This window comes from Winogradskyella sp. (assembly GCF_965228925.1).
GTDB lineage: Bacteria > Bacteroidota > Bacteroidia > Flavobacteriales > Flavobacteriaceae > Winogradskyella.
Genome location: NZ_OZ245845.1, coordinates 1,326,443 through 1,384,113 on the forward strand (window position 1 = coordinate 1,326,443; position 57,671 = coordinate 1,384,113).

The window sequence follows — 57,671 nt, forward strand, 5'->3', positions numbered from 1 at the left end:
TTAATGCTGTAAAAATAGTAAAGTAATATCTAACCACTTATCCTTAAATAAACAAAAACTTATGATAATTATTGTTATTTGATTTTACGGGGTAGGTGTGCTCATGATGAAAACTTTCAAAACTCAACTGGAGCATTGTGTTTTTAGAGAAGGGGATTTTTCAGTAACTAAAAATTCAACCGAACGCATTCTCTCAACCGGACTAATCTTTCACATACCAAGAAGTATCTATGACTCATTTGAGCTTTCCGTAAAAGCAGCGTGCCACTATTTTTAACTTCAAAATTTTAAAAAAACATAGTACAATGAAAGCGTTTCTAGTTACAATCATTATTTCATTATTAGCTCTGAGTTCAACAGCCCAAATAGCAGGAAATCAACTCTATGGAAAGAACTCACACCATAATTATAACATAATTTCAAATACAGAACCCAAAATAGTTGCTTCCGAAAAAAATGTAACATTCACAGTAGACGTTTTGATGAATGCTAAGCCCGATTTTTTCAAAGTTGTATTAGGTGCACATCAGGAGGGAAAAACGGTAATAGAGTGTAATGATAAGATAAATGAAAGAATCGAAGGTTTAAAAAAGAGTCTAAAACGTCTCAATATCACTGAGAAAGATATATACGTTGACTTTATTACACAGAATAAGATTTATGATTATCAACTAAATCAAAATGTAGCTGAACAGATTGATATGGGCTATGAGATTAAGAAGAACATAATCATAGAATTTAACGATATAAGCATTTTTGATGAGCTTGTATCTATAAGTGCTTCACACAGTATTTTTGATATTATAAAAGTAGATTACTTCAACACGGATCAGGTTAAGATCTACGATCAACTTTTTGAAGCTTGTCTAAAAGTTGTAGACCGTAAAAAGAATATGTATGAGAAATACATGGATTTAACGCTCAGCAAGCGTTTTAGTATTGTGTCGGAAAATAGTTCATGTATAATGCCAAAGATCCAATACAGAGATTATAAAGCCTTTGAAGCATCAGATGTTTCTACTTATAATACATACAATAAAATGGTTAAAAAAGATTTGAGGAAGCGTGCTACTTTCTTCTATGAAGGCACAGATATATCGAGGTTTGATCACACTATAAACCCTGAAATGGTTGATATTCCAATTCAATATGCACTTAGACTTAAGCTCTCATTTAGGATAAATGAATAGATTTTGACTTAGTAACAACGAAAGAGGATTCTCTTTTGTTGTCATTAAAATTAACGTATTCTTTCATTGTCATAATTACAAGGTTTAGTTTTTAATTGTGTTGCAATACCACTAAATTTGCGCTCATTATTGTCATGACGAGGGCAAAACGTCCCAAGCAATCCCCTATTTAAAGGAAATTGCCACATCGGGCCTTTGGCTTGACTCGCGGTGACACATACAGGATATTGTAAATTATGAAATACAACTTTAACACCATAGAAAAAAAGTGGCAAGACTACTGGGCAAAAAACGAGACCTTTAAGGCCTCTAATGAGAGTGATAAGCCCAAATACTATGTCTTGGACATGTTTCCTTATCCAAGTGGTGCAGGTTTGCACGTAGGTCATCCCCTAGGCTATATTGCTAGCGATATCTATGCGCGTTACAAGCGTCACAAGGGTTTTAATGTATTGCACCCACAGGGTTATGATAGTTTTGGTTTGCCTGCGGAACAGTATGCTATTCAGACAGGGCAGCATCCAGCAGTAACCACCGAGGCTAATATTAAAACCTATCGTAGACAATTAGACCAAATTGGGTTTTCGTTTGATTGGAGCCGTGAGGTACGTACGTCAAATCCAGACTATTACAAATGGACCCAGTGGATTTTTATCCAGTTGTTCGAATCCTGGTATAATAATGATACTCACAAAGCAGAACATATTGATACCCTTGTCAAAGTTTTTGAAGCTGAAGGCAATCATAATGTCAATGCCGCTTGCGATGATGATACGGAAACCTTTACGGCAGATGAATGGAATGCCTATTCTGAAGGTGAAAAACAACATATCCTTTTAAAATACCGACTCACCTATTTGGCAGAAACCGAAGTCAACTGGTGTCCGGCACTCGGCACGGTCTTGGCCAATGACGAAATCGTCAATGGGGTATCGGAGCGTGGAGGTCATCCTGTAATTCGCAAAAAAATGACCCAATGGAGCATGCGTATTTCAGCTTATGCAGAACGCTTATTGCAAGGTTTAGAAACGATTGACTGGACGGATGCTTTAAAAGATATTCAAAGAAACTGGATTGGTAAATCCGTAGGGGCCTCAGTAACCTTTAATGTGGTGTCTGAGGCTCTCGAAGACACTAACAGCGAGGACACTTCGAGTGCCTCAGTGTCCAAACATACTATAGACGTCTTCACCACCAGACCAGACACCATTTTTGGGGTATCCTTTATGACTTTGGCACCAGAGCACGAGTTGGTGTCCCAAATCACTACCGAAGCCCAAAAAGCTGAGGTTGAGGCCTATATAGAAGCTACAGCCAAGCGCAGCGAACGCGATCGAATGGCGGATGTCAAAACCATTTCTGGAGTCTTTACAGGAGCCTATGCCGAGCATCCATTTACCAAAGAACCTATTCCGATTTGGATTGGTGATTATGTTTTAGCGAGTTATGGCACCGGAGCAGTAATGGCAGTACCATGTGGTGACCAGCGCGATTATGATTTTGCAAAGCATTTTGATATCCCAATTCCAAATATTTTTGAAGGCGTCGATATTTCTGAAGAAGCCTTTGCCGATAAAGACAAAACTATTATTGCCAATAGCGATTTCATCAATGGCATGAATTATAAAAAGGCGACCAAACGTGTCATTTACGAATTGGAACAAATCGGCCAAGGCCAAGGGAAGACCAATTACCGCTTAAGGGACGCCGTCTTCTCAAGACAGCGGTATTGGGGAGAACCTTTTCCAGTGTATTACAAAAATGGTCTGCCACAAATGATCAATGAAAAATACTTGCCCTTAACGCTTCCAGAGGTGGAGAAATACCTGCCGACAGAAACTGGCGAACCACCATTAGGTAATGCTAAGGTTTGGGCTTGGGATACCAATCAGTGTGCAGTGGTCAGTAATCAGTTAATCGATAATGAAACAGTGTTCCCAATAGAGCTGAACACCATGCCGGGCTGGGCAGGAAGTTCACAGTATTTTAACCGTTATATGGATCCTCATAATGACAAAGAAATCTTTTCTCAAGAGGCGATTAATTACTGGCAGCAGGTAGACTTGTATATTGGAGGAAGCGAACATGCCACAGGGCACTTGTTATACTCGCGGTTCTGGCAAAAGTTTATGTTCGATAAAGGCTTGGTGCCTGTTGACGAATATGCCAAAAAATTAATCAATCAAGGCATGATTTTGGGGACGAGTGCAATAGCGCACAGAATTTCAGGAACGAATCAATATGTGTCTAATGGATTAAAGAATGATCATAGTGTCGAAGAAATTAGAGTTGATGTAAATCTTGTAAATTCTTCAGACGAAGTTGATATTGAATCACTAAAAAACTGGCAACCTCAATTCAAAGATGCTGAATTTATCTTGGAAGATGGCAAATTTATTGTGGGAAGAGAGGTTGAGAAAATGTCGAAACGTTGGTACAATGTGGTCAATCCTGATGAAATTTGTGAACAGTATGGCGCTGACAGTTTGAGACTCTACGAAATGTTCCTTGGGCCCTTAGAGCAATACAAACCTTGGAATACGGCAGGGATTACAGGAGTGCATGGCTTCCTTAAAAAATTGTGGAAACTCTATAATGATGACAATGGGTCTAAAGTCACAGATGCAGAACCGAACAAAGACAACTTAAAAACCCTGCATAAAACCATCAAGAAAGTCGAAGAGGATATAGAGAACTTCTCGTTTAATACCTCGGTATCCACCTTTATGATTGCGGTTAATGAGTTAACAGCTCAAAAGTGTACGAGTCGGTCCATCTTAGAGCCCTTATTGATTCTGATTTCTCCTTATGCACCACATATTGCAGAAGAACTATGGGAACAATTAGGGTACTCAGTATCTATTGCCACAGCTCCTTTCCCTAAGTTTGAAGAAAAGCATTTGGTGGAGAGCTCTAAGAATTACCCCATTTCCTTTAACGGGAAGATGCGTTTTACCTTAGAGTTGCCATTGGATATGAGTAAGGAAGATATTGAGAAAACGGTTTTAGCTTACGAAAAAACCCAAGAACAATTGCAAGGCCGCACCCCTAAAAAAGTTATTGTGGTGCCAGGTAAGATTGTTAATATTGTTGGTTAAATCCATAAATTTATGAAGAAAGTATTTGTTTTAATAAGTTGTGTTTTACTTTTAATTTCCTGTTCCAGTGATGATAGCAATGGTGTTGATAGCATCGTAGGACAATGGCAAATGATAGAGCGTTTTGAATCTAATGTTCAGGTTGAAGTTGGGTGTTCACAATATTACTATACAGAATTCATGAGTAATAATGAGCTTGGCGGAGGCTATATAGATTTTAGTACGACACCTATGGAATGTGCAACAGTTACATTTGAATTGTTACGATGGAGAAAGTCGGGTAATAACTACGAGATTTATGTTGATCCAAGTGATATCATCTCAGTAGCCTATTTTGAAGGCGATAATTTGGTGATCGAACCGAATTCGGCAGATTCTAGATGGGTTTACCAAAGGTTGTAGCGCTATTTAGATATTTATTATACTCAAGAGCATAGCATGAATTATTAGTGATGATACAAAAGCTAAGTAGAAACAATAAAATAGGACTGTTTTTCTTTTTAGCTTTTATCATAAGCATGTCGCTCATTTGGACATTCGAAGAGCGTTTTGATAAACAGCGATGGAAAAATCAACCTGACAGTCGTTACCAAATGATCGATGATCTTATTGAATCGCAATTGCTTATGGGTACTACCAAAGCTCAAGTTATATCCTTATTGGGTGAGCCTACTTCAAGTTCTCAAACCGATAAGGATAGTTTTATCTACAATATAGGAGACCCGCCCAGCTTTTTTAATTCGCGTAAAGAACATCTGCTCATCATTTTTGTGGACCAGAAGGTGGATGAAGTGACTTTGGCTTACGAGTAATGAGAGACTTCTCGATAGTTCTGCTGAGCGCAGTCGAAGTACATCCCGACGGTAGGCGTCGGGACATTCGAAGTGACACTAGCCTGTTAGTAGAATGTCAGTTTGAGTGTCACGCCAAAGGCGTGATGTATCGAGAACTTATTAGATTGAAAAACACGCTTTTCACTTTATCGAAACTATAGTACTTACGTCTATTGCTGTATTTCTTTGAAAATGAAGTATTTGTTGAGGAATTCATAAAATAAAAACTTCAAAATAATAAATCCATAAAAATGACTTTAAATTAAATCTCAAATTTGGATAGTTGACATTTTTAATAGTATTTCACAGTGCTATTAATCTCAATAATCTACTAAATCTGAAATGGGCTTAATTAGTTTTAGCCTGTTTCATTTAGTAGATGTTCAATTAAAAATCTATTAAATGAAAATTGGAGTCCCAAAAGAAATCAAGAACAACGAAAACAGAGTTGGTATGACACCGGCTGGAGTGTTCGAACTTATCAAAAACAATCACACCGTTTATGTGCAAAAAAGTGCTGGTTTAGGCAGTGGCTTCTTTGATGAAGACTATGAAGATGTCGGAGCAACTATACTAGATTCTATTGAAGAGGTCTACGGGTCTGCAGATATGATTGTAAAAGTCAAAGAACCAATTGCTGAAGAGTACGATTTAATTAAACCGCATCATGTGGTCTTTACCTATTTCCACTTTGCATCGAGCGAACCTCTAACGAGAGCAATGCTCAATAGTGAAGCCGTATGTATTGCTTACGAAACAGTTGAAGACGAAGATGGCTCCTTACCACTACTAACACCGATGTCTGAGGTGGCCGGACGTATGGCTATTCAACAGGGCGCGAAGTATTTGGAAAAACCGATTAAGGGTCGTGGTGTATTATTAGGAGGCGTACCGGGTGTACCTCCGGGAAAAGTGTTGGTACTTGGTGCCGGAACGGTAGGTATCCAAGCCGCTAAAATGGCAGCAGGTCTTGGAGCGCATGTGACTATTATGGATATTAATATGAAGCAATTGCGTTACGTTAATGATGTTATGCCCAATCATGTGGTGACTGAATTTTCAAGTGAGTTCAATATTAGAAATAGAATTAAAGATCACGATTTAATTGTGGGTGGCGTCTTAATCAAAGGAGCCAAAGCACCAAAATTAATTACCAGAGAGATGCTTAAGGATATGCGTCCAGGAACTGTCATCGTAGACGTGGCAGTAGATCAGGGCGGTTGTATTGAAACCACCAAAGCCACCACACACGAAGATCCAACCTATATTATTGACGATGTGGTTCACTACTGTGTGGCCAATATGCCAGGAGCTGTACCTTATACATCGACCTTAGCTTTAACCAATGTGACTTTGCCTTATGTATTGCGACTGGCAAACCAAGGCTGGGAAGTGGCTTGTGCAAAGGATGCATCATTGCGAAAGGGTCTTAATATTGTTAAAGGTAAAATTGTATACGAAGAAATCGCAGATGCTTTTAATTGGTCTGTAGATGCCATGTAATTGTTAACATACTGACAATATTTCCTATTCTTTTTTTGGCTTACTTTTTGCTAATTTTATTAGTGTAAAACTTTTAAAATTTAAAGTTATGATGGGATATTATGTGCTCGCTGGAGTCCTTTTCTTAGTGAGTTCTTATGTGAGCAACAAGTTAAAGAGTAAGTTTCAGCACTATTCAAAGATTAGTCTGCGAAACGGGATGAGTGGGAGAGAAATCGCTGAAAAGATGTTATCGGATCATGGTATATATGATGTGGAAGTCATTTCTACACCAGGTCAATTAACCGATCATTATAATCCAAAAAATAAAACGGTTAATCTTAGCGAAGCAGTTTATAACCAAAGAAATGCTGCAGCTGCGGCAGTAGCTGCCCATGAAGTGGGTCATGCCGTACAACACGCAAAAGCTTACAGTTGGTTAGAAATGCGTTCGGCCATAGTTCCTGCCGTTGGCGTAAGTAGTAAATTATCTAATATTGTACTTATGTTAGGGCTGGTGCTATCAGCAACAGGCAGTGCCTTTGGTCTTGGTATCTTTCTATTGGGGATTGTATTATTTGGGGTAACCACGGCATTTACCTTCATAACCTTACCTGTTGAATACGATGCCAGTAAAAGAGCTTTGGTTTGGCTGAAGACTAAAAACATGGTGACACAGCAAGAATATAAAGGTTCTGAAGATGCCTTAAAATGGGCCGCAAGAACCTATTTGGTAGCCGCACTAGGCTCTCTGGCGACACTCTTGTACTTTGTGATGATGTACATGAACAGAAGATAAAATTGAAAAAAACATGTAGGAATAGCCCTGAATTTCAGGGCTATTTTTATGGTTTATATATGGAAAATACTTACATTTAAATTCTAAACTGATCAAATTATGATAGAAAACGAATTACCAGATCAACTACCAGAAAAAGTAATGGTAAGTAGTCTAACGGAAATAGAACGCGCTGCGTTTTATAGAAAAACCTATGCACATGTAGCGGGTGGTGTATTGGTATTTATACTTTTTGAATACTTGTTATTACAAAGTGATACTGTAGTAGAGTTTATGCTCTCCATGACTGAGGGTTATAAGTGGTTATTAATGTTAGGTGGCTTTATGTTGGCGACCAATTATGCCGAGAGTATGGCCTTAAGAACCACGGATAAAAACAAACAATACCTTGCCTATGGCATATACATTTTCTTTGAAGCCCTAATTTTTGTGCCACTCATTTATATTGCAGCTTTTTACATGGATTCGGGTCTTGAAATTCTCAATCAGGCGGCAATCGTGACACTGGCCTTGTTTACAGGTCTATCTGCTGTGGTATTGGTTACGAAAAAAGACTTTTCTTATTTAAGAACTGGATTGATGGTTGGCTTTTTTATCGCCATAGGCTTAATCGTTGCCGGAACACTATTTGGGTTTAATCTAGGATTGTGGTTTTCCGTTGGCATGTGCCTCTTGGCTGGTGGTGCCATTCTATACCAAACTTCAAACCTGGTCAATAAATATGGTGTTGAGGATTATATCCCAGCGGCATTAGGCTTATTCGCATCTTTAATGCTATTGTTCTGGTATATACTCAGAATCTTTATGTCTAGGGATTAGCTTATTAGAAACTAAATAAAACAACAAAAGCCCTGAGAAATTAGGGCTTTTGTTGTATTTCATAACAGGTTATTTCGTTTTCTTTTTTGGGAATTTTAATTCCTAATTCCTTAGCAATGTAGATAACGCTTTCAAGCTGGTCAGACAGCTTTAAACCTTCATATTCGCCTTTTAATGGATTGCCAACATTTTTTTTCAGGATTTCATCAACGTAGTTAGGCGACTCGACGACGTATTCTCTCACCTTTTTACCATTTTTATAATAGTTGAAGTCGAACGATAAGTCCACATCACCAACTGAACAGGTAAAGATTTCATAGGTTTCAGCCAGATGTTCAATGCGTTGAGAAACAGCCTCAGAATACCATAACGAATAAAAGAAATTATCCATTATATGAATCCAATTATCATCCCTAGACATATAAATATGATTTTCTGTCCCATGAAATTCGTTGTTTAAATTGACTTCGCTTCTGATTTCAAAATTAAAGAGGGATAGAATTTCAATGTCCGTTTTTCTGCTGATGCCTTTTAAGAAGATGAAATACGGACAACAGGGTATTCCATTTATAATCTTCATCCTCTATATCTTAATCTGCCTATTGATTTGTTGTTGAAGCGAAATAAAGGTTTCGGTACGCGATACGCCTTTAATACCTTGAATTTGGGTGTTGAGTAAATGCATTAAATGTTCATTATCCTTAGAAAGGATTTTTATAAAAATACTCCACTCCCCGGTGGTGTAATGACATTCAATGACTTCTGGTACACGTTGCAATTGCTTTACGGCTTCAGGATTACTCACCGCTTTGTCTAAATAAACACCCACAAAAGCCATGGTGGTATAGCCTAGAACTTTTGGGTTAATGATAAATTTTGAACCTGATAGAAGGCCCGACTTTTCGAGTTTTTTAAGTCTTTGGTGAATAGCAGCTCCAGAAATACCGACATTTCTGGCAATCTCTAATATCGGAGTTCTGGCATCTTCCATTAGAGCTCTTAGTATTTTTTTGTCTATACCATCAATATATATGCCTTTGTCGCTAACTTTCATCGCTTAGTCGTTTTCATTTCCAAGAAATGGAAATCTTTTTGTGATAACTTGAAATATAAAAATAGTAAAACGATTTCAAATTAAAACCTTATAAGGCCAGAAATGGTGCTGATTTAAAGATTAAGTGGGTTATAGCCCAAATACGGCACTTTTTTTTCATTAAACGACACCCCGTAGCTTTTTAATTCCTCAAGAATAGGCGTATAGACTTCTCTAGAAATAGGAATCTGAACACCGGGGCTGGTAATTTTACCATTTAAAATATCTAAAGTGGCCATCGCTACGGGCAAGCCTACGGTTTTCGCCATGGCCGTATAGGTCTGATCTTCACCGACCACAACCATCGTCGCATCAATTTGGCGCTTTTCTCCGTCGAGTTCGTAACCAAATTTATGATACATGACGATCATGTCCTTGTCATCTTCGTCGAGGGTCCAGCTGTCCATCAAGATTTTCTGAAGTATTTGTGCAGGCGTCGCTTTGTCCAGCCCTACCATTTTATTAGGATTAAAGATATCGAGTTCTAAAAATTTATCCCAAACGATATCGTCTTGATCGATCTTTAAGGCATGTCTAAATTTTAATTCTACAGAATCTGTAGGGCTATAGGGTAAAAACGCATTGACGAAGTCACGATAGCTCATATTGATACTATCATCAATCGTATAACTATCATCCGTCATCCCCAATTGTACAAAAACATGCCAAGCCCTACTAAAGCCTACACGCCTCATCGTACCCCGATATAAGGTCCTCGCGTGGTCTAAGCCGTAGACATGCTGATATTTTAAAGAGTCTCTATTAGCATAAGCCTCAAAGCGTCCATAACCATCAATATCCAGAAATTCGGTACGTCTAAATAAACGGTCGTACGGAATGTACTTAAATTGATTCTCCTGTAAAAACTTTGCTGCACCGCCTTGACCTGCAACCACAACATTTCTGGGATTCCAAGTAAACTTATAATTCCAAAGGTTATCATCACTCTCTGGAGCAACAAGACCACCTGTAAAGGATTCGAACAAGATCATTTTACCACCGTGATCTCTAATGCGATCAATAACTTGCATGGCACTCATATGATCAATGCCTGGATCGACACCAATTTCGTTCATAAAGATTAAATCATGAGCCTTGGCATCAGCATCTAAGGCTTGCATCTCTTTACTCACATAAGATGCGGTTACCATGTGCTTTTTATAAGTTATACAGTCCTTAGCAACTTCGATATGAAAGCGAGCCGGTAGCATAGAAACCACAATATCTGCATTTTTAACGGCAGACGTTCGAGATTCAGCATTAAAGACGTCTAAATGAATAATCTCAACCTTAGAATGGTCACCGACAAGTTTTCTCGCATTTTCAATATTGAGGTCACCTATTGTAATTTGAAGATTTTCAGATTCTGATTTATCCAACAAATACTTAATGAGGTAAGAAGACGATTTTCCTGCACCGATAATTAAAATCTTTCGCATAGTGGCTATATATGACTAATTTTGTAAGCACGAATGTAATAAATACAGGAAGTAAAAGAAACATAAATACGGTTTTACTTATGAACAAAAAATTGCTTGTCTCGGGTGCCATTTTAGGGGCGTTAGGTATCGTTCTGGGAGCCTTTGCTGCACATGGTTTAAAGGAATTAGTGGATGCAGATGCCATAAAATCATTTGAGACCGGAGTGCGTTATCAAATATACCATGCGTTTTTTCTTCTAATTCTAGGAGGAACTTCTTTTTTGAAGCTTAAAACCAAAAAAGTTATACTGTACTTGGTCATCTTAGGCGTAGTATTCTTTTCTGGATCTATCTATGGCCTGGCTACAAATGAACTTTCGAGTTTTGATTTCAAGACCATTGCCATGATAACACCCCTAGGAGGATTGTTGCTTATTATAGCGTGGCTTGTGATGTTAGTCGGTATTATAAGAAATAAGGTCGATTAATGCCATTTAGCCATGAGTTTTTAAAATAAAGTTATAATTTTGTCCCTTTAAACAACACAAAAATTATGGTAAACCATACCTCTTCAACGAAAACGATTTCGTTAGAAAAATATGGCATTAAAGATGCCCAAATTCACTATCAATTAGCACCCAAAGAACTTCAGGCCATTACTGTAGAAAAAGGAATGGGAAAAGAGACTTTAAATGGCACTTTGGCAATTAATACAGGAAAGTTTACAGGACGTTCGCCAGAGGATCGCTTTTTGGTAAAAGACGATTACACCAAAGATCGTATTTGGTGGGGAACATCCAATAAGGCCATTGCACCAGAACATTTCGATTTTTTGCAATCTGAGATTGAAAAGTACCTCAGTGGTAAAGAAGTATTTGTAAGAGATGGTTACGTTTGTGCAGATCCTAACTATAAAATGAATGTGAGGACGGTAACCGAATACCCTTGGTCTAATATGTTCATTTATAATATGTTTTTAAGACCAACCGATGAGGAACTAAACAATTTTGAAGAAGAATGGTTGGTACTTTGTGCTCCGGGCTACGAATGTCCAAATCATGAAGCGCATGGTTTAAGACAAGGCAATTTCTCGATATTGAACTTTACTAAGAAAATCGCGCTTGTCGCAGGTTCTGCCTACACGGGTGAAATGAAGAAGGGTATTTTTACGGCTTTGAACTTTATTTTGCCAGTTGAGAAAAACGTATTGCCAATGCACTGCTCCGCTAACGTCGGTGAGAATGGTGAAACTGCTATCTTTTTTGGTTTATCAGGAACAGGAAAAACGACTTTATCCACCGATCCGGATCGCCAACTCATCGGAGATGATGAGCATGGATGGACCGCAGAGAATACCATTTTTAATTTTGAGGGTGGTTGTTATGCCAAGGTTATTGATCTTTCTGAAGAAAAGGAACCAGATATTTACAGAGCCATCAGGCCTGGTGCTATCTTAGAGAATGTTATTTTTAAGGCTAATGGTGAAGTCGATTATTTTGATAGTTCTATTACCCAAAACACACGTGTTAGTTACCCCATTTATCATATCGATAATATTAAAACACCATCATATGCTGCCAATCCAAAGAATATTTTCTTTTTAACAGCTGATGCTTTTGGTGTTTTGCCTCCGATATCTAAATTAACTCCAGCTCAGGCGGCCTATCATTTTATTTCTGGTTATACCGCAAAAGTCGCGGGTACTGAGGCAGGAGTGGTTGAACCACAGCCGTCATTTTCGGCTTGTTTTGGGGCACCATTTATGCCTTTGCACCCCGCAGAATATGCCGATATGTTGAGTAAAAAGATGAAAGAAGCAGGGGTTAACGTATGGTTGGTGAATACGGGTTGGACAGGCGGCCCTTATGGTGTAGGAACGCGAATGAAGTTAAAATACACCAGAGCCATGATTACAGCAGCATTGAGCGGTCAGTTAGGGAATTACACTTACGAAGATTATCATATACATTCGGTCTTTGGTGTGGCACAGCCAAGAACTTGCCCTGGTGTACCGACAGCAGTATTGAGTCCGAGAGCGACATGGAATGATGACAAGGCATATTATGATATGGCATTTAAGTTATCGAATGCCTTTAGGGAAAACTTCAAACAATTTGAATCTGATGCTTCGGAAGAAATAAGACGCGGCGGTCCACAACGCTACGGCTATTAGACCATAAATACATTAATAAAAAAAGCGATTCTATTTAGAATCGCTTTTTTGTTTTATTATCGTTTAGTCAATTACTTTCCTTTGTTCACGGCATCGATATACTTTTGTAATGCCATAGTCATCGATGGGGTTTCGGGTGTTGGTGCCGCGATATCAACACGTAAGCCTTTTTCTTTTACCGCTTTTACAGTGGTATTGCCAAATACCGCAATACGCGTGTCGTTTTGCTTAAAGTCTGGGAAATTATGGAATAAAGACTCAATACCAGAAGGGCTAAAAAACACTAAAATATCGTAGTAAACATCAGCCAAATCTGACAAATCACTGATAACCGTTTTATAGAAGGTGGCCTGTTTCCAGTTCACTCCTAAATTATCTAAAGTTTCAGGGATCACTGGTTTTACCTTATCTGTTGTAGGTAACAAAAACGCTTCGTCCTTATATTTTTTGATTAAGGGAGTAAGATCGGCAAAGGTACGCTTACCAACATAGATTTTACGCTTTCTGTATACCACATACTTCTGTAAGTAGTAAGCAACAGCTTCAGACTGGCAGAAATACTTCATCGTGTCTGGCACTTTAAAACGCATTTCGTCGGCTACTCTAAAGAAATGATCTACAGAATTTCTACTGGTTAAAATAATCGCAGTGAACTTGCTAAGATCGATTTTTTGCTGTCTAATTTCTTTTGCTGAAACACCTTCTACATGAATAAAAGGTCTAAAGTCAACTTTAACTTTTTGTTTTTCCTGTAAGTCAAAGTACGGAGAGTTCTCTATTTTAGGCTCTGGTTGTGATACTAAAATCGTTTTCACTTTCATACGTAAACCTCTTTGTTTTAAACGTTATACTCCCTAATTACCTTATATAAAAGCACATAAGGCGCGATTTCGAGAGCGCAAAGATACAACAAAAAATAGAAAAAATTGGGATTTATTATTTTTTGATAGTTTTTAAACGAAGTTGCAAAGCCAATGAGATTTATTAAGCAAATCAAAGTAAAAGATGCAATTATGATAATTTTTGAATAATTCGAGGTGTATAATAACAAGAGGTTGGCCGCTAAGAAGACGAAACCTGAGTAGTTAAGGAATGTAATTTTTTGAAATAAATAACCATCTACAATGCTATCTATTTCAAAAAGACTACCGATAAGCCGTTCTAATAAGGTCTTGATAAGTACAACAACTGCAACCGCAAAAAAAAGTTTTAAGAAAAAAACCAACTCGAATTTTAAGGGAGAAACAAACGTGGAATAACTAAAATAGATAAATATACTTGCAGAAAAAGCTAGGTTGAGAAATAGGAAGCCATCAAAAGGATCTATGAATTTTTGATCTTTGCTATAGATCTTTAAATACTTAGAATTTCCGATAACAAACAAAAAATCATTAAAGCGCAATGTATTTAAATACTTAGCGATAGTAATAGCAATCAGCCCTAAGATTGTAAATATGGTAAACCACTCGTAAGTAATAAAGTTCCGCATAATTGCTAATTTATAAAGAAAATAAAGGGTAACATAATTAAAATCTTAATAATCCTATAACAGTTTATAATCCATTAAAAACTTTACATTTGCTGGAAATTCTATCAGCAACGTCATCGTTTGCCATAAAAGTTTATCAATGTCCAACGCACTTGTCATCATTCCAACATATAACGAAATTGAGAACATAGATGCTATACTCAGGGCCGTGTTTTCTCAAGAGAAAGCCTTCCACGTTTTGGTAGTTGATGACAATTCTCCTGACCTCACTGCAGGAAAGGTTAAGGACTTACAGACCGAGTTTCCTGACCGACTCTTTTTATTACAGCGTCATAAAAAAGAAGGATTAGGTATGGCGTATCTCTCGGGATTTAAATGGGCATTAGAAAGGAGTTATGACTATATTTTTGAAATGGATGCCGATTTTTCGCATAACCCGGATGATCTCATTAAGCTTTATACGGCCTGCCATGAAACTGGCGCCGATGTATCCGTAGGATCTAGGTATGTTAAGGGGATCACTGTTGTCAATTGGCCATTGTCTAGAATATTATTGTCTTATGGGGCTTCCATATATGTGCGTTTTATTACTGGAATGAAAGTAAAAGACGCTACCGCAGGATTTATATGCTATAAAAGAGCCGTACTAGAAGCCATAGATTTGAATAAGGTAAGATTTATTGGTTATGCGTTTCAAATTGAAATGAAATTTAAAGCTTATAAAAAAGGGTTTCAAATTGTAGAAATTCCTGTTATTTTTAAGGATAGAATTAAAGGAAAATCAAAAATGAGCGGAAGTATAATTTCTGAAGCTATTTTTGGTGTGATTAGTTTAAAATTAAAAAGCTTATTTGCCAAGTCATAAAAACATGAAAGGACATACCCTCATTAAAAATGCCAAGATAGTTAACGAAGGTAAAACTGTTGAAGGAGATATTCTCATAGAGAACGACATTATAAAGGAAATAGATACATCAATTAGCGTAAAATCTGCCGATATGACGGTGATTGACGTAGAAGGCAACTATGTGTTGCCTGGTATAATTGACGATCAGGTACATTTTAGAGAACCAGGATTGACCCATAAGGCGAATATCGAAACCGAATCTAAAGCCGCTTTAGCTGGTGGTATTACGTCGTTTATAGAAATGCCCAATACCAATCCGCAAACGACAACGGTCGAAAAATTAGAAGAAAAATTTGCCATAGCGTCGAAATCATCTTATGCCAATTATTCTTTTATGTTTGGCGGGACAAATGATAATTTGGATGAGATTCTTAAAGTGGATTCTAAAACGGTTGCTGGATTGAAATTATTTTTGGGATCCTCTACAGGTAATATGTTGGTTGATGACCCTAAAGTCCTCGAAAAGATTTTTTCTAGTACAGATATGGTCATTTCGGTGCATTGCGAAGATGAAGGGACTATAAGAGAAAACTTAGCCAAATATAAGGCCGAATACGGGGATGATATTCCTATGGAAATGCATCCCATCATAAGGAGTGAAGAAGCTTGCTACTTGTCATCATCAAAAGCTATTGAGCTCGCTAAGAAAACAGGTGCAAGATTACATGTCTTTCATTTATCCACAGGAAAAGAAACCCATTTGTTTACCAATAAAATTCCTTTAAAAGAAAAGAAGATTACCTCCGAGGTTTGTATTCATCATTTATGGTTTTCGGATGAAGATTATGCCAAAAAGGGAAGTCATATTAAATGGAACCCAGCTGTAAAGACCTCTAAAGATAGAGCACAGCTTCTTGAGGCACTATTGGATGATCGGATTGATGTTATCGCCACAGACCATGCCCCGCATACTATTGAGGAGAAGCGTAATCCTTATACAAGTGCGCCTTCCGGTGGACCCTTAGTGCAACATGCTTTGGTCGCTTTGCTAGAGATGCATCATCAAGGAAAGATTTCTATCGAAAAAATCGTAGAAAAGGCCTGTCACAATCCAGCTATATTATTTGATGTTGAAAAGAGAGGCTATGTCAAAGAAGGCTATTTTGCTGATTTGGTTATTGTAGATTTAAAAAGCCCTTGGAGCGTAAACAAAAGCAATATTTTATATAAATGTGGCTGGTCTCCTTTTGAAGGCAATACCTTTAAAAGCAGAATAACGCATACCTTTATAAATGGTCAGTTAGTATATAACAATTTTAAGGTTCTAGGCGTTAAAGCAGGACGACGATTAACTTTTACTAGATAATGAAACGTATCTGTAGTATATCATTGGGATTACTGTTGCTCTTTTGTGCCTGTGATCATAAGGTCAAGCCCAAGAAGCCTGAAAAACTGATTCCAAAACATCAGATGGAAAAGATTCTATATGATCTTTATATCGTTAATTCTGCAAAGGGTATCAACAGAAAACTACTAGAAAAAAACAACGTCATACCTGAGACTTATATATTGACCAAGTATGGCATAGATAGTTTGCAATTTGTTCAGAGTAACGACTATTATGCTTTTGATTCTGAAGCCTACAAAACGATTATTGATAATGTAAAAACCAGACTTCAAGATGAAAAAGAATATTTTGAAGACTTACAAAAAAAGGAAGGCCAAGCTGCAAAACGACGTCGAGATTCAGTCACTAAGCTTAATCGTGAAAAAAGGGATTCCATTCAAAAAGCCATGAAAAAGGAAGTGGACAGTATTAATGCTTCTCCTTTAAGTCCTTAAGATATAATTGGCAAACCTCATTAATAGATTGGTCAATAGGTTTAAATGCAAAGCCTAAAGCATCTTTAAGCTTCGAGTTATCATATTTCGAAATGCTTATAGCGGATTTGGCAGACTGTTTAGACAAGCGACGCCGCGTTCTAAATAGTTTATGTTTTAACCAGTCTAGTCGCCAAGCTATTTGGAGCAACCATGGTTTGGCTTCTTTTTTTGGAGGTGTCACATTCAGTGCATTTGCTACTTTATATTGAAAATCTTTAAAGCTCAGGTTTTCGGAGATTAAAATAAAGCGCTCATTTTTAATATCGCTTGTCATGAGTTGTATCATGGCATTAACAACATCAAAGACATCGACATAACCAACAATACCCTTAACATAGTAGCGCATACCGTTATGGATTTGTCTAAATAAATTACCACTGCTTCCTCCGCTCCAATAACCAGCACCAAGAATAATTCCAGGGTTTACCACAACAGCGTCAATACCTTCTTGTGTGCCCCGCCAGACTTCGAGTTCTGCACCATATTTGGTAATGGCATAAACACTATTATCGTCCTCGGGATTCCAAGCGGTTTGCTCATCAATGAGTTTTTCTCTGTTTTCATGATGCCCAACGGCCGCAATAGAACTGACATAGCACAGTTTTTTAACGGAGTGGCTAATACATAAATTGACAATATTAGCCGTACCCTTAATATTTACTTTACGCAGCTCATAGTATTTATCGGGTTCGAAAGAAACAAATGCGGCACAATGATAAACATACGTGATGCCTCTAAAGGCATTTTGTAATTTGGGAATATCATTAATATCTGCTTCCACCCATTCTATGGTTTTAAAAAGCGTTTCTGCGTCATGAGAAAAATAGGAAAAAACATGAGCGACGCGTTTTAAGGTCTTTTCTCGTCTATAAGTAGCCCGCACCGCCTGGCCTTCACTGACTAACTTAAAGAGCAAATGCGCACCGACTAATCCTGTTCCTCCTGTAACTAATATCATCTCTTAATCATGATTAAATAAAATAAGGCTACGCTCAGTAACCGAAGTAAAATTACGTTAAAATTGTCTTTTGTCTTTTAAAGTGGAAACATATCTTTGCTGACATCTAATTACAGACCTTTTACAATGAGCAAGAATTTTGTTGAAGAATTGCAATGGCGAGGCATGCTGCATCAGAGTATGCCAGGAGTAGAAGACCATTTATCGGAAGCGATGCGAAGTGCTTATGTGGGTTTTGACCCCACAGCAGATTCTTTACATATAGGCAATTTGGTGCCTATTATGCTGCTTGCACATTATCAGCGTTGTGGGCATAAACCAGTGGCCCTGGTCGGTGGTGCCACAGGAATGATAGGAGACCCTTCTGGGAAATCGAACGAACGCAATCTTCTGGACGAAAACGCCTTGCGTCATAATCAAGAGGCCATCAAAAAACAGTTGTCACATTTCTTGGATTTTGAAAGTAGTGATGCCAATGCAGCAGTTTTGGTGAACAACTACGATTGGATGAAGGAATTCTCGTTTTTGGAATTTATTAGGGATGTAGGCAAACATATCACTGTAAATTATATGATGGCTAAGGACTCTGTAAAAAACCGAATTTCTGGGGAATCCTCTAATGACGGAATGAGTTTTACTGAGTTTACCTATCAGCTGGTACAGGGTTATGACTTTTTGCATTTGTACAAAGAGCATAACTGTACCATTCAAATGGGAGGAAGCGATCAATGGGGGAATATCACCACTGGGACGGAACTCATTAGGCGTATTGGCAACGGAAAAGGTTTTGCCATCACCTGTCCGCTGATTACGAAAAGTGATGGTTCTAAATTTGGAAAATCTGAAGGCGGTAACATTTGGTTGGATGCCAAAAGAACATCTCCCTATAAATTCTATCAGTATTGGTTGAATTCTAGCGACGAAGATGCAGAGAAGTACATAAAGATTTTTACATTCTTAGATGAGGCCGAAATCGATGACCTTGTATCTCAACATGCCGAAGCACCTCACTTAAGAGTGCTCCAAAAGCGATTAGCTGAAGAAATTACTACAATGGTTCACTCAAAGGAAGATTTTGAAAATGCGGAAAAAGCGTCCAATATCTTGTTTAGCAAATCCTTTAAGGACGATATAAAGACCTTAGACGAAGCGACCTTCTTAGATGTTTTTGAAGGAGTGCCTCAATTCCATATGTCCAGGTCCGAATTTGATGAAGGCCTAGATATGATAGGTGCCTTATCCGCTAAAACTCAATTTTTAAAGTCTAATGGTGAAGCCCGTCGCGCCTTAAAAGAAAATTCAATAGCCGTAAATAAAGAAAAGGTAAAAGAAGACTACCAATTATCTTCCGACGATTTAATAAACGATAGATATGTTATCTTAAATAAGGGTAGAAAGAATACCTATATTATCAAAATGGTATAAAAAAAGTGCCCAAAATTGCTTTTGGGCACATCTAACCAATCAATCATAAGGCTAAAATTAATTCTTCTTTTTCATAGAATTAACCAAACTTCATAGCCTCCCAATTTAAGTCGGCTTGTTTCTGTAAACCTTTCACATTTTTTTTAAGCCATTTTTTCAACGTGTTATTTCCCCAAGAATTATAGAATAAATAGAGCTTTCCATCCCGGATTTCAAAAGTTTTAGGGTTGATATCTACTTTCTTGGAACTTACGGCTATGGCATAGGCACAATAACCACCATATTGGGGGACATATTTCGTAGGATCGCCTAAAAACGTATCCAAATTTTCTTGAGAACTGAACTTAAATTTTACACCATCATATGTGGTGGAAAATTGTTTTAGACCTTCCTTAGCGTCGTTGTTAAAGTAAGCAACAACATCGTAGCCTTTAGCCACAAAACCTCCTTTGGTATTATAATCAAGGGTTTGAAAAAAAATAGATGTGGTAGCGAATAGCCAGATTAGAAAAATAGATTTCATAAAAGATATTTCTAATCTAAGTCGAAGAATTTGCAAGGTCTTACAAAGCCATTAAATTACAGCCGCGTATATCGGAATGATCGAATCTACCAATCACCTCGAATTGGCCATCCTCATAAACTTTTCCTAAGTCTTGCGTTGCTATAAAAGCGCAGGAATTGATATTGGCTAAGTCAATCACATTAATACCACCGGTTTTATTAGGTTCTTGCAACGAAAACGGATCTTCAGGGTCTCTAGTGATAATTTTTAGCCACGGTGGACAATCAAAAACACCATGACCTTTTGAATAGGCTTGGCTTAAAAGCTCTGTCATACCATATTCGCTATGAATTTGATCGATTCCAAAACTAGAGCTTAGGATGTCGTGTAGTTCTTGTCTAATGATTTCCTTTCGCCGTCCTTTCATACCGCCAGTTTCCATAACAATGGTATGGTTTAAATTAAATTGAAACTGTTCTGCCAAATCCAATAAGGCGAAGGATACACCAATCAATAGTGTTTTTTGCTTTTTGTCTTCAAGCCGTTGCATAGTTTTTGCTAAATCATTGAGATTATTGAGGAAAAAACCACTTTCTACATGCTTGGATTTTATAATTAAATCATTTACCATATAAATGAGCGAAGAACCTTCGCGTTCTAAATAGGATGGCAGCAAAGCCAAAACCACATAATCTTCAATAGGGCCATAAAAATGTCGGAAACCGTTTAAATAACTCTTTTCATAAAGATTAATATCCATAACATGGTGCTTACTTGTCTTACTTCCTGTCGTCCCAGAACTGGTAAATAATTTTTCAATAGGCTTATTTTCACTTAAAACGTGATGGCTCTTAAAGAATTGGATAGGTAAGAATGGAATATCAGTGATGGATTTTACATCAGAAGGATGTTTGTACAATAAGTCACAAAACGAACGATATACGGAATTGTTTTCAAACTGAAACCTAAAGATATCCAGTGCCAAAGCTTCAAACGCAGTATTGGTATTTATGTTGAAAATAGCATCTTTAGAAATCATCTTGCAAAAGTATTGAAAATAAAAAAGCGCAACTAAAATTTAGTCGCGCTTTAAATATGTAGTTATCGATGGTTATCTAATCACTAATTTCTTAGTGGTAGAAGCATCATTTTGAGTGATTTTTACAATGTAAATACCTGCTCTAAGATCAGAAACGCTTAGTGTATTATTAGTAAGCATCTCATTTTTTACTTGCTTACCGAGAATATCAAATACTTGTACGTTGATGGCATCACTATTAGGAGATTCTATAGTCACAAATCCAGTATCTGTTGGGTTCGGATATATAGAGAATGTTACTGCATTTACATTACCAGTTGAGAGGGTCGAATCATTCTCACTATTTGGAGAAAATAATGCACCGCCATTTCCAACTATTGTCGAGTGATCAACGAAAGCACCAGTGAAGTCAGGACTGCGACCTATGGATTGGTTATTACCTGCGCTTCCATAAACTTCTACAATGATGTCTACGGCAATGTTGTTAGTTAAAGTAATAGTATCTCCACCGTTATTAAGACCAAGTGCACCAGTAGAAGCGGTTTGAACTAATCCACTGATTCCGGTAGGTGTTCCACCACCAAACACAGTAATGAAAGAGTTTCCTGGTAAAATTGTTCCAGCAGGGAAAGTATGTCTTAAAGTGGCGCCATCTGATAATGTATAATCAGAAAGGTCAATACTAGAAGAACTTGTGTTATATATTTCAACAAATTCATCATCACTGAAATCCGCAGTACCGTCTCCATTGGCATCTCCTTCGCCGTTAGCATTATTACTAGGATCCGCATTTATTTCATTTATAACTAAGGATACAGGATCACATTGAGAAGAAGGCACAGTGCCAGAAAGCATAGTACCATCACAATCTCCACCATTGAGCGTAATACTCCATGCATCGCCTTCACCTAAACCAGAAAGGGTAATAGTACCATCGGCTGTTAAGGCAGGATCATCTCCACCAACAGTAGCACCTGGTGCACTAACGGAAACAATAGTATTATCAACACCTGTATAAGGGATGTTAATAGTAACATTATCGTTATTATCTCCAGAAGTATTAGTTGCACAAGTATATGTTGCCGCTTGCAGTGAAACATCACAAGTTGCACAATCTGAAGTAGGTCTGGCTCCTAAACTTGGGCAGCTACCAAAAGCACCAATACTTACATTAGATAAACTCCATGACGAAAAAGATCCGTCTGAATCTAAATATTGTATACCGATAAAAACATCTGTTCCAGAAGCACCAGAAATATCAATACTGTAGGATCCAGCATCAGCAATGGTTTGCGCAGAAGTCCAAGTGGCACTATCAGGACAAAGGCTAGAATAGTCACTTGTGTACTGAATATTTAATTCTGTACCATCAAAATTTTCAGCAGCATCAAAGATTAATGATAAATCACTTACACCAGACATGTCTAAGGGACCAAAAATTAACCACGTGTTAGATTCTTCCATACATCCGCCACCACAAAAACCATTCATTGTATAAGTTCCTGAAGACTCAGTCCATTCGTCCATATCAGAATTAGTGACAACAGATACAGATTCAAATAATTCTGGTCCACCACTAATATCGAAACAAGTACTTGGAGCAGGATCACATTCAGCAGCAGGGACAGTTCCTGATAAAGTGACTCCATCGCAATCACCGCCTTCTAAAGTGACATCCCATGCATCACCCTCAGAAAGTCCTGTAATTGTTATGGTTCCATCTGGTGTGCCTGAAGGATCATCACCTCCTACAACACCACTAGAAGTCGTTGTAACATTCATTATACCAGCATTAGAGCCCGTATATGGAATATTAATAGTAACGGTGTCATTGTTATCTCCTACGGTATTTGAGGTACAAGTATAGGTGGCTGCGCTTAATGAAACTCCACAGGTGGAGTCGTTCATTATTTCGTTCCAAGTTGTAGAAACTCTTACCCCATCAATGAGTATGTTAGGGATATTACTAGATTGACGAAAAGCAATAGCATTTATAGCAGTACCAGTACCTCCTGTGTTAGTGGCCTCAGGAGTCATAGGCTCCGTCGGTGTAACAGCACTTAGTACATATAAATTTGAAATGCCAGTAGCAATCTCATATGAGAAAACTAGCAGATAAGTAGTATTTAAACTATATGCGGTAGTTCCATAGGTCAATGTTGAACTATCGGTGCCGATACCGAATAAAACATCTCCCATACCGTTATCTTGAGCACCAACTCTGGCTCTAAATCCACTTGAATTAAAATGCATAAAGTAATTACCACTTCCTACAGAGGTAAGATTAACAAGAGCACTACCATAAACTGTTCCTGTAGTAATTTCAGTGAATGCCCTATTAACATCTTGTGAGTTTGATCCAGTTAAAGTGACATGACCACCAACTCCAGATGAAGGATAATCAGTCATGCTTAAACTTGTAGGCGCTGCTACATAAGCAACTGCAGATGTTCCAGAGTGGCTGTTCCAATTGCCACTACTCACAGCAGTTAAATCACCGCCTGAATTTCCATAATCAAAATCTTCTGATAGTACCTGTGCATAGGTAAAAGAAGTCATTAATATGGTTAAGGCTAAAAAGTAAAGTTTTTTCATAATCGGTTTTTAAAAAATTAGAGTATAAATATACTAACAATTGATGAGTATCAAAGGAGGTTTTTATTAACAACAGACTTCTTTACAATATGTTAACATGATGCTTCTAAAAACCTTAGATTTTGCCAGTCGGTGTTGCAATGTTAGAGAATTGTTATCAATTTTTGCAAAATGCATACATATAGAGATATATTTTATCTTTACGCAAGCTTAAAATTATCTTAACAGTGAAAAAAAAGGATATTAAGATATTATTGGTTGATGATGAGCCAGATATCTTAGAAATTGTAGGTTATAATTTGTCTTCGGAGGGCTATCAGGTTATAACAGGCGAAAATGGTCTTGAAGCCATTGAAAAAGCAAAAAAATACAAACCACATTTAATAATTCTCGATGTCATGATGCCCGAAATGGATGGTATCGAAGCTTGTGAGCGCATACGTCAGGATTCCAAACTCAACAGTACCATTATTACCTTTTTAACCGCTAGAGGAGAAGATTATTCACAGGTAGCTGGTTTTGAAGCTGGAGCTGATGATTATATTACCAAACCTATAAAGCCTAAGGTTTTGGTTAGTAAGGTTAAAGCATTATTACGACGACTCAAAGAAACCGAGAATACTAACGAATCGATTAAAATAGGAGACCTAATAATAAACAGGGAAGAATATAAGATTACCAAAAAAGGCGAAGAAATTATCTTACCGAGAAAAGAGTTCGAATTATTATCTTTGTTGGCAACAAAGCCTGGTAAAGTTTTTAAGCGCGAGGAAATTTTGGACAAAGTTTGGGGTAATGAAGTTGTTGTAGGAGGCCGAACCATAGATGTACATATTAGAAAACTTCGCGAAAAGATTGGAGATAAATCCTTTAAAACTGTCAAAGGCGTTGGTTACAAGTTTGTTGACTAATGCAGAAAAAGACGCTTAAAAAGACATATAAGTTCGCCATAAGAACATCGTTATATGTTACGATTTTTACAACACTCCTTGTGAGTGTTTTTTTGTATTATTATCATACATTCAATTGGCAAATCATAGTATTTCCATTGATATGCTTCCCCTTGTGTTTCGTAATTATTCAATATAGAGTAGAGCGCTTTATTTATAGACGTGTTAAGAAAATATACGATGACCTAACACTTTTGGAATCTACGAGTTTAAGAAAACAGCCCATTACAACAGATATGGGTACTCTGACTAAAGAGATTGACAAATACGCTAGGGATAGAAAAATTGAAATTGAGACCCTAAAAATTAGGGAAGAGTATCGTAAGGAGTTTTTAGGGAATGTATCTCATGAGCTAAAAACCCCCCTTTTTACCGTACAAGGTTATATAGATACCTTATTAGATGGTGGAATCGATGATGAGAAAATTAGGAAAAAGTACTTAAATAGAGCAAGTAAAGGCGTAGAGCGTCTCACCTATATCATAAAGGATTTAGATATGATTACAAAGCTCGAAGTGGGTGACCTCAGACTCGATAAAGAGACCTTTGATATTGTGAAGTTGGTCGAAAATGTTTTTGAGCTTTTTGAAATGAAAGCGGCAAAAAAACAGATCACACTAACCTTTGATATGGACTATCTAGAACCTATTATGGTCTATGCGGATAAGGAACGTATACAGCAAGTGCTCACGAATTTAATTGTAAATTCCATTAAATACGGGAGAAAAAAGGGAACTACGGAAGTGAGCATAGAAAATCTCATAAAAAATAAAGCTATCATAAGAGTTACGGATAATGGAGAGGGCATTAAGGAGGAGAATTTAACGCGCTTATTTGAGCGTTTTTACAGAGTAGACAAGAGCGGTTCTCGAAAAGAAGGAGGCTCCGGTCTGGGATTATCTATAGTAAAACATATTATTGAAGCCCACGACGAAAAAATGTATGTCGAAAGTGAATTGGGCGTTGGAAGCGAATTTTCCTTTACCTTAGAAAAGACGGAATAGCTTTTTGAAATTAACGTTGTATTCCATTGAAGTAAACCCCTTATAATCATTTACTCTAGACAACATTTGTATTGTAAAGTCCTTTTGTTTGCAGCACGGCGCTATCCCTTCTGTGTCTAATTTCTCCGCTAAATATTCTTGTTCAAACTGACCGGGAGTGGGAATGAAAAAGGCCTTTTTTTCGAGCTTAGCATAATCCATTATTGAGGTATAGCCAGATCTGCTTATTATAAGTTCACTTTCATTAATAGCAACCTCAAGTTCCTTACTGGTCATATAATTATAGGTGGTGATATCACCGTTTTCGGTTTTGTTTTGATCCTCTTTAACTCGACCTTTTACAAAGCAAACAGTGCCTTCATAGGCCTCTAATTCTTCAAGTAATTTTTCTTCCAAAAAGGTACGTTGAGGCTCTGGTCCAGACAGCACAACTAAAAGATTGTATTTAGTAGGGCGATCTAATTTTTTGAATCGGCTTAAAGGACCTAAATATTTTACTGAGGATTGAAAGCCTTCAGGATGCCCCAAATCTCCACTTAAATTGTTAGTGCCAATATGGTCAGGAACCCAGCACTCATCAAATTTCATGATGATTTTTTGATGCAGTTTACTGCTTAACCAAGTCGTATTTCCGCTCAATACCCTTAGCTGGTGGGTTATAAATACGGATGGAATAGACTTGTGCCTTATGCCGAAACGATTGTCTGAAATAATGCCAGCGATGTTTTCGGTTTTTATAAAAGCTTCAATGGATTTCTTTTCTTTTTTTATGGTTTTTAAAAGATGTGGGGAATCCTTAATGAGCTTAAGTTTAAAACTGCTCGCTTTTTTTGAATAGGTAATATTATAAGACGGCAGTGTTAGAGATCTAAGGTTGGGAAACTCTTTGTTTAATAACTCTAAGGCCACACCATCACTAGCGATTATGGGTTCAAAATCATGTTCTAATAACGCATTAATAATGGGTATACACCGTGTTGCATGTCCCAATCCCCAATTTAATGGGGCGACTAAAATTTTTTTTCTATGCTGAACTTGCATGTGCAGGATTGATTTCAGTATTTCAATATCTTTTATTTAAGATCACATAAAAATAACGCCTGCAAAAATAAACCTAAAATGTTTCCTTAATTTTACCAAATTATTAATTGTACATAGAAATCATTAACATTAGGTGGGAAGTAAAAATAAACTCAAACGATTTAAAGAAAATGAAACTTTTGCAAATGTATTTCAGCCAACTCGAGAAGAATTGATAGGCGGTGATTATGCATTAAAAGGTAAATGGCGAGAAGCTATTTTCAAAAATGAAAATCCTGTAGTGTTAGAGTTGGGCTGTGGTAAGGGCGAATATACCGTTGGTTTAGCAAAACGTTACCCGGATAAAAACTTCATAGGTGTTGACATAAAAGGGGCGCGTTTTTGGCGGGGTGCTAAAACAGCTTTAGAAGACGAGATGTCTAATGCGATGTTTGTGAGAACTCAAATTGAACTCATTGAATACGTTTTTGAGGACAATGAAGTCGATGAAATCTGGATTACGTTTCCTGACCCTCAAATAAAATATAAACGAACTAAACATCGACTCACCAACCTTCAGTTTTTGGAGCGTTATAAAAAGGTTCTAAAGCCAAATGGTTTGATGCACTTAAAAACCGATAGCGAATTTATGCATGGCTATACACTGGGTTTGCTCCATGGTTTAGGTTATGAGGTGTTGTATGCTAATCACAATGTGTATAAACTAGAAGGTAGCCCTGAAGAAGTCACGGAAATACAAACATTTTATGAGAAACAGTATTTAGAGAATGACAAAGCAATTACGTATATTAGATTCAAAATCAACTAAGGATTGAGTATTACAGTCGTTTTTTTTCTCGGGCTTTTTGTCTCGCTCATTGGTGTTATTCCGCCAGGACTACTAAATATGACAGCAGCCAAGATAAGCTTAAAAGAAGGCCCAGGAAGGGGTATTACATTTTCGTCTGGTGTGTGCTTAATTGTTTTTGTGCAAACTTATGTCGCAGCTATTTTCTCTAGATACCTGTCCAATAGACCAGATATAGTTGAAATTCTGCAACGTGTGGCTTTTGTCATCTTTGTATTGATTACTATTTATTTTTTGGTTATTGCCAGAAACCAGAAAGAAGCAAAAGTTGAGACCGACATTAAGAGTAAGCAAAGTCGTTTTTTTCATGGGATGTTTTTATCAGCACTTAATGTCTTTCCTATTCCTTACCAAGCTTATATGACCATTACATTGGCCTCATTCGGTTGGATGGATTTTGAACGAACCACCATTGTGACCTATGTGACCGGAGCAGCTATGGGAACCTTTGTTATGCTCTATTTTTATATTTTCTTTTTTGATAAAATTAAGGATAAGACCTTTACCTCACAGAAAAGCATGAATTACAGTATAGGCATCATCACAGGGATTGTCGCTTTAGTCACCTTTATTAATATTTTAAGAGAATTGTAATGAAGCCAGAAACGTTAGGGTTTTTTGAAAAAGTTTATGAGGTTGCGCGCCGCATTCCCTATGGTCGGGTTACAAGTTATGGTGCTATCGCCAAATATTTAGGGGCCACAAAGAGTGCGCGAATTGTGGGTTATGCTATGAATGGTTCTGGAGGAAAAGATGTACCGGCACATCGTGTGGTGAACAGAAAGGGATTGTTGACTGGCAAACATCATTTTGAAGGGACAAATCTGATGCAGCAACTTCTGGAAAATGAAGGTATTAAAGTGATAGACAACCAAATTCAGAATTTAGAAGCTGTATTTTGGGATCCTTCCAAAGAATTGCGATAAAGGCAACTATTACAAAACTAAATCTACGTATTATTCAATTCAATTTTAGCCCTTCAAAATCTAAAGGTTTTACAGTATCTTTGCATTTAGAATAAATCTAGATAAGATAGTGAAACTCAATAAACAAGATATATTACATGCGCTTAAGACCATTACGGTTCCTGGTGAAGGGGAGAATATGGTAGATAGTGGTGCTGTAACCAATGTGGTCACCTTTGCTGATGAGGTGATCGTGGATGTTACCATTAAGAATCCAAGTTTACAGGCGCGCAAAAAGACAGAGGTCGAGATCCTACAGACGATTCATCGAGACGTTTATGAAAAGGCTAAGATTACGGTAAATATCAAAGTGGATGCACCTGTGAGCAAACCCAAGAATGAGATTAAAGGAAAACCGATTCCAGGCATTCAAAATATTATTGCTGTAGCTTCTGGAAAAGGAGGTGTAGGGAAATCTACCGTTACCGCTAATTTAGCCGTGACTTTAGCCAAAATGGGATTCAAAGTGGGGGTCTTAGATGCTGATATTTATGGACCGTCCATTCCTATTATGTTCGATGTAGCCAATGAGCGTCCGTTATCAGTAAATATTGGCGGAAAATCTAAGATGAAACCCATTGAAAATTATGGGGTTAAAGTACTATCTATAGGCTTTTTTACAAGACCGGACCAAGCTGTGATTTGGAGAGGGCCAATGGCTTCAAAAGCATTAAATCAAATGATTTTTGATGCTGCTTGGGGAGAGTTGGATTTTCTTTTACTCGATCTACCTCCTGGGACGGGTGATATCCATTTAAGTATCATGCAAGCGATGCCAATTACTGGAGCGGTTGTTGTGAGTACACCTCAAAATGTAGCCTTAGCTGATGCTAAGAAGGGAGTGGCTATGTTCCAACAAGACAGTATTAATGTCCCTGTTTTAGGTATTATTGAGAATATGGCCTACTTTACACCAGAGGAATTGCCAGAACATAAGTATTATATCTTTGGAAAAGAAGGCGCTAAATATTTGGCAGAAGATTTAGAGGTGCCATTTCTTGGCGAAGTGCCTTTAGTGCAGAGTGTAAGAGAAGCAGGAGATGTGGGTAGACCGGCTGCTTTGCAAACGGCAACACCAATTGAGGACGTTTTTGAAGAGCTGACCAGAAATATCGTTCAGCAAGTGGTGTACAGAAACGAAAACTTACCTGCTACGGAAGCAATAAAAATTACAACAATGGCAGGTTGCTCTGCCGTAAATAAAAAGTAAATGAGCGCAGAAGAACTTAAATTAAACGTAGAGAAAGCACTAGACGAAATCCGTCCTTTTTTGCAAAGTGATGGGGGTGATATTAACCTACTGTCCATCGATGATGGTAAATTAGTCAAGGTGCAGCTTGTCGGTGCTTGTACATCGTGCAGCGTCAACCAGATGACCTTAAAATCTGGGGTAGAAATGACGATTAAGAAGTATGCACCACAAATAGAACGTGTTATTAATGTAGAATAGTGGATGTGACTTTTGTCACATTTTACTTGAAATTGCATTAGTAGTTTTGTTTCCAATTCTCAATTCATGATTACAACCGATATACTCATCATAGGTGCTGGACCCACTGGTCTTTTTACTGTTTTTGAAGCAGGGCTTTTAAAATTAAAATGTCATTTAATCGATGCGTTACCACAACCAGGCGGACAATGCTCCGAGATTTATCCCAAGAAACCGATATACGATATACCTGCATATCCAGAGATTTTAGCTGGAGACTTAACAGAGAAACTTCTGGAACAATGCAAGCAGTTTGAACCAGGTTTTACGCTGGGAGAACGTGCCGATACAATTGAAAAACAAGAAGACGGGACCTTTATTGTCACCACGAATAAAGGCACAAAACACCAAGCGCCTGTCGTGGCTATAGCAGGCGGATTAGGAAGTTTTGAGCCACGAAAGCCCTTAATTGACAATATTGGGGATTACGAAGAAAAGGGTGTGGAGTACATGATTAAGGAACCCGAAATGTACCGCGATAAAAGGGTAGTCATAGCTGGAGGCGGTGATTCTGCGTTAGACTGGACGATCTTTTTAGCTGATGTCGCCTCAAGTGTAACTTTAATACACAGGCGCAATGAGTTTAGAGGACATTTGGATTCTGTAGAAAAAGTACAAGAACTTAAAAACGCAGGAAAAATTAATTTGGTAACTCCAGCAGAGATTACGGCGATTAATGGTGATGGGAAGGTTGAAAGTGTCGAAGTGACCAAAAAAGATGAAGCGCCTTATCTTACAGAAACGGACCACTTCATCCCATTGTTCGGTTTATCGCCCAAACTTGGGCCTATAGCCAATTGGGGATTAGAGATTGAAAAAAACGCTATTAAAGTGAATAATGCCTTAGATTACCAAACCAATATTCCTGGTATTTTTGCTATTGGCGATGTCAACACCTATCCAGGAAAATTAAAATTGATCCTTTGTGGGTTTCACGAAGCTACTTTAATGTGTCAGGCTGCTTATAAAATAATTCATCCTGGAAAACGCTATGTCCTAAAATATACCACAGTTTCAGGGGTAGACGGTTTTGATGGAACAAGAAAAGAAGCGCCAAAAGCGGTGGTTAAGGCAATTCAGTAAATAGTAAAAAGGGAATAGTTTTTAGTAACTGGGTATATGGCTGTTCAAAGATTTGAAGATTTATTAGTATGGCAAAAGTCTCAAGATTTGGCAGTTAACATTTATAAGACTTTTAGAGATACGAAGGACTTTTCTTTTAGAGATCAAATACGAAGGGCTGCTATTTCTATTTCCAATAATATTGCAGAAGGATTTGAAAGAAATTCAAATGCTGATTTTTCGAGGTTTTTATATATTGCTTTGTCTTCAAATAGTGAAGTGAGGTCAATGTTATATTTGTCAAAAAAATTAGGATTTACAGATAAAGATGATGCAAGTGAACTGATCGACAGAACTAATGAGATTTCAAAAATGTTGCATGGACTGATTAAATCTATTAAAACTAACTACTAATTACTATTTCCTAATTACTGCGTATGAACGATTCAGACATAAACATCACCATAATCGATCGCGATGGCGTAACCCACAAGGTTGAAGCACCAACGGATATGGCCATGAATTTAATGGAAGTGGTGCGCTCGTATGAGTTGGCCCCAGAAGGTACGATTGGAGTCTGTGGTGGTATGGCCATGTGTGCCTCCTGTCAGTGTTATGTGCTAAGTGATACCGAATTGCCTGAAATGCAAGATGATGAAGAGGCGATGCTATCAGAGGCATTTTATGTAAAGGACAATTCGCGTTTAGGTTGCCAGATCCACATGACCCCAGATATGGAAGGCTTGGAGGTAGAGCTGGCACCTGAGAGTTAATCTATTATTATTTTTTTAAAAGACTTTCCTTTGTTTGTCTCTATAATTACAACATACGTGCCCTTGGATAGGTCTGACGTATCGATAAAAGGTACTGTTGTGGTTAATATCTGCTGACCTAAACCATTACATAAAGTAACCTTTTTTAATTCTAAGCCTCTATCTAGTCGAATGGATAGTTTTCCTTTTGTCGGATTTGGATATAACGCAAATTGTGATGCTAGAAATTCATTGGTTGATAGTGCTTGCGATAAGTCGTAAACCTCCACCTTTCCGCAAGCATTAACTGTACCATTATCATAAAATGCCGCACCGATGGCCAATTTGCTGCCATCGCTTGATAGGCTAATACTTTTGCCAAAATAATAAGGCGGGTCACTAATGGTTGCCCCAACTTGATTCCATGAATTGGATACTTCATCATAGTAAAGTACACGAACATGACCTGTTCCAGTACCTACGGCTACAATAGAACCGTTTGAAGATAAACTAACGCAAGTGCCAAAACTACGTTCAGGAGTTACAGGATCAATGTCTTGGCCAATCTGATTCCATGAATCAGAGACTTCACTATAGCTAAAGATACGTATATGTCCAAGTGATAGGTTAAGACCAGTTCCACCATCGTTGTGAGGTGCACCAATGGCGACGTGAGTTCCATCGGATGAGAGACTAACACTCCATCCCGACTCATCATTGGGGTTTTCTCCAATAATTGTATTACCAACCTGTATCCAAGTATTGGCTATATTTTTATAAATTTTGACATGGCCAAAATTATTAGGATTATTAACACCACCTTCAAATGCTCCAATAGCAATAATAGAGCCATTATCAGATAAACTTACGCTTCGGCCAAATCCGTAATAATCTTGAATACCATCAATGTCATCACCAATTTGTTGCCAAGTATTTGTTGTTTCATGGTACATGTAAATCCTTGTGTGCCCAGCACGGAAGATGGATCCACCCAAATTATTGTTTGGGGCACCAATGGCAATAATATTTCCATCTGAGGATAAATCGATACTAAACCCTGAAGCGTCACCACTTGACTCTCCATGAATATCCTGTCCCATTTGAACCCAGATATTAGATGTATTGTTATAGTTATAAATACGCACGTGACCTGATAATAATCCGCTGCCATCATTACCTGTAGCCCCTATAGCTACTATAGTACCGTCATTTGATAAACTTACAGAATACCCAGATAAATCACCTGCTGCTTCGCCATCTATATCCTGACCTACTTGCGTCCAAACACCAAATTCATTTTTATAAATACGAACATGGCCAGATTCAGCACCATTATCATCGTTACCAGTAGCTCCAACGGCTACTGTTGTTCCATCAGAAGATAGACTAACGGCGTTATTGGCATAGGTACTGTAATATCCAGGTCCTCCAGAATAATCTAAGGAAGATTCGCCAAAAATATCTTGACCTATTTGGGTTTGAGAAAAAAGTCCTACTGATGATAAGAATAAGACTAGTGCATAAATTTTCATGGATAAAAGGTTGTTTTATTCTTTAAAGGTCTATAGGATTAAAACCTTAAACAATAAGTACTACCACGAATAAACTGCGTACTAATACTTATGAACTTATGTCATTTAAGTATCAGATTTATTTAACTGATTAAAATATTGAGTTTTACAGTTAAAGACTTCTTCACTATAAAATATTTAAGGCTTAGAGGTAGAGCTGGCACCAGAATCTTAGAACGCTATTCGGTCTTATAGTCAATCAAAGATCTAGGCCCTTCAAGTAGTACCCTAACAATTTTCAAGACCCCATCATCTGTTGTAGCAATTTGCCATTTAATTAGCGAAATTTTTCCACCTTCAATTTCCAGGCCTGTTATGCTTCGCGGATGCACACAGCTCCCATCATTAAAAAAGGCGATATCGCCGGGTTCTGGAAAGCGCGGTCTATGCGTATGACCAGCAATGGTAAGGAGATTATTATGGTCCACAATCCATTTCTTGGTTCTGCGTTCTACCTTAATGAGTTCTTTGTAATTTTTTGCGGGACTGGTAGGGTCGGCAATACCCATTACATTTAAAGGTTTCCAAAGAATGCGCACCAAGAAACGACTCCATTTCCAAAATAGATAATTCCACCAATCAGCTTGATGACCATGACATAAGAACAATTCCTGGCCCGTTTCAGAATGTTTTAAAACTATGCCTTCGTGATATTTAATATCACAGAACAATTCTACGTCTTCACCAATTTTTGGGTCAAAGTAAGTGGATAGGTGCTTTTCCACATAATCTGCATGGCGATAGACCATGTCGTGGTTGCCCCATATCATATGCAAACGCCCTTCATCATGAAATTGTTTCATGAGGAGATATACATTTTTATGGGCATTGAGGATAGATTCAAACGACAGATTTTCCCAGAGTTCATCGCCATCACCAAGTTCACAATAACTAAAGCCTTCATTGTAATAATGCTTCAGGGCATGAAAATAGATGTTTCTATTATTGGCAAAATCGTCTGCAAAACTATTGTCGCCACGATGGCAGTCGCTGAACAAAATAAACTTTGACCTGTCATTAAACGGAATGCGTTGGGCATTCTTATAAGCGCGATCTAATCTCGATTTTGAAGACATAAATCGAATTTACACAAATTATTCCATTAAAATATCTAAGGCCAACGGAAGTAATTGCGTAACTAATGTTGAATAGGCTAACTCTGATGGATGTAAATTATCGGGTGCAAGAAGCTCTGGATTTGTTAGGCCAGCAAAGATTAAATTCTGAGCATCTATAAAACCATAATCGTTTTCCAAACAGTAGTTCTGAATGTAGGTGTTATATTCTGTAAGTTCTTCGGTTATAGTTGGCCCACCAAACGCTTGTCCAAAGCCCGTATTGGCATAATCTGGAATCGTGATAATGATGACATTAGCCTTATTTCCGCGCGCTAAGGTCGTAGCAGTATTGACAAGCTCTGGAAAATCTTCCTCAAACCATGAGAACGGCCTGTTCTGAAATTGATTGTTAACGCCAATTAATAAGGTCACTAAATCATAATTATTCGTCAGGGTTTCAGTGGCGATACCATCAATGAGATTCATTGTATTCCATCCTGTCTCGGCGATAACCTTGAGGTTAAAGATATCCTGGGTATTGAAACGCGTCTTTAAACTGTCCTTTAATTGTACGGGGTAGCCACAGGTTTCACAAACGCCTTCGCCTTTGGTATAGCTATCGCCTAGGGACAACATATTAAAAGTCCTTGGAATTGGAGGTGCATCGGTGTCATCAGGTTGACAGGCAAAGCAGATGATTCCCAATAGTACAATGAGCGCCTTCTTTTTCATAATTGTAAAGATACGACATCTCTAAAAACAAAAACATCGCTTTAAAAGCGATGCTTATATCTATGGCAGTGTAAACGGTTTATTTAAAAGCGTTCAAGCCTGTAATGTCGAGTCCAGTAATTAAAAGATGGATGTCGTGCGTACCTTCATAGGTAATGACACTTTCTAAGTTCATCATATGACGCATAATGCTATATTCACCAGTAATACCCATGCCTCCTAGGATTTGCCTTGCTTCTCTGGCAATGTTAATGGCCATTTCCACATTGTTGCGTTTCGCCATTGAGATCTGTGCAGATGAGGCTCTATTTTCATTTTTTAATTGTCCAAGACGGAATGCTAAAAGCTGGGCTTTGGTGATTTCCGTAATCATTTCTGCTAGTTTCTTTTGTTGAAGTTGAAAAGCGGCAATGGGTTTACCAAACTGAATACGTTCTTTGGCATAGCGTAAGGCCGTATCATAACAATCCATTGCTGCGCCAATGGCTCCCCAAGCGATACCGTACCGCGCTGAATCTAGACAGCCTAATGGAGCTCCTAAACCAGATTTGTTGGGTAGCAAGTTGTCTTTTGGTACTTTAACATCTTGGAAGATAAGCTCTCCAGTAGCTGAAGCTCTTAATGACCATTTATTATGGGTTTCCGGTGTTGAAAAACCTTCCATACCACGTTCTACTATCAAACCATGGATACGCCCCTCTTCATTTTTGGCCCAAACTACAGCAATATCGCAAAAAGGGGAATTACTAATCCAAAGTTTGGCACCATTTAGAAGATAATGACCTCCCATATCTTTATAATTGGTCGTCATACCTCCGGGATTACTACCATGATCGGGCTCAGTTAAGCCAAAAGAACCCATCCATTCTCCCGAAGCTAATTTTGGAAGGTATTTTTGGCGCTGTTCTTCAGACCCGTATTTCCAAATGGGGTACATCACTAAAGAGGATTGTACGGAAGCTGTACTACGGACCCCAGAATCACCGCGTTCTATTTCTTGCATAATTAAACCATAAGAAATTTGGTCTAAACCAGCTCCGCCATACGTTTCTGGGATATAGGGGCCAAAGGCTCCAATTTCTGCTAAGCCTCCTAGTATTGATTTAGGAAACTCTGCCTTCTGTGCGGCTTCTTCTATAATTGGTGAAACATCGCGCTTCACCCATTCTCTTGCGGCATCTCGCACTAATTTATGTTCTTCAGATAATAATTCGTCTAAATTATAATAATCTGGGGCTTCGAATAAATCTGGTTTCATTATCAAATGGTTTTAATATTTTGCAATTAAATCGTAACGGGCCACTAGGATTGTATTAAAATGCCCATTACGGGTTCAAAAGTAACGAAAACGTTTTCATTGCCCAACGAATCATTACATTTTCAAATAAAAATCTTTGGTGAGATTAATGTAAGCCTCAGTGTATTGATGTCTTTTGGTTTCAATAATTAATTCATCCTTCTGAATCTCAGTTTTATGAAATGAAAATTCGATGAGGCTGCGTTTAATTTCCGAATGAGGATGTCCTTTTATATGGAGGATGCGGTTTGGAAACAGTCCTGTTTTTGAAGCTAAATCCATAAAGTGGGCTTCTTCTTTTTTGGGAATCACCACAGAAAATAATCCGCTTTCAGAGAGCAAATTAGCGACAGCAAAAATTAAATGCTCAAAAGGCATAGCATCATTAAAACGTGCCAAATCCCTCGCCGTATCGGCTGTTTTATAATCTTCAGAATAGAATGGCGGATTACAAATAATGAGATCAAAGGTGTCATCTATTTCCTCAACAAACTCTAAAAGAGACGCATGGTAACAAAATAAGCGATCATTCCATGGAGAATTTTCAAAATTCTCAGCGCATTGCTCATAAGCATCAGCATCAATTTCGATAGCTTCTATCTGTTGGGCATCACTTTTTTGGGCGAGCATTAATGACAAAACTCCAGTACCAGCACCAATATCTAAAATGGAAAAAGGATGATTCCTAATAGATGTCCAAGCCCCAAGCAATACAGCATCTGTGCCTATTTTCATGGCACAGCGATCTTGGCTGACGGTGAATTGTTTGAATTTAAATGGCTTTTTCATTTTTGTCATGCTGAATTTATTTCAGCATCTCAAAGATCCGTTTGGCAAAGATTCTGAAACAAGTTCAGAATGACAAGTTTTACTAAAGATATAAATCAATCAACCCTTCTGGAGTGTTGACTTCAATACACTTATTTTCCCGATCGACCTTAACAATAAATTCGTCATTCATGGGGATAAGGATCTCTACGCCATTCCTATCCACTTCAAATAAGGCCTGTGCTGTAGAATCGTTAATCGCTTTGATAAGACCAACATCGCCATAGTTGATGTCTTTGATATTGAACCCGATGACTTCGTGATAATAAAACTTGTTGCCCTCTAATTTAGGGAGTAACTCTAAAGGTAAATACAGCTCGGATTTTAATAGGGCTTCCGCGTCAACTTCAGTATCTATATCTTCGAACTTAATGCGTAACAAATCGGATTTATGCAATTGCGAAGATTCAATAAAAAATGGGACGAGATGGCCTCTTAAGTCAATAAAAATAGCCTCTAAATTATCGTAAAGCTCGGGCTGGTCGGTATCTAGTTTAGCTAGGAGTTCACCCTTAAAGCTATACTTTTTTACAATCGTACCTAAATAAAAGCAATCTTCTTTTTTCATGACAAATTATTGATTGGTCTCCCCGTCCCGATAGCTATCGGGATGTTTCAGGATTTCATTATTGGCGTAAGATCATGCTCAAAGCAGGATTTGTTCAATCACGCATTTTGACGACGCAAAATACAATTTCACAAAAAAACCCAGACACGTAGGTCTGGGTTAAACGTCTTAAAAATAAATAGTTTATTCTTCTTCGTTAGAAGCAGTAACCTCTTCGGCAACTTCTTCAACTACTGGCGCAGCTGCTGCGATACGCGCTTCATTAACCGCTTTTTCAGCTTCTAATGCTTGAGCTTTAGCTTCGGCATCTGCTTTAGATAAACCATCAGCTTTTGCTTGAATTTTGGCTGCTTTTTCTTCTAACCAAGCGTTGAATTTTGCTTCCGCTTGTTCTTCAGTCAAAGCGCCTTTTGCAACACCACCAGCTAAATGCTTTTTCAATAAAGCTCCTTTGTAAGATAGAATAGCTCTAGCTGTATCGGTAGGTTGTGCACCATTTTGTAACCATTTTACAGCTCCGTCAACATCTAAATCAATGGTTGCAGGATTGGTGTTTGGGTTGTAAGCACCTAGTTTTTCTAAGTATTTACCATCTCTTTTAGCGCGAGAGTCCGCTGCGACGATCCAGTAATAAGGTTTTCCTTTTTTACCGTGTCTTTGTAATCTAATTTTAACAGGCATAATAATTAATTAGTGAGGTTCTCGACCTCTGTTATTAATGAGTGCCTTTCTGACATTTTATGTAAGGTCATTAAGGCGGGCGCAAAGATAGTGTAATTTTTTAATTATTAGACTTTTTTGTTGTTTTTAACTGAAAGATTTACACATTAACCAAAAGAAGAAATTCATTTGAGCCTAGTATCAAAAAATATTATACTTTTGGAAATCTTGTTTCGTTATAATAGAAACGAAGATCAATTAGTATAGATGCAATGAAAAAACTAATCCTCTTTTCCTTTATTATTTTAACACTGTTGGGCTGTGGTGACGAAGTTCGATTTAATACGCCAGCGATGCAGGCCAATCGCGAAGGTGTCACTTGGAGAGCAGACTATTTTGCGGCAGATATCGATTTTGGTGGATTCCTTATAGAAGGAGGGTCTGGACCTGAGGTGTTGCAGTTGGTTACACCTACTGATGGGCCAGGAGTTTATAGTTTGGGAAATGGTAGTAGTGCCGTTGCTATATTTAGGGATTTTGATGGGACGGTTTATTCCACAAACAACATCCCTGATCCAAGTGTTACGATATATCCAGTAGAAGGAACCATCAATGTTCAGGAAGTTGATACCGGCGCCAACCCTATTGTTATTAGTGGGGAATTTAATTTTACAGCGTTTTCAGCAGATGGACTTCGATCGGTCAATTTTATTGGCGGTGTCTTTAATCGTATTCCTCTTGATGGCGGTTTAGAGGTCATTACTACAAATTAGTACAATCTTCAATTAGAATACTATCGGCACTGTATTAAAACAGTGCTTTTTTGTTTACAACTGTTTATAACTTTAGTTTATTAAAGTACTGAGATTTCTTATTTTTAAAGTTCCGATTTTTTACATCAAAAACACTTTATGTATTTAATATTTGATACTGAAACCACGGGTTTGCCAAAGCGTTGGGATGCCCCTATTACAGATACAGAGAACTGGCCTAGAGCTATTCAAATCGCATGGCAGTTACACGACGCTATGGGGAATTGTATTGAACATCAAGACTATTTAATACAGCCAGAAGGGTTTAATATTCCCTATGATGCCGAAAAGGTTCATGGTATTTCGACCGAATTGGCACAAGAGCAGGGTGTGCCTTTGGCAACGGTTTTAGATAAGTTCAACAAGGCTTTATCCAAGACCAAATTTGTGGTTGGTCAAAACGTAAAGTTCGATTTAAACATCATGGGCGCTGAGTTTGTGCGTGAGGCAATTGCCAATCCGCTCCAAGAATTACCAGTTTTGGATACCTGTACAGAGCATACAGCAACCTTGTGTAAAATACCGGGTGGACGTGGAGGCAAATTCAAGTTGCCCACATTAACGGAATTACACGAGTTTTTGTTCGATCAACCCTTTGCTGAAGCGCATAATGCTACAGCGGATGTTGAAGCGACGACACGTTGCTTTTTGGAATTAATCCGAAGAAAAGAGTACACTAAAGAAGAACTTGATGTACAGCCCGATTATTTCGAGAGGTTTTCTGAAGAACATCCCAACGAAATTCAACTCATAGGGCTTAAACATATCAATCTAAAGCGCGAAAGCGCCAAGATTAATGAACGACTTCGAAAAGAGCAATCTACGGAACCCGTTGCCACCGAAATAAATAAGGCCGCAGCATCGAAATTGGCAGATGTAGATTTTGTGCATCTTCATAATCATTCCCAATTTTCGATACTACAATCGACAATCAGTATTAGTGATTTGGTTACAGCGGCAGTGAAAGAAGATATGCCGGCAGTGGCCTTGACGGATCACGGGAATATGATGGGAGCCTTTCATTTTGTACAGGCTGTTTCTAACCATAATAAGTCGGTCAAGGCGCAACATGCGGAAGCCGAAGCCAATGGAGAAGAGAAGAAAGGTCAAGTCATTAAACCCATTATTGGTTGTGAGTTTTTTGTTTGCGAAAACCATCAGGATAGAACCCGAAAGGATAATGGCTATCAAATTGTACTCTTGGCAAAGAACAAAAAGGGCTATCACCATTTGGCCAAGCTGTCTTCGGTTGCATTTACTGAAGGTTTTTACTACGTGCCGCGAATTGATAAAGCTCTCATTGAGCGCTATAAGGAAGACCTTATTTGTTTAACTGGAAATCTCTATGGCGAAGTCCCAAGTAAGGTTCTGAATGTCGGGGAAAACCAAGCTGAAGAAGCCTTGCTGTGGTGGAAAGCTACCTTTGGTGAGGACTTGTATATTGAGTTAATGCGTCATAATCAGGAGGATGAAAATCGTGTCAATCAAGTCCTAATACAGTTTGCAAGGAAACACGATGTAAAATTGGTCGCCACCAATAATACCTATTATGTAGAGCAAGACAATGCCAATGCCCATGATATTCTACTCTGTGTTAAAGATGGTGAAAAGCAAGCCACACCCATAGGCCGTGGTCGAGGTTATCGTTATGGCTTACCCAACCAAGAATACTATTTTAAGTCCTCGGAAGAGATGAAGGCCTTATTTAGGGATGTTCCGGAAGCCATTATTAATACGCAAGAGGTTGTTGATAAAATTGAACCTTTTGAATTGGCCCGTGATGTATTATTGCCAGCCTTTGATATCCCTAACGAATTTAAAGACGAACGCGATGAAGATGATGGGGGAAAGCGTGGCGAAAATGCCTATCTGAGGCATTTAACCTACGAAGGTGCCAAAAAGCGTTATGGAGAGATTACTGCAGAAATAAAAGAACGCCTCGATTTTGAGCTGAGTGTTATTGAAAATACAGGATATCCGGGTTATTTTTTAATTGTCGAAGATTTTATTCGCGAAGCGCGAAATATGGATGTGTCTGTAGGGCCAGGTCGTGGCTCGGCTGCAGGTTCTGTAGTTGCCTATTGCCTTTGGATTACCAATATAGATCCTATAAAATACGATTTGCTATTTGAGCGTTTTCTGAATCCAGACCGTGTGAGTATGCCGGATATCGATATCGATTTTGATGATGAAGGACGTGGACGGGTTATGCAGTATGTGATTGATAAATATGGCGCGAATCAAGTGGCACAGATTATTACCTATGGTACAATGGCGGCCAAGTCCTCCATTAGGGATACGGCTCGCGTTTTAGACCTACCGCTTAACGAAGCTGACCATATTGCCAAGTTGATTCCGAATATGTCCAAACTTGGGAAAATTTTTGGCAAGAGTGAAAAGGAGCTCGCCCAAAAATTTAGACAGGAAGAACTGGAAAAAGTCAACCAGTTACTCAATATTTCAGAAGGTGAGGATTTACAGGCAGAAACGGTAAACCAGGCTAGGGTCTTAGAAGGTTCGGTGCGTAATACAGGGATTCATGCCTGTGGGGTTATCATTACACCTGGTGATATTACGAATTATGTGCCTGTTGCTACGGCTAAGGATTCCGATTTATATGTCACCCAATTTGATAACTCTGTTGTAGAAAGTGCAGGCTTGTTAAAAATGGATTTCTTAGGCTTAAAGACCTTGACTTTAATAAAGGATACCGTAAAAATTGTAAAAGCTAAGCATGGCATTCAACTCGATCCGGAAAACTTTCCCTTAGATGACGAAAAAACCTATGAGCTTTTCCAGAGAGGTGAGACCGTCGGGATTTTTCAGTACGAATCTCCGGGGATGCAAAAACATATGAAACATTTAAAGCCTACGGTTTTTGATGATTTAATCGCTATGAACGCACTTTATCGTCCAGGGCCTATGGAATATATTCCAAGTTTCATTAATCGTAAGCACGGTAAGGAAGAGATCCTCTACGATTTACCCGAGATGGAGGAATACCTCAAGGAAACCTATGGGATTACCGTATATCAAGAGCAGGTGATGTTGCTGTCCCAAAAGCTAGCAGATTTCACCAAGGGTGAAGCGGATGTACTCCGTAAGGCGATGGGTAAAAAGCAGAAAGCGGTTTTGGATAAGATGAAGCCTAAATTCATCGATCAGGCAGCAGCCAAGGGGATGGATAAGGATAAATTAGAAAAGATATGGAAAGATTGGGAGGCCTTTGCGAGTTATGCGTTTAACAAATCGCATTCCACCTGTTATGCCTGGATTGCATATCAGACTGCCTATTTAAAAGCGCACTACCCTGCAGAATATATGGCAGCCGTATTGTCTAACAATATGAGTGATATAAAACAGGTCACTTTCTTTATGGAAGAGTGCAAGCGTATGCGTTTATCCGTTTTAGGACCGGATGTCAATGAGAGTTACTATAAGTTTTCCGTAAATAAAGACAATGCTGTACGCTTTGGAATGGGAGCTATTAAAGGTGTAGGCCATGGTGCTGTTAAGACCATTGTTGAAAACAGGAAGGAAGATGGGCATTATAAGTCCATTTTCGATTTGGCAAAGCGCGTGGACCTAAGGGCTGCTAACAAAAAATCCTTCGAAGGTTTGGCTAATGCCGGAGGTTTTGATTGTTTTAAAGAGACCCATCGCGCACAGTATTTTTCGCACGACGGGGATAATGTTACGTTTTTGGAGAAAGCCATGCGTTATGGTTCTAAATATCAAGATAATGAAAATTCGGCTCAGGTGAGTTTATTCGGCAATACTAGCGAAGTCCAGATTCCAGAGCCCCAAGTACCACCATGCGAGGAGTGGGGTACCATGGAAAAATTGTCGAGGGAAAGAGAAGTGGTCGGGATTTATATTTCGGGCCATCCACTCGATGATTTTAAGATTGAAATGAAAACCTTTTGCAACGGTACGGTTTCGGTATTTAATGATTTGCAAACTATAGTCAATAGGGAAGTCACCTTTGGAGGTGTGGTAACGGATATACAACATCGCGTCAGTAAACAAGGGAAAGGCTGGGCTGCATTTACCATAGAAGATTATACCGATAGTTATGAGTTTAGAGTCTTCGGTGAGGACTATCTAAAATTTAGGCATTTCTTGGTACAGAATTCTTTTGTGTATGTGCGGGCCTTTGTCAAAGAGGGCTGGGTGAATCGTGATACGGGGCAAAAAGGAGAACCGCGTATTCAGTTCAATAATTTTCAATTGCTACACGATGTGATGGATACCTATGCAAAAAAACTGTCCATTCAATTAAATATTGAGGATTTGGCACAGGATAAGATTGTTGAATTACAGGATATGTTTCGATTGCACCAGGGTAACCATGCCCTGAATTTTGTGGTGTACGACAATGAAGATAAGTTAAAGCTGAACATGCCAAGCCGAAAACAAAAAGTCAAAATTTCTCAAGAATTATTATACGAGTTAGGAGAAATGGACGTGATGTATAAGTTGAATTAAGACGGCTGGTTTTAAGTTATTTCAAGGTGGGTTTTTAAGTGCTCTACAATGAACTTATCCCAAGTCTTGGAGCAAACTTCATAGCATTGTAATTCCGGAGTCAAACCAACTTGATGAAAATCGATTAGGGTTTGGTCGCCATCTTGAGTAATCGACCAGTGTAGGACATGACCAATCCATTCTTTGTTAAACTCAGGTTCACCGTCTATACATTTCCATATGAGTTCGGAGTGTGGAGTAAACTCCAGAATTTTAAAGGTCCACCAATAGCCATTTTCGAAATGAATGGTAAACTGACCTCCTTGTTTTTGAAGGGATGCACTTGTTTTGGACCACCATAAATGAATGTTTTCGGTTAGTGCCCTAAAAGCAGTCTCAGCGGTTGAAGTCACTTTAATTTGCTGTCGGTAATCCAAGTGTGAAAGGTTATTATTAGTGCTAAGCATCTTTATTCTTATTTAAGTAGTTATCTAGATTATCTAGAGAATCATCCCAGAATTGGGAGTAGAATTGCATCCATTTATTAATGGCCTTAAGCGGTTTAGGATCCGCAAAACAAAAACGGTTACGGCCTTCTTCCGTCATGCTGACTAATCCAGCATCATTGAGTATTTTAATATGCTTGGTCACCCCTTGCCGACTCATATCGAATTGATCGGAAATTTGAGTAATGGAAAGTGCTGAGGTGGCGATGACCAAGGCGTGAAATATCTCACGCCTTGTCGGATCTGCAATCGCTTTAAATAGTTTGGTGATATTATCCTGCATTCACTTCTTCTTTTAAATATACCGTTAGTAAGTTTATGCAATTGTCCCAACCACCGTTAAAGCTATTAAACATTTCAATGGCGGTCTCACCAGCATAGTTTTCAATGCCCGAATGCTCTAAATATAGTTTTGTGCCATTTTCTATGGATTCTAGTGTCCAGGAAACTGTCGTTTCTACTTTGGTATCAGCAACAATCCATGTATAGACTAATCTATAGGGATTGGCTTCTTTTACAGTACCACTTATGGTTGTACAGCCCTTCTCATTAGGGGCTGAAGTAAAAAGGTATTGGTACCCTTTTTCGGCTTTAAAGTCAGCTTGAATAAACCAAGCTGAAATTTCTTCGGCCTTTGTAATCGCTTTCCAAACCTGATCGATGGCATGGTGAAATACTTTTTCTTTTGTGATTGTTTTAGTCATAATGTTCGTTTTCTTTGGTTCACCGAAGCTTTGCCTATTTCGTCGAAGTACTTGCTACGAAGGCTGAAAGCGAGGATGAATAGATTTATATGCAACTTTACGGTTGCTAATATAGTTAAAAATTTTTAATAAGCAACTATTTGGTTGCATAATTTATTTTGAGTGTCCTTTTTGATCCTGATTCCGATAGCTATCGGGACTATGGCAACTCTTGGAGCCATAGGGCTACGTTCAAAAAAGTATATATTTAGCCAATGTATCTATAGTCAAATCAAATACTGCCTTCGTAAGGTTTGGCATTTTTTTTGACTAATATTGCATATTAAACAGAAGTAGAATACATAAAACTTATATATTATGGCATTAGAAATAACAGATGCAACGTTTGAAGAAACGGTATTAAAAAGTGATAAGCCAGTTATGGTGGATTTTTGGGCGGCTTGGTGTGGGCCATGTCGTATGGTAGGACCTATCATTGACGAAATAAGCAGTGAGTACGAAGGTAAGGCCGTTGTTGGAAAGGTTGATGTGGACGCCAATCAAGAATTTGCTGCTAAGTACGGTGTTAGAAACATCCCTACGGTATTGGTATTCCAAAATGGTGAAGTTGTGGGACGTCAAGTTGGTGTAGCACCAAAAAATGCTTATGCAGACGCCATCGACGCGCTATTATAATAGACTCTCTAAAAGAAATGATAAAAGGTTTGCCATTACGGCAAACCTTTTTTAGTTTGTACTCGTAATAGTTTTGGCGTTACCCTCTTTCGCTTTAGGCTTCAGAGTGTCGCGCTTTCCACTATATCTTTTTTGCTTTTGGCTTTGCATTAGCCCTAGTTACCAAACAAAAAAGGATGCCGTTGCAATCGCTAACGCACTTATCAATGGCAATTGCGTAATATTCTAGTTTTAGAATGCTACGTTTGCGTTTTTGAAACAGAGAATTAAAATAAGTAGAAGTTCCTTCCCTCTGGGAAGGTTAGGATGGGCCTTTATGGATATACAATTAGAACTTAATAAAGCAGGGGGTTTTAAAAACCTAGAGTTATTGGCAAGGCAAGTGGTCGAAGGCTTTATTGCTGGGATGCACAAAAGCCCTTTTCATGGATTTTCGGCAGAATTTGCCGAACATAAGATTTACAATCAAGGAGAGAGTACCAAACACATCGATTGGAAGCTCTTTGCCAAAACGGATCGTTTATATACCAAGCGCTATGATGAGGAAACGAATTTGAGATGTCATTTGATATTGGACAATAGCGCCTCTATGCACTATCCCAAATCTGCTGGGACCTCTATAGACAACTTAAATAAATCTGCCTTTTCGGCTTTGGCCTGTGCCTCGCTCATGCATATTTTAAAAAAACAACGCGATGCGGTTGGACTAAGTATTTATAGTGACAACTATGATTTTTATGCCCCTGAAAAAGGCAGCGAGCGACATCATCAGATGTTGTTGAGTAAGCTCAGTGACGCGGTTGTATCCAAACCCGATTCCAAGACCACAGAAACCTATACATATTTACACCAAATTGCCGAGAAAATCCATCGACGATCTTTAATCTTTGTATTTAGCGATATGTTCCAGACCTCAGAACGCGATGAGAAACTGTTTGAAGCCCTTCGTCATTTAAAGCATAATAAACATGAGGTGATATTGTTTCATGTATTTGATAAATCCAAGGAACTGAACTTTGATTTTGACAATAGACCCAAGCGGTTTATCGATGTTGAAACAGGAGAGCATATCAATTTGTATCCAGATACGATCAAGGAGAACTATGAAAATGCCGTACGTGACTATTTCGATAATTTACGATTAAAATGTGGTCAATACCGTATAAAATATGTAGAGGCCGACATTAGGCAAGGCTTTAATCATATTTTGACGACCTATATGATAGAGCGCCAAAAATTTGTTTGAGCGTGTTAAGATTTTTTTCTTTTTTGTTTGCGGAATTAAAAATGCAGTGTATATTTGCCCTCGCTATAATGCAACGGTCTGGTAGTTCAGTTGGTTAGAATATCTGCCTGTCACGCAGGGGGTCGCGGGTTCGAGTCCCGTCCAGACCGCAGAGTAAGAAATCCTTTTCACGCTAGTGAAAGGGATTTTTTTATGGTCAGAACTCAAACTAGTTTGAATCCCGTCCAGACCGCAAAATTAACACTTAATCACTTAGAAATCAATATGATAACTAAGTGATTTTTTTATTCTATAACGATTTCAGTACAATGTTCGTATAATTAATTGATATTGAGATGATTGTCTGTCTTCTTTCAAATTCTTTAAACGGTTGATTTGTCAATAATAATAAGAGGATACTAATTTGGTATTAGGGGGGTGTCTTAACATTTTTAATAATCGTTACCGCAATAAAATAAATCAAAATCACTGTATTTTTTAAAGGAATCATTACAAAAATCGTTAAAGATTATGAGGTAGTGACATGTAACTTACTAATATTCTGAAAGTAAGATGGGGGTATAAACAGTCTTGCATAGACGCTTGCTAGAGTAATTTCTGATAGCTTCTTTTGCCCACAATTATGTTTACAATAAATTGTATAAATTTAAGATTCAAAATGTAACTGAGCACATTACCTTTATTATCTACTAAACAGATGAAACATATATTAAGGCAACATATCGAAGAAATTATTAGTCTTACTGATGAGGAATTCGATTTTGTATTAAGCCATTTTGAACCTTTAAAAAAAAGAAAACATCAATATTTAGTGCAAGAAGGTGAAATCGTAAAAAAAGAGTTTTGGATAACCAAAGGATGCGTAAAAAGCTACTTTCTTGATGAAAACGGCAAAGAGCATATTTTACGTTTTGCTATGGAGCATTGGTGGATTACAGACTATGAATCTTTTGTAAAACAAATTCCTTCAAAAATATATATTGATTGTTTAGAAGATTGTGAGTTTTTGTATATCTCCTTTGAAAACAGAGATAAGCTCACCGCTCAAATGCATAAAATGGAGCGTTTTTGGGCTAAAAAAAGTAAGTTTGGTCGCATTGCGCTACAAAGAAGAATACTCTCACTTTTAAAAAATTCAGCCAAAGAACGATATGATTTACTGCTGGAACAATACCCTCTGCTTTTTCAAAGAGTACCTAAAAAGCTAATAGCTTCCTACTTGGGAGTTTCGAGAGAGACATTAAGTAGGCTAGGGCCATAATTTAGTTTCCAAATTATTATTCCTCAACAATGTGATTTACATCACTACAAATTAGTGATATTTCTCCTCAAAAAAACATGTAATTCACCCCAATTTTGTTCCGAATTTAAAAAGAAATAATAATGGAACGAATATCATTTACGGAAATCCCTCAACAAATAATTGGAAAATTACTTGATTTAGAAAATGTCATCAACAATTCGGGAATTAATTTGAAATTGTTAGAATTAATGCGTTTAAGGGTTGCCCAAATCAATGGATGCGCTTATTGTGTTGATATGCATCATAAAGAACTAAAAAGCCTTGATGAAACAGACCTTCGGCTATCCTCACTACTAGTTTGGGAAGAGACTAATTATTTTTCTGACAAAGAAAAAGCCGTTTTACATTTTGCCGAGATTCTCACAAGACTGAACGGAAAGCCAGTTTCAGACAACGATTATGAAGTCATTAAAAATCATTTTAAAAATAACGAAATCGTAATTTTAACCTTGGCAATTGCCCAGATAAACACGTGGACACGGCTAATGAAAACTTTTCAAATTGAACCAGGAAATTATAAAGTAAGCAGATAAGTACTGCTTTCGGTATAGTATAAGAGCAATAACGGTTTGAGTTCCTCTCAAGCCGTTATTTAATTTATATAAAGTATACGATTATCTTGAGTAGTCTCTAAAAATCTATTACTACTAATGTCACTGAAAGTGTTATGGTAAATGTGATATACATCACTATAATGTAGTGACTTAAGTCCTTTTTATCCTTTTCTATTCATCACAACTTTGTAGTCTAAATTTTAAACTATAAAGACATGAAAACAATCGAAAAAAACACAGATTTCGGAATTTTAGTTCTTAGGGTATTAGTTGCTGGACTTCTAATATTTCACGGAATTGACAACTTTTTAAGTGGATATTCATTCATTAAAAGTATGATGGCTCAATCTGGCTTGCCAGAATTTATGAGCTATGGGGCATTTATTGGTGAAATTATTGCACCCATATTGATAATCTTAGGATATAAGGTACGCCTTGCTTCCCTATTTGTTGCCCTAACAATGCTAATTGCTATTCTCACAACACATGCTGAGGAAATACTTGCACTCAACCAATTTGGTGGGTGGGCAATTGAACTACAGGCATTTTATTTATTTGGTGCTCTCGCGATTTTCTTTACTGGTAGTGGAAAATATGCTTTCAGCAATAAGAAAGCATTAAGCATTGGATAAATGTTACATTTTAGAAGCATAACTTTTTCTAGAAAGTTAACTATTCTAATAGTGATGTTTAGTGCTATTGGTCTTCCGGCACAAATTGAAAATATACCAATCAATGAGGAGGTCATTGTAGATAGACTTTACGCTGGCCTCCTTTCTAATAACGATCTTTCTGTTAATACCAACAATCTTGAGAACATTTCTTCTGTTCAATTTGGCACTAGAGTGCGCACAATATTGATACCAGGAATATTTCAGATAAGAGCATTTGGTGTTTTTAAAAAATCTGGAAGTAATGAAACTCAATTTTTTAAAAGCTATGAAGGTATTTTTACGCCTAATGAAAATACATCCATTCATTTCGGTGTTATGGCAACACCAACTACTGAATTAAGACCAAATCCTACGACATGGGAAAGCCAAATAGAAACCAACGCCGAAAAGACTATTATTGGCGGAAGGACTGGGATAAAAGTAAATTACAACTTCAGTAAAAATTTAATTATAAGTTATGGTTTACATAACCATGATGATAATGTTGGGCAACATTTAAAAGTACGATATAAACAGTTTACTTTTTCTTCTTTTATAGAACGACATCATCTATTTTTCGTAGCAAAATGGAAGTTCAACCAAGGTAGTATTTTAACTACTACTTCTAAAGAAAAAGTAGCTTTTTCTTCTGTAATTCCAATGGGGTCAGACTATAAGATATATGCTGATTTAGAACATGATAAACAACTACAAAAGCTGTCCTATTTAGAGCTAGGTTTAAGAAAGCTCTTTTCTAACGATGGTCTCATAAAAGGTTTTATTTCCGTTAGCTACAATAATCAATCAAAAAGTATACAGGGAGGCCTCTTCCTTCATATTTAATGTGACATATATCACACCAAAGTAGTGACATACATCCTTAGAATTATTTAGCATCCACAAGAACTTTGTCCTATTAATTTAAAAGTATAAAAAATGCCTTATGTAAACATCAAAGTTACCGACGAACAGGTAACCAAAGCACAAAAACGTCAGCTGATTGAAGGCACAACGCAGTTGTTGGTAGACGTATTAAACAAGAACCCAAAAACCACACATGTGGTTATTGAAGAAATCCCTATTGATAATTGGGGAGTTGATGCAAAACAATATTCAAATTCAAACAAATTTAAATCATGAAAAACAAAACCGTAATTATTACAGGAGCCTCAACAGGCATAGGAAAAGCCATTGCTGCTTACTTTATTAACAGAGAGAGTAACGTCGTAATGAACTCTTCAAACGAGGATAATTTAAAGAAAGCCTATAAACGGTTTGGCTCACCTGCTAACGCCATTTATTTTGCAGGAGATATTAGCAATCAAAGTACAGGAAAAAAATTAGTGCGATTAGCTAAGGAAACATTCAATTCAGTAGATGTACTCGTTAACAATGCTGGGGTATTTGCACCAAAATCATTTTTGGATGTACAGGAAGCCGACTTAGAGTTCTATTGGAATATTAACCTCAAAGGTACCTATTTTACATCTCAAGCAGCAATAGCTGAAATGCTGAAACAGCAAGGCGGTTCTATAATTAATATCGGAACTGTATTGGTAGACCATGCTATTGGTGGTTTTCCGGCAACGGCACCTATAGCTAGCAAAGGTGCAATTCATTCGTTAACAAGACAATTGGCAGCAGAATTTGGCAAGAACAACATTAAAGTAAATACCATTGCCCCTGGGATTGTTAGAAGCCCATTGCAAGGAAAAATGGGTATTGAAGATGCAGACAGTTTAGCGGGGTTACATTTATTAAACCGTATAGGAGAAGCAGATGAAATTGCTGAGGCCGCATATTATTTAGCATCATCTGAATTTATTACTGGAGAAACTATTAATGTGGCGGGAGGTCACACCGTTGGACACAACATTTAAAAATCAAGAATTATGTATAAAGTGAATATCAAAAAAATCGAACAGTTACTTACAAATTACTTTGAGGGCATCTTTTATGGTGATGTAGAAAAGTTGGAAGATTGCTTTACAAGTAATGCCATTATCTATGGAGATATCAATGGAGAGCCCTACAAAAAAAGTAGAGCAGAGTATGTGGAAGGTGTTGAAAACAGACAAAGTCCTAATGAACTCAAAGAGCCTTTTAAAATGGAAATCATTGGTGTAGATGTTATTGGAAATGTTGCCATGGCAAAGGTGCATTTACCAATGCTAGGCTACAATTATTACGATTATCTATCTCTAACTAAAATTGAGAATGACTGGAGAATTGTAAACAAGATTTTTTCAAATGTGGCATAGAAGTCTGTCGCAATAATCAATGTAAATCGTCATCATAATTGAATCAACTATAATGAAACGGAAACTATTTAAATCTCTTAAGGTAATTCTGCTGGTCTTATCATTTTTAATATTGGTAATTACACTAGGTATAATTTGGCCAACTTCAACTCTCTCTGTTCCAAAAAAATACGATACAGTGCTTATAAAGTCAATTAGTATCATTGATGTAAAAACCGGAAATATTCTGGAGAACAGAAATGTTTTAATTGAAGAGGATAGAATTAAAACTATAGATAGTTTAGACATTGTAGTTGATGATGACGATGCATTACTAATTGATGGGACAGGTAAATATCTAATCCCAGGTTTATGGGATATGCATACACATTCAAATCAGCATTCTCCGTGGTTACACCACCCACTTTATATTGCTAATGGCGTTACAGGTATTAGAGATATGTCAGGGCAATTAAATCGCAAGGATAGTTATTGGGTTGGTAGCAAAGAACGCCTTCTGTGGAATGCTGAATTGAATGCTCATAAAAGAGTAATGCCGCGATATGTATTGCAAAGCAGTTATCAAATAGACGGGGCATCGAGTGTGCCAAATGGGTTTCCTGACTTTTTTAAGCTCGAAAATCCGGAACAAGTAGATTCCCTGCTGCAATTTTATAAAAACGAACAGGTAGATTTTATCAAAATTTATCAGCAAATACCCGTTGATTCTTATAGAAGATTAGCCAGAAGAGCGCAAGACTATGGACTACATATTGCAGGACACAAGCCTATGTTCTTAAGTCTAGAGGAGGCTGTGAATCTAGGACAGCGTAGTTTTGAGCACGGACGTATATTTTTATTCGAATCCTTTCCTGAAGCTGACAGTTTAAAACATCCTAAAAATTGGAAAACGAATTTTTCTAAATATAAAAGAAAGCTCATAGTGAACTATGATCCAGAGTTAGCCTCAGAACTCATGCATCTCATGCGATCTAAAAATGCTTATTGGGTACCAACATTGCAAACGTTAAAGTTTGAGGCAAATGCGCATCGTATGTCATTTCGGGAAAATGCAAACTTGAAATACATTACAGCCGTTAGGAAGAAGTTATGGTGGGATTTTGATTTGAAGAATAATACAAGAAGAAATCAAGCAATGGGTCTTTCACGATTGAGTGCTCTTTTTTATGAGGCTTCAAAGGCGCAAGTTAAGCTAGCTCACGACATTGGAGTGCCAATTATGGCAGGTACTGACGTCACAGACTCTTACACATTTGCTGGTTTTAGTTTGCATGAAGAATTAATTGATTTAACAAAATGTGGACTTACCAATATTGAAGCTTTACAAAGTGCGACTATTGTTCCTGCTCAATATGCAAAAAAGGAACATTATTATGGCAGTATAGAAGAAGGGAAGATTGCTGATTTGGTAATCCTAAATCATAATCCATTAGAGCATATTTCTAATACTAGCAAAATTCATGGTGTTATTATGGATGGTCTTTATTACGATTCCAAAAAAATAGAAGACCTCAAGACATTTACAGAATCGGCAGCTTCAAGTTTTCATATGAATATTAAGGCATTATACAGTCTTATTGACAGCCCATTAATTAGAGTACAGTTTGCAGACTAATAGCAGTGGTAAGATGATCTGAACTAGAAATCAGGCTGATAAAACTGTTCTTAAAACATCACAGTAGATTCTACTGTTCTATAACAGAAAAAACAAATGATTAATAAATTATTTAAACTCATAGTTCTGACACTATGCTATTCTTTTACTGGTCAAATTACTAGTCAGACTATAGTAGCAAATATTGAAGATATTAACACCAATCTTAATAGCGAAGAAAACGACAACTCACCATAGAATTAACCCTATTTCTTCAGGCCTACTGCTAAATAAACAATCATAAACTATGCCTTCTATTTTGAGTAGCATTATGACATAGTGTAACCTTTTGCAATTTTTAGAGTATTTATAATAAAGACCAAAGATAAAAATTGAAAGACCTGACCGACGAACAACTAATGGTGCTCATTAATAATGGCGATTTGCAAAGGATGCACGATTTATTCGAAAGGTATAATATCAGAATATATAATTTCTGTCTAAAATTAACACGTAATAAAACGGTTAGCGAAGATCTTACGCAAGAGACCTTTTACAAGGTGATTAAGCATCGCAAATCGTTCAATAAGAAATCTTTTGCGGCATGGATATTTACTATAGCAAGAAACTTGTGTAATGACCATTTCAAAAAGGTAAAATTAAGTCCATTAGATATGTATGCCATAGAAGCTAATTTTGATAACAAAGGTCATAGCGACGAGGAAAAAAAAGAAAATATGGACCATTTAAAGAGTGTATTAAATAAACTGAGCAATGTCGATAAGCAACTGATAGTCTTAAGCCGCTTTGAAAGACTAAAGTACAGAGAGATTGCAGATATAATGAAGATGAGTGAGTCGGCCATAAAAACTCGAATTCATAGGGCACTACACCAATTGAGACTTCATTATTTTAAATCTAGCGAAAATGCGTAATTGTAAAGACATAGAATATAAAATTATAGAATATATCGATGGCACGCTCAGTGCATCAGATGTAGAAATGGTAAAGCAACATCTTATTACTTGCGACAATTGTAAAAAAATGGAGCAGCAGTATCGATTGCTTTTTGAAACTATTGATAGTGAAGCTGTAGAATACCCAACCCCAGCGTTAAAAGATGCTTTTGAAGCAGCTTTAAGTCAGGAAGCATCAACGCCAGGATATACGAATTTAAAAAGACAAACTAAAACGCTACCGCCGGCTTTTCAAACTATTTATAAAGTTGCTGCAATTTTGGCCTTAATGTTAAGCAGTTATTGGTTTGGAAATTATAATTCTAACAAAGCATACATTCCAGAATTGGCGCATTTAAAAAATGAAAAACAAGAATTAAAACGTATCGCTGCGCTTTCCTTATTTGAAAGCGAATCGGCAAGCAAACGTATTCAGGCTGTGAAATTTTCTCAAGAATTGAAAGGCCCAGATGATGCTATTTTAAAAGCTCTGATTGGAGAAATGCTCAACGATAAAATGGTAAATGTGCGTCTCGCTTCTGCGCGAGCGCTTCAAAGATTTTCAGAATATAAGATCGTTAAAGACGCTTATATAGAAGCTCTAAGAACAGAAAACAATACGAGTATGCAAATTGAGCTAATAGAAATATTAGCTCACGTAAAGGAAAAGCGTGCCATTCCACAGATGAAACAATTGCTCGATGATGAAAACACACCTATTTTTATCAAAGATCAGCTAAAAGCAGAATTACAAAATTTAATTTGAAACCGATGAAATCACATAAAATAATTGCGCTATGGAGTATCCTATTTTGCATCGCCTCTAGCTTTTCGCAAGACTATGTACATTCCTTAGCAACTATTGATAAAGTTGAGATCGTATCTCGAGCCTCAGTGATTTTAAAGACACATGACGATCCTAGTTTTTTAATTTCTAGTAAAGACAATAAACGCCTAGCGAAAAAAGGTAAAGGCTTAAAGTCCATCTTTGGTAAAGACAATACGGGTTTTAATGTATTTGTAGAACAAAACAATGGCACACTCAAGGTCGAAAGTTTTCAACCGAGAACGGCTAACACGTTCATTGTTTATCTACCAAAAACGATGAAGGTCTATGTGGAAAATCTATTAAATAATGATGTTAGTATTTCTGGCTTTACTAGCGAAATTGAGGCCAAGGTAGATAATGGAGATATTAAAATTAAAAATGTAAATGGTCCTGTCATTGTCGAAAACGCTAGAGGACATACAGAAATAATCTTTAATGAGGTGAGTCAAAGTTCTCCTATGTCTATAATAAATTCCCATGGAGACATTGATATTACGTTACCATCAGACACAAATGCCGATATTGAAGTATCCGCTCCGAGGGGCGAATTATACACAGACTTTAATCTTGTTGCCATAGAAAATTATAATAAGGATGATGGCGAACGTATGGATTCAAGATATATTAAAAGTAAATTGAATGAAGGCGGTGTTAGCATAAGTATCTTGTCATCAAGAGGCAATGTATATCTAAGAAAACAATAATCTAAAACACTTTTCTGAACAAAATTTTTAAAGAATACTTAGGTATTCACAGCATACTATTGTCAAATTTTAAACCAAAAAACTCAAATTATGAATGCAAATACGACTAAAACTTTCTGGCGCACTATAAACAGTTGCTCATACTTTTTAAAGGGTGTAAGGGGCAAAATGAGCACATTACTAGTTCTTTTATTAGGGGCAATTAATTTCATTTATGCTCAAGATAGTAGTGATACAGATGCGCTCTTTAAACCCTATAATAATAGTGATACGCCTGGTATTGCCGTTTCAGTTCTTAAGCACGGTAAAGTCATTTATCAAAATGGATTTGGTATGGCCAATCTGGAATATAGAATTCCAATTACAGAGCACACAAAATTTCATGTCGCCTCATTATCCAAACAATTTACGGCCTTTATGATTTTGAGTCTGCAGGATGAAGGTTTATTGTCCATCGATGATGATGTTAGAACGTATATTCCGGAGTTACCCGATTATGGCAACACTATAACCATCAATCATTTATTAACCCATTCGAGCGGCCTAAGAGACCAATGGCGACTTTTGGAATTGGCCGGTTGGCGTTTGGATGACGTCATCAAAACCGAACAGATTTTCAAACTCATAACCAATCAAAAAGCACTCAATTTTGTACCTGGTGATAATTTTAAGTACTCTAATTCTGGATATACCTTATTGGCGATTATTGTAGAACGAATTACTAAGACATCATTTGCTGATTATGCAAAACAACTCATATTCGACCCCTTGGATATGAAGGATAGCTTTTTTTATGATGATCACGAAGAAATGATGAGCAACAGGGCCTATTCCTATAAAAGAGTCGATCAAAAACTTAAAAAGAGCAATTTAAATTTTGCAACTGTAGGTCCTACAAGTCTATTCACAACCATTGAAGACATGAACAAATGGGCAAATAACTTTAGAACTAGAACCATAGGCAACAAAGCTATTTTTAAGGCGATGAACCAAAAAGCTAAAAAGAATGACGGATCGGTTTCGAGCTATGCAAAAGGGCAATTCGTAAGAAATCACAAGGGGTTTAAAATGATTTATCATTCTGGATCGGATGCAGGTTACCGCTGCTATTTTGCAAGGTTTCCAGAGCTTGGTTATCAGTTTATACTTTTTGCGAATGCGTCCTACATTAGTTCTTATGATGAAATCTATAAGCTGATTGACCATTTTTTACAAGACCAATATCCTAAGAATGACAATGACCAACCATCAGACAAACCCTTTGAGTATGACGATGATATCTTTGTAAATCTTTCAAATGCTGAAATGAAACCGTTTGAAGGGCGCTATTTTGATCGTGAAGAAAAGCAATACTGGGAGGTTAAAATCCAAAATGATACGCTCTATTGTAAAGGTGGTGTTTTACCAGAAGACATCAAATTGTATCCTGTAGGTAAAACAAACTTCAAGATAAAAGGCACACCTTATGATATCTCCGTGAATTTCATAGAAAACGATTATCAGGAACCTGTGCTTGAGTTTAGAATTCCTGATGTGATGTGGTTGTGGCTTGTAAGAGAGAAAACCGTAAATACTTCAGATTATTTGGGAAGTTATTACAATGAAGAATTAAATACGCAGTATGACCTTGTAGAAAAGGATAATACCCTGTGCTTAACACATCAAAAATTGGATGATATAAAAATCCTGCAGATCAATGAAGCCTATTTTAGCTCTAATAATCGGAACTTCTCAAACATAAGGTTCAAAAGAAACGACTTAGGAAAAGTCACCGAATTTTCAGTATCTAATGGAAGTATAAAAAACATTACATTTTCGCGAAAATGATAAACAGCACTTTCTCAAAGTCTTCATTTGACTTTCGCTAAAATCAATGGTTAAAAACACACAGGTCTTGCAAGTTTAATTTTTTACTCTATATTTGTAGAGCAAT

The 57,671-nt window shown here is 37.5% G+C and carries 59 protein-coding genes and 1 tRNA gene; 40 read left to right on the top strand and 20 right to left on the bottom strand.

The genetic code is table 11. The features are described 5' to 3' along the window. The first annotated feature begins 305 nt into the window (after positions 1–305). The 7 genes from ACO052_RS05555 (at position 306) to ACO052_RS05585 (ending at position 8,221) form a co-directional block, all read left to right on the top strand. Complete coding sequence (locus ACO052_RS05555) at positions 306–1,190, top strand: SIMPL domain-containing protein (RefSeq protein ID WP_422107008.1); 885 nt, start codon at positions 306–308, stop codon at positions 1,188–1,190. 236 nt (positions 1,191–1,426) lie between these two features. Beyond that, positions 1,427–4,288: a leucine--tRNA ligase gene (gene leuS, locus ACO052_RS05560; protein ID WP_422107009.1), complete on the top strand. Its 2,862-nt coding sequence runs from the start codon at positions 1,427–1,429 to the stop codon at positions 4,286–4,288. A 12-nt stretch (positions 4,289–4,300) separates the two neighbouring features. Further along, positions 4,301–4,690 (top strand): lipocalin family protein, encoded by a 390-nt coding sequence (locus tag ACO052_RS05565; protein ID WP_422107010.1) that lies wholly within the window; start codon positions 4,301–4,303, stop codon positions 4,688–4,690. A 50-nt stretch (positions 4,691–4,740) separates the two neighbouring features. After that, positions 4,741–5,100, top strand: coding sequence for an outer membrane protein assembly factor BamE domain-containing protein (gene bamE / locus ACO052_RS05570; RefSeq protein WP_422107011.1), 360 nt, complete (start codon positions 4,741–4,743; stop codon positions 5,098–5,100). Positions 5,101–5,523: 423 nt separating this feature from the next. Further along, positions 5,524–6,624 carry an alanine dehydrogenase gene (gene ald / locus ACO052_RS05575; protein WP_422107012.1) on the top strand — a complete coding sequence of 367 codons (1,101 nt, stop codon included), beginning with the start codon at positions 5,524–5,526 and terminating at the stop codon, positions 6,622–6,624. A gap of 88 nt (positions 6,625–6,712) precedes the next feature. Further along, entirely contained in the window at positions 6,713–7,402 is a 690-nt protein-coding gene (locus ACO052_RS05580; RefSeq protein WP_422107013.1) for a zinc metallopeptidase, read from the top strand. Positions 7,403–7,501: 99 nt separating this feature from the next. After that, the gene (locus tag ACO052_RS05585; protein WP_422107014.1) at positions 7,502–8,221 is read left to right on the top strand and encodes a Bax inhibitor-1/YccA family protein; all 720 of its coding nucleotides are present in this window, start codon (positions 7,502–7,504) and stop codon (positions 8,219–8,221) included. Between the two features lie 40 nt (positions 8,222–8,261). On the opposite strand, the gene ACO052_RS05590 is transcribed toward ACO052_RS05585, so the two are convergent. The 3 genes from ACO052_RS05590 to ACO052_RS05600 all read right to left on the bottom strand — a co-directional run bounded on the left by ACO052_RS05590 (position 8,262) and on the right by ACO052_RS05600 (position 10,753). Next, entirely contained in the window at positions 8,262–8,801 is a 540-nt protein-coding gene (locus ACO052_RS05590) for a hypothetical protein (RefSeq protein WP_422107015.1), read from the bottom strand. A 3-nt stretch (positions 8,802–8,804) separates the two neighbouring features. Then, on the bottom strand, positions 8,805–9,275 hold the full coding sequence (locus ACO052_RS05595; protein ID WP_299366111.1) for an Lrp/AsnC ligand binding domain-containing protein: 471 nt from the start codon (positions 9,273–9,275) through the stop codon (positions 8,805–8,807). Between the two features lie 113 nt (positions 9,276–9,388). Next, entirely contained in the window at positions 9,389–10,753 is a 1,365-nt protein-coding gene (locus ACO052_RS05600) for a saccharopine dehydrogenase family protein (protein WP_422107016.1), read from the bottom strand. Positions 10,754–10,833: 80 nt separating this feature from the next. Between ACO052_RS05600 and ACO052_RS05605 the strand changes: the two genes are divergently transcribed. Then, entirely contained in the window at positions 10,834–11,223 is a 390-nt protein-coding gene (locus ACO052_RS05605) for a DUF423 domain-containing protein (protein ID WP_422107017.1), read from the top strand. A 65-nt stretch (positions 11,224–11,288) separates the two neighbouring features. Continuing rightward, positions 11,289–12,908 carry a phosphoenolpyruvate carboxykinase (ATP) gene (pckA, locus tag ACO052_RS05610; RefSeq protein ID WP_422107018.1) on the top strand — a complete coding sequence of 540 codons (1,620 nt, stop codon included), beginning with the start codon at positions 11,289–11,291 and terminating at the stop codon, positions 12,906–12,908. Between the two features lie 71 nt (positions 12,909–12,979). Here the strand turns inward: pckA and ACO052_RS05615 are convergent, their stop codons facing one another. Together ACO052_RS05615 and ACO052_RS05620 are read right to left on the bottom strand one after the other, a co-directional pair. Next, positions 12,980–13,729, bottom strand: coding sequence for a uroporphyrinogen-III synthase (locus ACO052_RS05615; protein ID WP_422107019.1), 750 nt, complete (start codon positions 13,727–13,729; stop codon positions 12,980–12,982). 17 nt (positions 13,730–13,746) lie between these two features. Further along, the gene (locus ACO052_RS05620; protein ID WP_422107020.1) at positions 13,747–14,397 is read right to left on the bottom strand and encodes a DUF4271 domain-containing protein; all 651 of its coding nucleotides are present in this window, start codon (positions 14,395–14,397) and stop codon (positions 13,747–13,749) included. A gap of 139 nt (positions 14,398–14,536) precedes the next feature. Between ACO052_RS05620 and ACO052_RS05625 the strand changes: the two genes are divergently transcribed. From ACO052_RS05625 to ACO052_RS05635, 3 genes are read left to right on the top strand one after another with little or no spacing between them, the layout of a single operon-like run. Beyond that, entirely contained in the window at positions 14,537–15,262 is a 726-nt protein-coding gene (locus ACO052_RS05625) for a polyprenol monophosphomannose synthase (RefSeq protein WP_422107021.1), read from the top strand. A gap of 4 nt (positions 15,263–15,266) precedes the next feature. Then, entirely contained in the window at positions 15,267–16,610 is a 1,344-nt protein-coding gene (locus ACO052_RS05630; protein WP_422107022.1) for a dihydroorotase, read from the top strand. Further along, complete coding sequence (locus ACO052_RS05635) at positions 16,610–17,086, top strand: DUF4296 domain-containing protein (protein ID WP_422107023.1); 477 nt, start codon at positions 16,610–16,612, stop codon at positions 17,084–17,086. Before ACO052_RS05630 ends, ACO052_RS05635 begins: the two co-directional genes overlap by 1 nt. Here the strand turns inward: ACO052_RS05635 and ACO052_RS05640 are convergent. Then, positions 17,061–18,086, bottom strand: a complete 1,026-nt coding sequence (locus ACO052_RS05640) for an NAD-dependent epimerase/dehydratase family protein (protein ID WP_422107024.1) — start codon at positions 18,084–18,086, stop codon at positions 17,061–17,063. The genes ACO052_RS05635 and ACO052_RS05640 overlap by 26 nt on opposite strands. 126 nt (positions 18,087–18,212) lie before the next feature. Between ACO052_RS05640 and tyrS the strand changes: the two genes are divergently transcribed. After that, complete coding sequence (gene tyrS / locus ACO052_RS05645) at positions 18,213–19,511, top strand: tyrosine--tRNA ligase (RefSeq protein ID WP_422107025.1); 1,299 nt, start codon at positions 18,213–18,215, stop codon at positions 19,509–19,511. A gap of 79 nt (positions 19,512–19,590) precedes the next feature. On the opposite strand, the gene ACO052_RS05650 is transcribed toward tyrS, so the two are convergent. The 3 genes from ACO052_RS05650 to ACO052_RS05660 form a co-directional block, all read right to left on the bottom strand. Next, entirely contained in the window at positions 19,591–20,034 is a 444-nt protein-coding gene (locus ACO052_RS05650; protein ID WP_422107026.1) for a YHS domain-containing (seleno)protein, read from the bottom strand. A gap of 40 nt (positions 20,035–20,074) precedes the next feature. Beyond that, entirely contained in the window at positions 20,075–21,055 is a 981-nt protein-coding gene (locus ACO052_RS05655) for an acyl transferase (protein WP_422107027.1), read from the bottom strand. A gap of 72 nt (positions 21,056–21,127) precedes the next feature. Further along, the gene (locus tag ACO052_RS05660) at positions 21,128–23,650 is read right to left on the bottom strand and encodes a lamin tail domain-containing protein (RefSeq protein WP_422107028.1); all 2,523 of its coding nucleotides are present in this window, start codon (positions 23,648–23,650) and stop codon (positions 21,128–21,130) included. 227 nt (positions 23,651–23,877) lie between these two features. On the opposite strand from ACO052_RS05660, the gene ACO052_RS05665 reads away from it, so the two are divergent. Beyond that, entirely contained in the window at positions 23,878–24,561 is a 684-nt protein-coding gene (locus ACO052_RS05665; protein ID WP_422107029.1) for a response regulator transcription factor, read from the top strand. Beyond that, the gene (locus tag ACO052_RS05670; protein WP_422107030.1) at positions 24,561–25,604 is read left to right on the top strand and encodes a sensor histidine kinase; all 1,044 of its coding nucleotides are present in this window, start codon (positions 24,561–24,563) and stop codon (positions 25,602–25,604) included. The genes ACO052_RS05665 and ACO052_RS05670 overlap by 1 nt, the downstream gene beginning before the upstream one ends. On the opposite strand, the gene ACO052_RS05675 is transcribed toward ACO052_RS05670, so the two are convergent. After that, the gene (locus ACO052_RS05675; protein WP_422107031.1) at positions 25,587–26,645 is read right to left on the bottom strand and encodes a glycosyltransferase; all 1,059 of its coding nucleotides are present in this window, start codon (positions 26,643–26,645) and stop codon (positions 25,587–25,589) included. The genes ACO052_RS05670 and ACO052_RS05675 overlap by 18 nt on opposite strands. A gap of 133 nt (positions 26,646–26,778) precedes the next feature. On the opposite strand from ACO052_RS05675, the gene trmB reads away from it, so the two are divergent. The 8 genes from trmB to ACO052_RS05715 all read left to right on the top strand — a co-directional run bounded on the left by trmB (position 26,779) and on the right by ACO052_RS05715 (position 31,781). Next, positions 26,779–27,453 carry a tRNA (guanosine(46)-N7)-methyltransferase TrmB gene (gene trmB, locus ACO052_RS05680; RefSeq protein ID WP_422107032.1) on the top strand — a complete coding sequence of 225 codons (675 nt, stop codon included), beginning with the start codon at positions 26,779–26,781 and terminating at the stop codon, positions 27,451–27,453. 3 nt (positions 27,454–27,456) lie between these two features. Beyond that, on the top strand, positions 27,457–28,086 hold the full coding sequence (locus tag ACO052_RS05685) for a lysine transporter LysE (RefSeq protein WP_422107033.1): 630 nt from the start codon (positions 27,457–27,459) through the stop codon (positions 28,084–28,086). Then, positions 28,086–28,418: an MGMT family protein gene (locus ACO052_RS05690; RefSeq protein ID WP_422107034.1), complete on the top strand. Its 333-nt coding sequence runs from the start codon at positions 28,086–28,088 to the stop codon at positions 28,416–28,418. Before ACO052_RS05685 ends, ACO052_RS05690 begins: the two co-directional genes overlap by 1 nt. Before the next feature lie 109 nt (positions 28,419–28,527). Beyond that, on the top strand, positions 28,528–29,667 hold the full coding sequence (locus ACO052_RS05695; protein WP_422107035.1) for a P-loop NTPase: 1,140 nt from the start codon (positions 28,528–28,530) through the stop codon (positions 29,665–29,667). Next, a complete protein-coding gene (locus ACO052_RS05700) occupies positions 29,668–29,907 on the top strand; it encodes a NifU family protein (protein WP_422107036.1) in 240 nt (79 codons plus the stop codon). 66 nt (positions 29,908–29,973) lie between these two features. After that, a complete protein-coding gene (locus ACO052_RS05705; RefSeq protein WP_422107037.1) occupies positions 29,974–31,029 on the top strand; it encodes an NAD(P)/FAD-dependent oxidoreductase in 1,056 nt (351 codons plus the stop codon). A gap of 36 nt (positions 31,030–31,065) precedes the next feature. Then, positions 31,066–31,422, top strand: coding sequence for a four helix bundle protein (locus ACO052_RS05710; RefSeq protein ID WP_422107038.1), 357 nt, complete (start codon positions 31,066–31,068; stop codon positions 31,420–31,422). A gap of 23 nt (positions 31,423–31,445) precedes the next feature. After that, on the top strand, positions 31,446–31,781 hold the full coding sequence (locus ACO052_RS05715) for a ferredoxin (protein WP_422107039.1): 336 nt from the start codon (positions 31,446–31,448) through the stop codon (positions 31,779–31,781). Here ACO052_RS05715 and ACO052_RS05720 read toward each other — a convergent pair. The 7 genes from ACO052_RS05720 to ACO052_RS05750 all read right to left on the bottom strand — a co-directional run bounded on the left by ACO052_RS05720 (position 31,778) and on the right by ACO052_RS05750 (position 38,495). Continuing rightward, on the bottom strand, positions 31,778–33,292 hold the full coding sequence (locus tag ACO052_RS05720; RefSeq protein WP_422107040.1) for a T9SS type A sorting domain-containing protein: 1,515 nt from the start codon (positions 33,290–33,292) through the stop codon (positions 31,778–31,780). The genes ACO052_RS05715 and ACO052_RS05720 overlap by 4 nt on opposite strands. 218 nt (positions 33,293–33,510) lie before the next feature. After that, positions 33,511–34,407, bottom strand: a complete 897-nt coding sequence (locus ACO052_RS05725; protein WP_422107041.1) for a serine/threonine protein phosphatase — start codon at positions 34,405–34,407, stop codon at positions 33,511–33,513. An 18-nt stretch (positions 34,408–34,425) separates the two neighbouring features. Then, on the bottom strand, positions 34,426–35,121 hold the full coding sequence (locus ACO052_RS05730; protein WP_422107042.1) for an SGNH/GDSL hydrolase family protein: 696 nt from the start codon (positions 35,119–35,121) through the stop codon (positions 34,426–34,428). Positions 35,122–35,200: 79 nt separating this feature from the next. Continuing rightward, positions 35,201–36,379: an acyl-CoA dehydrogenase family protein gene (locus ACO052_RS05735; protein ID WP_422107043.1), complete on the bottom strand. Its 1,179-nt coding sequence runs from the start codon at positions 36,377–36,379 to the stop codon at positions 35,201–35,203. Between the two features lie 114 nt (positions 36,380–36,493). Beyond that, positions 36,494–37,207 carry a tRNA1(Val) (adenine(37)-N6)-methyltransferase gene (locus tag ACO052_RS05740; protein ID WP_422107044.1) on the bottom strand — a complete coding sequence of 238 codons (714 nt, stop codon included), beginning with the start codon at positions 37,205–37,207 and terminating at the stop codon, positions 36,494–36,496. A gap of 82 nt (positions 37,208–37,289) precedes the next feature. After that, positions 37,290–37,814, bottom strand: coding sequence for a ribosome maturation factor RimM (gene rimM, locus ACO052_RS05745; RefSeq protein WP_422107045.1), 525 nt, complete (start codon positions 37,812–37,814; stop codon positions 37,290–37,292). Positions 37,815–37,997: 183 nt separating this feature from the next. Then, positions 37,998–38,495 carry a 30S ribosomal protein S16 gene (locus ACO052_RS05750; RefSeq protein ID WP_422107046.1) on the bottom strand — a complete coding sequence of 166 codons (498 nt, stop codon included), beginning with the start codon at positions 38,493–38,495 and terminating at the stop codon, positions 37,998–38,000. Between the two features lie 251 nt (positions 38,496–38,746). Here ACO052_RS05750 and ACO052_RS05755 point away from each other — a divergent pair, with 251 nt between their 5' ends. After that, a complete protein-coding gene (locus tag ACO052_RS05755) occupies positions 38,747–39,247 on the top strand; it encodes a DUF6252 family protein (protein ID WP_422107047.1) in 501 nt (166 codons plus the stop codon). A 138-nt stretch (positions 39,248–39,385) separates the two neighbouring features. Further along, positions 39,386–43,774 (top strand): DNA polymerase III subunit alpha, encoded by a 4,389-nt coding sequence (gene dnaE / locus ACO052_RS05760; protein WP_422107048.1) that lies wholly within the window; start codon positions 39,386–39,388, stop codon positions 43,772–43,774. An 11-nt stretch (positions 43,775–43,785) separates the two neighbouring features. Here the strand turns inward: dnaE and ACO052_RS05765 are convergent, their stop codons facing one another. From ACO052_RS05765 to ACO052_RS05775, 3 genes are read right to left on the bottom strand one after another with little or no spacing between them, the layout of a single operon-like run. Continuing rightward, positions 43,786–44,220, bottom strand: coding sequence for a hypothetical protein (locus ACO052_RS05765; RefSeq protein ID WP_422107049.1), 435 nt, complete (start codon positions 44,218–44,220; stop codon positions 43,786–43,788). Then, positions 44,213–44,542: an ArsR/SmtB family transcription factor gene (locus tag ACO052_RS05770; protein ID WP_422107050.1), complete on the bottom strand. Its 330-nt coding sequence runs from the start codon at positions 44,540–44,542 to the stop codon at positions 44,213–44,215. The genes ACO052_RS05765 and ACO052_RS05770 overlap by 8 nt, the downstream gene beginning before the upstream one ends. Further along, positions 44,532–44,963 carry an SRPBCC family protein gene (locus tag ACO052_RS05775; RefSeq protein ID WP_422107051.1) on the bottom strand — a complete coding sequence of 144 codons (432 nt, stop codon included), beginning with the start codon at positions 44,961–44,963 and terminating at the stop codon, positions 44,532–44,534. Before ACO052_RS05775 ends, ACO052_RS05770 begins: the two co-directional genes overlap by 11 nt. A 357-nt stretch (positions 44,964–45,320) precedes the next feature. Here ACO052_RS05775 and trxA point away from each other — a divergent pair, with 357 nt between their 5' ends. The 15 genes from trxA (at position 45,321) to ACO052_RS05850 (ending at position 57,565) form a co-directional block, all read left to right on the top strand. Next, on the top strand, positions 45,321–45,638 hold the full coding sequence (trxA, locus tag ACO052_RS05780; protein WP_422107052.1) for a thioredoxin: 318 nt from the start codon (positions 45,321–45,323) through the stop codon (positions 45,636–45,638). Between the two features lie 316 nt (positions 45,639–45,954). Next, the gene (locus ACO052_RS05785; RefSeq protein ID WP_422107053.1) at positions 45,955–46,884 is read left to right on the top strand and encodes a DUF58 domain-containing protein; all 930 of its coding nucleotides are present in this window, start codon (positions 45,955–45,957) and stop codon (positions 46,882–46,884) included. Between the two features lie 75 nt (positions 46,885–46,959). After that, positions 46,960–47,033: transfer RNA gene (locus ACO052_RS05790), tRNA-Asp, on the top strand. A gap of 548 nt (positions 47,034–47,581) precedes the next feature. Continuing rightward, positions 47,582–48,145 (top strand): Crp/Fnr family transcriptional regulator, encoded by a 564-nt coding sequence (locus ACO052_RS05795; RefSeq protein WP_422107054.1) that lies wholly within the window; start codon positions 47,582–47,584, stop codon positions 48,143–48,145. A 122-nt stretch (positions 48,146–48,267) separates the two neighbouring features. Continuing rightward, entirely contained in the window at positions 48,268–48,720 is a 453-nt protein-coding gene (locus ACO052_RS05800; protein WP_422107055.1) for a carboxymuconolactone decarboxylase family protein, read from the top strand. Between the two features lie 236 nt (positions 48,721–48,956). Beyond that, complete coding sequence (locus tag ACO052_RS05805) at positions 48,957–49,373, top strand: DoxX family protein (RefSeq protein WP_422107056.1); 417 nt, start codon at positions 48,957–48,959, stop codon at positions 49,371–49,373. Next, positions 49,374–50,237, top strand: coding sequence for a hypothetical protein (locus ACO052_RS05810; RefSeq protein WP_422107057.1), 864 nt, complete (start codon positions 49,374–49,376; stop codon positions 50,235–50,237). It abuts the gene before it with no gap. Between the two features lie 93 nt (positions 50,238–50,330). Next, positions 50,331–50,534 (top strand): tautomerase family protein, encoded by a 204-nt coding sequence (locus ACO052_RS05815; protein WP_422107058.1) that lies wholly within the window; start codon positions 50,331–50,333, stop codon positions 50,532–50,534. Then, complete coding sequence (locus tag ACO052_RS05820) at positions 50,531–51,274, top strand: SDR family NAD(P)-dependent oxidoreductase (RefSeq protein ID WP_422107059.1); 744 nt, start codon at positions 50,531–50,533, stop codon at positions 51,272–51,274. The genes ACO052_RS05815 and ACO052_RS05820 overlap by 4 nt, the downstream gene beginning before the upstream one ends. Positions 51,275–51,286: 12 nt before the next feature. Beyond that, positions 51,287–51,655 carry a nuclear transport factor 2 family protein gene (locus ACO052_RS05825; protein ID WP_422107060.1) on the top strand — a complete coding sequence of 123 codons (369 nt, stop codon included), beginning with the start codon at positions 51,287–51,289 and terminating at the stop codon, positions 51,653–51,655. 178 nt (positions 51,656–51,833) lie between these two features. Next, on the top strand, positions 51,834–53,270 hold the full coding sequence (locus tag ACO052_RS05830) for an amidohydrolase family protein (RefSeq protein WP_422107061.1): 1,437 nt from the start codon (positions 51,834–51,836) through the stop codon (positions 53,268–53,270). A gap of 371 nt (positions 53,271–53,641) precedes the next feature. Next, positions 53,642–54,184 (top strand): RNA polymerase sigma factor, encoded by a 543-nt coding sequence (locus ACO052_RS05835; RefSeq protein ID WP_422107062.1) that lies wholly within the window; start codon positions 53,642–53,644, stop codon positions 54,182–54,184. Then, positions 54,177–54,971: a zf-HC2 domain-containing protein gene (locus ACO052_RS05840; protein ID WP_422107063.1), complete on the top strand. Its 795-nt coding sequence runs from the start codon at positions 54,177–54,179 to the stop codon at positions 54,969–54,971. The genes ACO052_RS05835 and ACO052_RS05840 overlap by 8 nt, the downstream gene beginning before the upstream one ends. A 5-nt stretch (positions 54,972–54,976) precedes the next feature. Beyond that, positions 54,977–55,738, top strand: a complete 762-nt coding sequence (locus tag ACO052_RS05845) for a DUF4097 family beta strand repeat-containing protein (protein ID WP_422107064.1) — start codon at positions 54,977–54,979, stop codon at positions 55,736–55,738. Positions 55,739–55,906: 168 nt separating this feature from the next. Beyond that, positions 55,907–57,565 carry a serine hydrolase domain-containing protein gene (locus ACO052_RS05850; protein ID WP_422107065.1) on the top strand — a complete coding sequence of 553 codons (1,659 nt, stop codon included), beginning with the start codon at positions 55,907–55,909 and terminating at the stop codon, positions 57,563–57,565. The last annotated feature ends 106 nt before the right edge of the window (positions 57,566–57,671 follow it).

What these genes read in the sequence shown, in the direction of transcription:
- ACO052_RS05555 (WP_422107008.1), top strand. Translation starts at nt 306, where the DNA reads ATGAAAGCGTTTCTAGTTACAATCATTATTTCATTATTAGCTCTGAGT.
- leuS (WP_422107009.1), top strand. Translation starts at nt 1,427, where the DNA reads ATGAAATACAACTTTAACACCATAGAAAAAAAGTGGCAAGACTACTGG.
- ACO052_RS05565 (WP_422107010.1), top strand. Translation starts at nt 4,301, where the DNA reads ATGAAGAAAGTATTTGTTTTAATAAGTTGTGTTTTACTTTTAATTTCC.
- bamE (WP_422107011.1), top strand. Translation starts at nt 4,741, where the DNA reads ATGATACAAAAGCTAAGTAGAAACAATAAAATAGGACTGTTTTTCTTT.
- ald (WP_422107012.1), top strand. Translation starts at nt 5,524, where the DNA reads ATGAAAATTGGAGTCCCAAAAGAAATCAAGAACAACGAAAACAGAGTT.
- ACO052_RS05580 (WP_422107013.1), top strand. Translation starts at nt 6,713, where the DNA reads ATGATGGGATATTATGTGCTCGCTGGAGTCCTTTTCTTAGTGAGTTCT.
- ACO052_RS05585 (WP_422107014.1), top strand. Translation starts at nt 7,502, where the DNA reads ATGATAGAAAACGAATTACCAGATCAACTACCAGAAAAAGTAATGGTA.
- ACO052_RS05590 (WP_422107015.1), bottom strand. Translation starts at nt 8,801, where the DNA reads ATGAAGATTATAAATGGAATACCCTGTTGTCCGTATTTCATCTTCTTA.
- ACO052_RS05595 (WP_299366111.1), bottom strand. Translation starts at nt 9,275, where the DNA reads ATGAAAGTTAGCGACAAAGGCATATATATTGATGGTATAGACAAAAAA.
- ACO052_RS05600 (WP_422107016.1), bottom strand. Translation starts at nt 10,753, where the DNA reads ATGCGAAAGATTTTAATTATCGGTGCAGGAAAATCGTCTTCTTACCTC.
- ACO052_RS05605 (WP_422107017.1), top strand. Translation starts at nt 10,834, where the DNA reads ATGAACAAAAAATTGCTTGTCTCGGGTGCCATTTTAGGGGCGTTAGGT.
- pckA (WP_422107018.1), top strand. Translation starts at nt 11,289, where the DNA reads ATGGTAAACCATACCTCTTCAACGAAAACGATTTCGTTAGAAAAATAT.
- ACO052_RS05615 (WP_422107019.1), bottom strand. Translation starts at nt 13,729, where the DNA reads ATGAAAGTGAAAACGATTTTAGTATCACAACCAGAGCCTAAAATAGAG.
- ACO052_RS05620 (WP_422107020.1), bottom strand. Translation starts at nt 14,397, where the DNA reads ATGCGGAACTTTATTACTTACGAGTGGTTTACCATATTTACAATCTTA.
- ACO052_RS05625 (WP_422107021.1), top strand. Translation starts at nt 14,537, where the DNA reads ATGTCCAACGCACTTGTCATCATTCCAACATATAACGAAATTGAGAAC.
- ACO052_RS05630 (WP_422107022.1), top strand. Translation starts at nt 15,267, where the DNA reads ATGAAAGGACATACCCTCATTAAAAATGCCAAGATAGTTAACGAAGGT.
- ACO052_RS05635 (WP_422107023.1), top strand. Translation starts at nt 16,610, where the DNA reads ATGAAACGTATCTGTAGTATATCATTGGGATTACTGTTGCTCTTTTGT.
- ACO052_RS05640 (WP_422107024.1), bottom strand. Translation starts at nt 18,086, where the DNA reads ATGATATTAGTTACAGGAGGAACAGGATTAGTCGGTGCGCATTTGCTC.
- tyrS (WP_422107025.1), top strand. Translation starts at nt 18,213, where the DNA reads ATGAGCAAGAATTTTGTTGAAGAATTGCAATGGCGAGGCATGCTGCAT.
- ACO052_RS05650 (WP_422107026.1), bottom strand. Translation starts at nt 20,034, where the DNA reads ATGAAATCTATTTTTCTAATCTGGCTATTCGCTACCACATCTATTTTT.
- ACO052_RS05655 (WP_422107027.1), bottom strand. Translation starts at nt 21,055, where the DNA reads ATGATTTCTAAAGATGCTATTTTCAACATAAATACCAATACTGCGTTT.
- ACO052_RS05660 (WP_422107028.1), bottom strand. Translation starts at nt 23,650, where the DNA reads ATGAAAAAACTTTACTTTTTAGCCTTAACCATATTAATGACTTCTTTT.
- ACO052_RS05670 (WP_422107030.1), top strand. Translation starts at nt 24,561, where the DNA reads ATGCAGAAAAAGACGCTTAAAAAGACATATAAGTTCGCCATAAGAACA.
- ACO052_RS05675 (WP_422107031.1), bottom strand. Translation starts at nt 26,645, where the DNA reads ATGCAAGTTCAGCATAGAAAAAAAATTTTAGTCGCCCCATTAAATTGG.
- ACO052_RS05690 (WP_422107034.1), top strand. Translation starts at nt 28,086, where the DNA reads ATGAAGCCAGAAACGTTAGGGTTTTTTGAAAAAGTTTATGAGGTTGCG.
- ACO052_RS05700 (WP_422107036.1), top strand. Translation starts at nt 29,668, where the DNA reads ATGAGCGCAGAAGAACTTAAATTAAACGTAGAGAAAGCACTAGACGAA.
- ACO052_RS05705 (WP_422107037.1), top strand. Translation starts at nt 29,974, where the DNA reads ATGATTACAACCGATATACTCATCATAGGTGCTGGACCCACTGGTCTT.
- ACO052_RS05710 (WP_422107038.1), top strand. Translation starts at nt 31,066, where the DNA reads ATGGCTGTTCAAAGATTTGAAGATTTATTAGTATGGCAAAAGTCTCAA.
- ACO052_RS05715 (WP_422107039.1), top strand. Translation starts at nt 31,446, where the DNA reads ATGAACGATTCAGACATAAACATCACCATAATCGATCGCGATGGCGTA.
- ACO052_RS05720 (WP_422107040.1), bottom strand. Translation starts at nt 33,292, where the DNA reads ATGAAAATTTATGCACTAGTCTTATTCTTATCATCAGTAGGACTTTTT.
- ACO052_RS05725 (WP_422107041.1), bottom strand. Translation starts at nt 34,407, where the DNA reads ATGTCTTCAAAATCGAGATTAGATCGCGCTTATAAGAATGCCCAACGC.
- ACO052_RS05730 (WP_422107042.1), bottom strand. Translation starts at nt 35,121, where the DNA reads ATGAAAAAGAAGGCGCTCATTGTACTATTGGGAATCATCTGCTTTGCC.
- ACO052_RS05735 (WP_422107043.1), bottom strand. Translation starts at nt 36,379, where the DNA reads ATGAAACCAGATTTATTCGAAGCCCCAGATTATTATAATTTAGACGAA.
- ACO052_RS05740 (WP_422107044.1), bottom strand. Translation starts at nt 37,207, where the DNA reads ATGAAAAAGCCATTTAAATTCAAACAATTCACCGTCAGCCAAGATCGC.
- rimM (WP_422107045.1), bottom strand. Translation starts at nt 37,814, where the DNA reads ATGAAAAAAGAAGATTGCTTTTATTTAGGTACGATTGTAAAAAAGTAT.
- ACO052_RS05750 (WP_422107046.1), bottom strand. Translation starts at nt 38,495, where the DNA reads ATGCCTGTTAAAATTAGATTACAAAGACACGGTAAAAAAGGAAAACCT.
- ACO052_RS05755 (WP_422107047.1), top strand. Translation starts at nt 38,747, where the DNA reads ATGAAAAAACTAATCCTCTTTTCCTTTATTATTTTAACACTGTTGGGC.
- dnaE (WP_422107048.1), top strand. Translation starts at nt 39,386, where the DNA reads ATGTATTTAATATTTGATACTGAAACCACGGGTTTGCCAAAGCGTTGG.
- ACO052_RS05765 (WP_422107049.1), bottom strand. Translation starts at nt 44,220, where the DNA reads ATGCTTAGCACTAATAATAACCTTTCACACTTGGATTACCGACAGCAA.
- ACO052_RS05770 (WP_422107050.1), bottom strand. Translation starts at nt 44,542, where the DNA reads ATGCAGGATAATATCACCAAACTATTTAAAGCGATTGCAGATCCGACA.
- ACO052_RS05775 (WP_422107051.1), bottom strand. Translation starts at nt 44,963, where the DNA reads ATGACTAAAACAATCACAAAAGAAAAAGTATTTCACCATGCCATCGAT.
- trxA (WP_422107052.1), top strand. Translation starts at nt 45,321, where the DNA reads ATGGCATTAGAAATAACAGATGCAACGTTTGAAGAAACGGTATTAAAA.
- ACO052_RS05785 (WP_422107053.1), top strand. Translation starts at nt 45,955, where the DNA reads ATGGATATACAATTAGAACTTAATAAAGCAGGGGGTTTTAAAAACCTA.
- ACO052_RS05795 (WP_422107054.1), top strand. Translation starts at nt 47,582, where the DNA reads ATGAAACATATATTAAGGCAACATATCGAAGAAATTATTAGTCTTACT.
- ACO052_RS05800 (WP_422107055.1), top strand. Translation starts at nt 48,268, where the DNA reads ATGGAACGAATATCATTTACGGAAATCCCTCAACAAATAATTGGAAAA.
- ACO052_RS05805 (WP_422107056.1), top strand. Translation starts at nt 48,957, where the DNA reads ATGAAAACAATCGAAAAAAACACAGATTTCGGAATTTTAGTTCTTAGG.
- ACO052_RS05810 (WP_422107057.1), top strand. Translation starts at nt 49,374, where the DNA reads ATGTTACATTTTAGAAGCATAACTTTTTCTAGAAAGTTAACTATTCTA.
- ACO052_RS05815 (WP_422107058.1), top strand. Translation starts at nt 50,331, where the DNA reads ATGCCTTATGTAAACATCAAAGTTACCGACGAACAGGTAACCAAAGCA.
- ACO052_RS05820 (WP_422107059.1), top strand. Translation starts at nt 50,531, where the DNA reads ATGAAAAACAAAACCGTAATTATTACAGGAGCCTCAACAGGCATAGGA.
- ACO052_RS05825 (WP_422107060.1), top strand. Translation starts at nt 51,287, where the DNA reads ATGTATAAAGTGAATATCAAAAAAATCGAACAGTTACTTACAAATTAC.
- ACO052_RS05840 (WP_422107063.1), top strand. Translation starts at nt 54,177, where the DNA reads ATGCGTAATTGTAAAGACATAGAATATAAAATTATAGAATATATCGAT.
- ACO052_RS05845 (WP_422107064.1), top strand. Translation starts at nt 54,977, where the DNA reads ATGAAATCACATAAAATAATTGCGCTATGGAGTATCCTATTTTGCATC.
- ACO052_RS05850 (WP_422107065.1), top strand. Translation starts at nt 55,907, where the DNA reads ATGAGCACATTACTAGTTCTTTTATTAGGGGCAATTAATTTCATTTAT.